This window comes from Lysobacter sp. H21R4, from assembly GCF_015277535.1.
Lineage (GTDB): Bacteria > Pseudomonadota > Gammaproteobacteria > Xanthomonadales > Xanthomonadaceae > Novilysobacter > Novilysobacter ciconiae.
In genome coordinates this window covers 2,765,257-2,821,188 of record NZ_CP063772.1, presented here as the reverse complement: position 1 = coordinate 2,821,188, position 55,932 = coordinate 2,765,257, and the positions used below count along the sequence as shown (strand labels likewise).

The window sequence follows — 55,932 nt, the reverse complement described above, 5'->3', positions numbered from 1 at the left end:
CAAGCGACAAGCATGTAAAGCGCTCCGGCAACCAGCCAGTCAGGACGGGTCATCGGTTTCCAGCCGCTGAAGTGCGCGACGGCGGTGTAGCCCAGAACACCCAACAGAACCCAGCGGAACCACGCCCAGAAGCGGGTGCCCCACAGTACATTCTTGAAGTGGCGAATTTCCGAGTCTGTCAGTTTCACTCCATGCCTCCTTGCGGTGCAGTAACGCACCTAACGCCGTATTTAAGCCGACCCCCGACGAGTAGTCCAAAGATTGGCGGAAATGGAAGAACAGTTCTGTCTGAAGATGGGACTTCGGGGTTCCACTTGAACGACTTGTTAGGCCGCGCCCCGCCAGCTACGCCACCCGATCCACAGCCAACCAATAGCTCCACCGCTCAAGGATCCCCACAGTGCGCCATTGGTGAAGCGTTCCCCACCGTAGATGGCAGCAGCGGCACCGACTGCGAAGCCAATGAGCGCCAGCCAAGCAACCTTGCGCTTCTCAACGAGCCACGACGCCTCTTTAGCCCTCTTGCGCCGGAGTTCTTCTCGGGCCTTGAGGTCTGGCTGCAGGATGGCTCGAGCGATTGCGTCAGCGCGAGATTCTTCCATATGACTCGATTCCTTGTCTTAGCGGCCTAACACTTGAGTTAAGCCGCGCCACGAAGTGGCGCCGGCTTGAATGAATGGTGAGGCAGCAAGAACTAGCTCTTACTAATGACCTGCATCATAAACGCCATCAAAGAAGCCACGGATGAAAGCCCCAATGTTATCTGCCTGCACCCAAACGAGTGCGAATGCCGCAAAGAGACATAAGAGGCCCACTTCATGTGGATGAGACTTGATGTACTCACTAACTCGATTTTGAAATTGCTGAATTTCCATCGCAGCGATCCTCATTGTTCTTGCTGCCTAACGCCTGAGTTAAGCCGACTTGCGTAGTGGAGCCAAACACATGCAAGCTTTTTCTGCCATGTGTTTGGTGTAACGAAGCAAGTGGGACTTCCTTCACTAAAGTGGACACCCGATGGTTAGGCGCATTCTCGCTCGAACTCGGCGGGTGATTTATATCCAAGTGCCGAGTGTAAGCGCCGGTGGTTGTAGAAGTCGATGTAGCTGTGGATCGCTTGCCGCAGTGCGTGATCGCTCTCGAAGCTGCGGCGGTGGTACATGTCCGACTTCATCGATTTGTTCCACGATTCCATGTGCGCGTTGTCGTTCATCCGTCGCGGCCGGTTCGCTGACTGGGTCAGCCCGGCACGTTGTAGCTTCTGTTTGAAATCGCCCGCCAGGAACTCAATGCCACGGTCGGTATGAAACAGAGTGTCGGGGCCCGGCTTCCGCGTTCGCAGCGCGGCAGCCAACGCGCGGCGAGTCAGCGCCTTCGTTCGATCAGGGCCCAGTGACCAGCCCAATAGGCGACGTGAGTGGCGATCCATGACGGTGGCCAGATAGCGCCAGTGGCCGCGCACCTTCAGGTAGGTGACATCCGCGACCCAGAGTTGATTGGGCCGCTTTGGTTCGATCGTATGCGCGCGACTCTCCACGCTGGCCAGAAAGCGTTTCAGCCCGGGCCGCTGGCGATACAGTCGCGTAGAAAACGCTCTGACGTTGTGCTCCCGCATCAAGCGCTCGATCCGGCGGCGCCCCACCGTCTCGCCGCTCTGGCGCAAGGCGGCGTGGATGCGCGGGCTGCCATAGGTTTGGCGGCTGTCGCGGTGGGCGATGTGTATCTTCTGCAGGAGCTGCGCGTCATCGAAGGAACGCTGGCTCGCTGGTCGCTGCAGCCACGCGTAGTAGCCCGAGCTGCTGACCCCGTGCAGGCGGCACATCGTTCTCACCGGGTAGGCTTGCCGGTGGTGCTCGATGAAGGCGAAGACATCGCTTTTCGAGCCGAAGTGAACGCGATGGCTTTTTTTAAAAGGTCATGCTCAACCTTGAGCCGCTCGTACTTGCGCTGCACCTCGCGCAGCGCCTTGAGCTCAGCGGTCACCGCCTTGTCCACCTCAACGCCTTTGGTCACGATTAATCCCTCCCGAGCAAGCCTGCGCCAACGGGACAACATAAAGGGATGGATGTAAAGCGAAGCGGCCACCTCGCCGACGGACACGCCGGGGAGCTGGCTGAGCCGGACTGCTGTGGCTTTGAATTCATCGCTGTAGCGATAGGTGGTTCTGGGGCCTGGTCTTGCCATGAAACACACTCCTGACTGTTAGATCAGGGTGTCCACTAAACCGAAGGAACTACCGCGTCGGCTTGAATGAATTGTTAGGCCGCTCCCTTTGGACAAACAATAGCTCGCAGCCGAAGAAGGTGCGTGAAATGTATTGTGCCGAGACAGACGCGCCAAATTCAGTCGATTCAAGATCTATAGCAAATGGAATGCTAATGTCACCGGCTTCCCGCAGCACACTGAGCATGGACTCGACTAACGCGCCAGCGGTCATTTCTCTTGTCTCGGCAGAGTTAATGGCCGTGGCGATCGACTCGGCGCTGTCTTCCAGTTGCTCTGGGTTGTCGGAAAAGCGGAAGCAGGGTCCGGTTTGTCGATAGGAAACGAAATGCTCCAGCTTGTCCGGCATTTTTTTGATTCGCGAGGGTCGGATCGCACGGCTATGCTTCTCAACTGAGCCGGCAATGAAATGCTTGTTCAGTTCTTGTGCTCTATGGAACGCCGGCGCGACATAGAAGACCAAGTCGTGTCTCTTCTCTAGTTGAAGCATGAGCGCTGTCTGTCGCGACTTACCGAGTGCCATGAGATAGAACCGATATACAGGATCAACCGGCTTACCCTGGACAAACGTACCACTTGAGAACTCCGCCGCATCCTTTCTGATCATGCAGTGTGCAAGCTTGAACTGGAGAAAGAGAGGTATGCCACTGAGCCCCAATTTAAGGTCGTACCCGTATCCCTTTTTCCCCTCAACCGAGGTGCTAGGAAAGCTTGGTGCGACGGTCAGATTACTGGAAAGCTTGCGTGCCAGCTCAGCGGTATACGCAAACGCATAAGAAAGCTCAGAGAATTCCGGTTTCATCAAATCTTCCTTAGCGGCCTAACACCTAAGTTAAGCCGACGTGCGTAGCGGAGGCAACAACATGGCAAGCTTTATCTGCCATGTTGTTGGTGTAGCGAAGCGCGTTCGGCTTGAACGCATTGTTAGGCCTCATTTTCCACCCCAGCGCCACCGAGGTGGTTCGCCCTTTAACCAACAGATCGCCACAAGAACGATAGAAAGGGCGAGAACGAAAAGGGTGAACCCATTGGGGTCAGAATCAGGTGGAATCTGAAAGAAGATAGTGACTAGCCCGCATAGGTACGCAAGCAAAACCAACCAGCCCTGCCACACCCGTGGGAAGCCCCATCCCCAACCAAATGTCTTAGCAGGGAACCAGTAGTTCTTCTGCTTTTCCATGACTTCTCCTGGAACTTCCTATGAGGCCTAACACCAGAATTAAGCCGTGCCGCGAAGCGGCATCGGCTTGAATGAATTGTTAGCCCGACCCGGTCGCGTCGTCCGGCGTGGGATCTCCACACACACCATCTACTGAAAAGCCAAGTCTTATCGCGATCGTGTAGTAAAGCCCTACAGTAACGAGATCAACTGGAAGATACGCCTTAGAGGATGAGCGGACGCCCCCATCCGTCGCCGGCCCAGGATCTGGAAGAGGTACGCCGTTATGCCTCAAGCAGAACTCTACGTATTCCGTGATTTTCTGCGGAAGATCCTTCGGCTTCGATTCGTGCGACATGAGGTTACGTACTTTATTTAGCTTCCCTAATGCGACCCATGCCCAATGGTCGGGGTTCATTCTGTTAGTAGCGCGCACGATCGAAAGCAGCTGCGAGAAAGTAAGCCTAGCGCCTTTCAGCGCACCTGGATGTGGAAAGCTGCGATCGATGTGGGCCCACAACATCTCCTCAAATAGGAGGTGGGCTCTGAGCACGGAGTAGGTGGAGTCGCCGGGCGTAGGAGTGATGTAACCAAGATACCTGGTGAAGTGACAATCTTGGAATGAGGTCATGTGAGGGCTAACGCCAGAATTAAGCCGTGCCGCGAAGCGGCATCGGCTTGAATGATTTGTTAGACCCTATGCACGACTCAGCCCGCTCTACAATGAGAGCTGCGTACTGGAGAACCGCTGCACTAAAGCGCCGGTAGTCTTTCCGCGTAGGTCGAAGCAACTGGCCAGGTTCGCACTCCACCCACGGGCACATAGCCATAAATCTCTCGTCGACGTGCCCAGCATTGTGGACCAGAACGTTACGTACAGCCGAAAGCTCAAGTAAGTCTCTGCGAATAGAATCATCGATACCGCCGCCAAGCTCCAGTTCACTGAGAACAGCCTCAAAGCGGCCGGCGCCGACCTTCAGTTTTGCCGCAACGTTGCGTTCAATCTCCCCAATTACGTAGCGTCGGCGATCCTCTGGGCGCAGCGCTTCATAGTCGCCGATTCGAATCTTCAGTGACGCGATACCAGGGCGCTCCCACAGATTGGGGAATAGTTCGAGCCACCTTACAAGAAAATCTTTGATTAGTGCCTCTAAAGCTCCCCACAAGACAATGATGCTTTGGCCGACAAGGGAGGAGAATCCTCTATCGATTTCCCGTTGTGCAAGCTCTGCGTGTTGCTTTGCTTGTTCAATTGCCTCCGAAGGTTTCCGTAGCGCCGTAGTGAGTTCGGGCAGTGCCGTTAGTTCGGTCAGTCCGTAACAAAGCAAGTCAAGCAACTTGAACAGCTCAACTTGGCGGACCATCAAGATGCGCTCAAACGGCTCAAACAGGTATTCGCGATGTCGATCGCTAAGCTCCGTCATCCGGGTACGATCTCCATAGGGTCTAACACCTATTCGGCACCAAAATGGTGCCTGTTCCTTGTGTGTAATCCGGATAGTCCGGTCCGAGTTTTCAGGGGTAGTCCTACAGAAATCAACGACTTCCGCTGAGCGAAGGTGCCTATTCCCTGGGCCTAATCTGGAAGTCTCTCCGGAACGGACCTGCGCCATGGGATATTCGCACCCGCCGTCGGACGGCGCAACGACCGGGCAACACGCGCCTCGGCTGCTGGACATGGTTCGGGCGCGCATTTGCCGACGTGGACTGGCGATTCGTACCGAGGACGCCTACGTGAGCTGGATTCGCCGCTTCATTCTTGCGAATGAGAAACGACACCCAAACGAGATGGGCGAGCGGGAGGTCGAGTGGTTTCTTACCCGTTTGGCTGTGCAGGGAAAGGTTGCGGCGTCAACGCAGAATCAGGCGCTGTCCGCGCTGCTGTTTCTGTATCGGGAGGTGCTGGGTCAGGATCTGCCCTGGATGGACAACATCCGGCGTGCCAAGCGGCCCGAGCGACTGCCGGTGGTGCTCACCGTCGAGGAGGTGTCGCGCCTGCTTGTCCAGATGAGTGGCGTCCATCACCTGATGGCGAGTCTCCTCTACGGCTCAGGCATCCGGCTGATGGAGTGTGTGCGCCTGCGTGTGCAGGACATCGACTTTGTGCGCAGCGAAATTCTGGTGCGACGGGGCAAGGGCGGCAAAGACCGGCGGACGATGCTGCCCGCCAGAACGGTCCCGGCACTCCAATTGCACCTGACGCAAACCAGGGTCTTGCACGAGCGGGATCTTGCGGTGGGCCACGGCGCGGTTTGGCTACCGGGGGCGCTGGCACGCAAGTATCCCGCCGCGGATCGCGAATGGATCTGGCAGTACGTCTTCCCCTCGCGGTTGCGCAGCATTGACCCGCGGTCGGGTGTAGAGCGCCGGCATCACGTTGACGAGAAAAATTTGCAGAGGGCGGTGCGGATCGCCGCGCAGGCGGCGGGAATCGCGAAACACGCTACCTGCCATACGCTGCGACACAGTTTCGCTACGCACCTGCTGGAGTCGGGGTCGGACATCCGCACGATCCAGGAACTGCTCGGTCACTCGGACGTTTCCACCACGATGATCTATACGCACGTGCTCAATCGCGGCGGCTCGGGCGTGGTCAGTCCGCTGGACCGCTAACCTGCTTGCTCCGCCGCGTTCCGCAACGCCTGCAGCAATCTGGCCTGCGGGTCCGACTGCGGCTCGCCCAGACGGGTGTAAACAACCAGCGGACGTTCCCAGGAAAAGCCCGTCACCGCCAGCCGCGTCCATTGCCGCGACGCCAGCTCGACGTGGACCAGACGTGTTGGCAGCAGGGTGAGGTAGTCGCCGTCACGCACCAGGGTACGAACGAAGTCCAACGATGAGGATTCCAGCGATTGCGCCGGGGGGCTCAGTCCGGCATCGGTGAAGCGCTGGCGGAACTGGGTCTGGACCTCGCCCAGGCGACGCCCCATGACCCACGGATGGTCCAGCAGATCGGCCGCGGTCAGTCCGGCGCCCCCGGCGAGAGGATGCGAGGCGCTCGCCATGATCCGGTACTCGTCATTCACCAGCAGGTCGCGATGCAGGCGCGGATCGGTCTGCAGCATCGTGTCCAGGGCGATCACCACATCCAGCTCCCGGGCGAGCAGGGCGGGTAGCAGTTCCGGCAGCACGCCGCCGGTGACGCGCACGCCCAGCCGCGGCCACGCCGCGCGCAAGGCCAGCACCGCCGGTGCCACGACCGAGCCGGCGGCGGTGGGACCGGTGCCGATACGGATCTCGCCCTCGGTGCCGGTCTGCAACTCCTGCAGGCGCTGCTCAAAGGTGCGCAGGGTGTCGTCAGCGGTACGCGCGTGGTCCAGCAGCAATCGTCCGACGGCGGTCGGTCTCACCCCGCGCGAGCCGCGCTCGAACAGCCGCGCACCCAGTTGTTGCTCCAGTGCGGCGATGCCCTTGCTTAGCGCCTGCTGGGTGCGCCCGGTCATCGCGGCCGCGCGGGTGAAGCTGCCGTGCTCGACGACGGCGAGGAAGTAGCGCAGTTGACGGATATCCATGCCGGCAGGGTAGGCGAATACAACCATCGGTTGTCGAGAGCCCTCGAATTGGTTGGCATTCAACGGCCGCGGTGCCCACGATGGCGCCAACCCTGCAAGGAGGTTCTCCATGGCCAGTCTCTCTTCCGTGTCCCGCTGGGACCAGACCCACGACATCGTCATCGCCGGCGCCGGCCTGGCAGGCATGTGCGCCGCCATCGAGGCCTATGACCTCAATCCCGAGCTGCGCATCCTGATCATAGAGAAGGCGCCCGAGGCCGAGACCGGCGGCAACAGCCGCGTGGCCGGCCAGTCGCTGCTGATTTCGAAGAATGCCGAGGTGCTGGCCGAGTACCAGCGCAAGATGAGCGCGGCCAACCCGATCCCCGAGGACATGCTGGTGCCGTGGTCGGAGGCGATGGTGGCGCTGGAGCCGTGGATCCAGGCGCGCGCCGAGCAGGCAGGTGCCCAGTACATCCACGGCACCGGTTTCAGCGAGCGCGACGCGGTGCTGGAGTTCCCCGAGTTCGGTGCGCGCGAGGCGGTCTACTGCACCGCGACCATCCTGCCGATTCCCAGCGGCGTGTACCTGGCCTTCCGCGAGAACGTGCGCCTGCGCCCGGGCATCCAGATCGCCTACGAGACCCCGCTCAGGGACCTGATCCAGGATCCGGACACGCTGGAGGTCTTCGGCGTGATCGCCGAGGTCAACGGCCAGCCGCAGGCGATCCGCGCCAACCGCGGCGTGGTGATGGCCGTGGGCGGCTTCGAGGCCAACATGGACATGCAGCGCAATTACTTCGGCCTGTCGGAGGCGCACCCGTTGGGCACGCCACACAACACCGGCGACGGCATCAAGATCCTGCAGAAGGCCGGCGCCGACCTGTGGCACCTGCGCAACCAGGGGCAGTCGGGCGGGATCTGGCCGGGCTTCCGCCCGCCGGGTTTCGAGACTGCGTTCCTGCGCACCTTCTTCTGGCAGAGCTTCAGCTGGATCGAGGTCGATGCGCTCAGCGAGCGCTTCTACAACGAGACCGCCGAGCTGCAGCTGACCCATTACAAGGAAAAGAAGCACGGCCACTGGGTGGACACCCCGCACCATCGGGCCGGGCCGGTGCACATGATCTTTGATTCCGTCACCTGCCAGTACAACAAGCTTGTGGTCGAGGTGATGACCTGGGCGCCGGTGGTGACCGGCTACCGGTGGAGCGATGACAACAGCGCGGAGATCGCCAAGGGCTGGATCGAACAGGCCGACACGATCGAGGAGTTGGCGGCGAAGATCGGCCGCGACCCGGCCAAGCTTCGGGCGACGGTGGACCGCTACAACGCGGCCTGCGCGGGCAAGAGCGACGCGGACTTCGAGCGCAACCCGGACACGCTGTACCCGATCGAGCAGGGCCCGTTCTACGCGATCAAGGTCGATCCGGTGATCGTCTGCACCGGCGGCGGCGCGCGCCGCAACATCCACTCCGAGGTGCTCGATCACGACCTCAAGCCGATCCCGCGCCTGTTTGAGGCCGGCGAACTGGGCTCGATGTTCTCCGACCTCTACCAGAACGGTTCCTACCTGACCGAGGCGATGATCTCCGGGCGCGCCGCCGGCAAGGGCCTGGTGGCGCTGGAAGACTGGGTGGACGCCGGCGGAACCCACGCGAACGAGATCAGCGCCAGGGAGGTCCCGGCATGAAGGTCGTCACCCCCGCAATGAAGCTGGACGTGCGCATCAACGACGTGGTCAGCGAGGACGGCCTTCTGGTGATGAAGGGCGTGGCCGGCGTGCTGCCGTGCACCACCAGCCTGACCCCGGCCGAGTTCCGCCAAATGATGCGCATGGCGCTGCGGCCGTCGGTGCTGAAACTGCTGTTCAAGCGCTGAGCGGCAAACCGGCGCTGATCCGGGGCGGCTGCACGCGCCGGCGGCTCAGCGTCGGTTGCGCGACAACACCATGGAGTAGGCGAAGCGCCCGGGCGGGTGCTTGCTGATGGCCAGCATCAGCAGCCGTCCGGCCGCGTCGCGGTAGTGCCGGCGGACGCGCATGGCCGGCTCGGTGCTCTCCACCCCCAGCAAGCTGGCCTCGGCCGGGGTGAGGGATGCGGCATCGAACACCTGCTCCACCCGCGACAGCCGCGCCGCATCCAGGAAGCCGGCGACGGTGCGCGCCGAGCTGGACAGCTCGAGCAGCTCGGCGCTCGGTGTGCCCGCGCGCACCGGCACGAACATCTCGGTCACCGCGATGGGTTCGCGGTTGGGCTCTTCCATGCGCACGCCGTTGAGGACCAGGTAGGGCTTGCCGGTGGCGATCTCCAGCGCGCGGGTCATCTCGCCGGCGGCTTTCTCCGAGCGGGTCTCGAGCACCTGCAGTCGGGTGGTGTTGCCGTACTGCATCAGCAGGTCGAGGCTGTCGATGCCGTGTTCGTAGCGCATCGCCTCGCGTTGGGCGATCACCCGGGTGCCCGATCCGGGGCGACGCTGGACCAGCCCGGCGGTGATCAACTGGGACAGGGCAGCGCGCGCGGTGTGGCGGCTGACCTGGTGGCGCTCGCACAACTCCAGCTCCGTCGGCAGCAGGCTGCCCACCGGGTAGTCGCCACGCTCGATACCCGCCTGGAGCAGGTCGCCCAACTCGGCGTAACGGGGTTTGCTGCGCTGCTTGGCGGTCATGCCGGGAGTCCTTTCAAATGTGCCATGTCAAAGCCTTTGGGTGATTTCATGCCAGTCCCGCTCCAGCGATTCGCGATGGACCGGGTCGGCGATCGCGATGAGGGCGCGCGCCCGCTCATGCACGCCCAGGTATCGCAAGTCGGCAACGCCATGCTCGGTGACCACGCAATCGGCGTCGATCCGCGCCACGCTGACCGGGCCAGCCGGCAACATTGGCACAATTCGCGTCTGCCCTTTCGGCGTGGCGGCGGGCAGGGCGATGATGCCGCGGCCCTCGGGTGCCTGTCGCGCGCCACGCAGGAAGTCCGGCAAGCCGCCGATGCCACTGAGTTGGCGACCGCCCAGGCAATCGCCGTTGACCTGGCCCAGCAGGTCCACCGACAAGGCGCTGTTGATTGCCGTCAGCCGCGCAATGGTGCGCAGCACACCGTGGTCGTGGGTGTGGCCGACCTCGCGGAACTGCACCCGCCCGGCGACGGCGTCATACAGCGCCTGGCTGCCTAGGGCGACGCCCGCGACGACCGCATCCGGCGCCGGCGCCAGTGCGCCATCCTCGATCAGGCCCAGCAGTCCGTCGGACACCATCCCGGAGTGGATCCGCAGGTCACGCCGTCCGCGCAATGCGCGCAGCACCGCCGATTGCAGGCGGCCCAGGCCCAGTTGCAGGGTGGCCCGGTCCGGCACCATCGTGGCGACCTGCGCAGCCACCGCGTCCATGGCCTTGTCCGGTGCGGGGTCGGGCGCTTCCAGCAGCGGGCTCTCGTGCTCGATGGCGGCATGGATGCGCGACCAGGGGATCGACGGGCCGTGGGTGCGCGGTATGCGCGGATTGACGTGCGCCAGCACCTTCGCTGCCCGCGGCCAGGCCGCAGGGGTGAAGTCGGCAGCCACGCCCAGCGAACACTGGCCGTTGTCGTCCGGCGGCGCGACCTGCACCAGGGCGACGTCGAACTGCACCTCCTGGCCCAGCCACTGCCAGGTGGCCGAGTAGCTCATCGGCAGGTAGTCGACCCGTCCGGCCAGCCAGGACTCGCGCAGTTCGGCGCTGAGAAAGATCGTGCGTTGCCGGGCGCCCGGGTGCAGGCTGGCAAAGTCGAATCGGTTGACCGTGGGGATGTGCACGCCGGTGAAGCGCACGCCGTCGCAGCGCTCCGGCGCCTGCCGCAGCCACGACTCGAACAGCAGCGAGTGACCAGCGCAGCCGGGCGTGTAAATCTCCGCGCCGGGGCGCAAATGATCGAGGAAGGAACTGGCGTCGAGCTGGGCAGGCACGGGGACTCCGGTCCGGGAAACGGTGGCGACGCTGCCGGTCAAGACCGGTTTGCGATGTGCGGAATGCTGATCATATGATATGTCCGGACAAAGTCCGATACCCTGAGTCAGAGAGTCCACGATCCAACGAGGTGTCACTTGGTAGACGCGGCATGACAGCGCGGGCCCCGAGCCTGACCGAAGCCCTGGCCGTGCAGCTGCTGCGCCCGGTGGATGCCGCGGCGCGCCAGCGTGCCGCTGCGCTGATGGCCGACTGGCTCGGCTGCGCGCTGGGGGCCTTGCGCTCGCCGCTGGCGGATCAGCTGACCGCGCTGGTGGCCACGCTCCCGGGCGGCGACGCGACCGCGCTCGGCGCCGGCCGACGCGACCCGATGGCCGCTCTGCTGATCAACGCGGCGCTGGGCAACGTGCTGGAGATGGACGACGTCCACCGCGGAGCGATCCTGCACGCCGGTCCGGTGGTGATTCCGGTCGCACTGGCAGCGGCGGAAAGCGCCGACGCCACGCCGCAACAATTCCTGGATGCGGTGGTGCGCGGCTACGAGGCGACCATCCGCATCGGCCGCGCGCTGGGGCGCGGGCATTACCGCTACTGGCACCCGACTTCGACCGCCGGTGCGTTTGGCGCCGCGACCGCCGCCGCTTCCATCCTTGGCCTGGACGCCGATGCACTGGCCGATGCGCTCGGTACCGCCGGCAGCCGCACCGGTGGCCTGTGGCAGATGCGACACGAGCCGGTCCCGACCAAATCGATCCACAACGCCGAAGCCGCGCGCAGCGGCTTGCTTGCGGCGCAGCTGGCCGCTGCCGGCCTGCGCGGACCGCGCCGGATCCTGGAGGGCGAGCAGGGACTGTTTGCCGCGAGCGCGCCCGACGCCCAGCCCGATCTGGTCCTCGCCGACGCGCCGGACTGGCTGATCCACACCACCAGCCTGAAACCGTGGCCGGCCTGCCGCCACGCGCATCCGGCGATCGACGCGATGCGCGACGCCCTGCGCCAGGCCGATGGCCTGCCGATGGAGGCGTTCGTCAGCATCCACGTGACCACCTATGCCGAGGCGCTGCGCTTCTGCGACCGGCCCGAGCCCACCACCGAGCTGGAAGCCAAATTCAGCCTGCAGCATGCCGTTGCTACGATTGCCTGCCTGGGACGGCCCGAGCTGGCGCATTACCTGCCTGCGACCATCGAGGATCCGGTCGTGGCCGCCATGCGCGAGCGCGTCATCGTGAGCGAGGACGAGGCGGCCAGCGCCCGCTTCCCCGACCACTACGGAGCGTCCGTGACCGTGGCGCTGGCTGACGGCCGCCGCCTGCACGCGGCCCGCGTGGATGCCTGGGGCGACCCGGAATGCCCGATGCCGGAGGCCGCGATCGCGTCCAAGGCGCTGGCTCTGGCCGAGTGGGGCGGCGTGAGCAAACCGGCTGCAACCCGCCTGTTCGATGCCGTCCGTGAGTTGCCGATGGCGCTCTCGCTGGAACCCCTGCAGGCTGCCCTGGCAGGGCTGGACGCATGAGCACGGCGATGCCGCGCTTGACCGAGGCGCTGGTCGCCCATGCGGCCGACCTGCGCTATGAGGACCTTTCGCCCAAAGCCGTCGCCGCGGTCAAGACCTTCATCATGGACGGCGTATCGGTCGGCATCGCCGGCTCCGGCCCGCAGGTGCCGCTCAACCAGACCGTGCGCGACGCCGCCCAGAGCCTGGGCAGCGGCAGCGGCAACGACGCTCGCGTCTGGGTCACCGGCGAGCGCCTGCACGCGTCCAGCGCGGCGATGGTCAACGGCTTCCAGATCCACAACCAGGAGTTCGACTGCGTGCACATGCCCGCTGTCGTGCATCCGATGGCGGTGGTGCTCTCCAGCCTGGTGACCGCGGCCGAGCAGCGCGGCGACGTGGACGGCAAGCGGTTGATCGCCGCGGTCGCCATCGCGGTCGACGTGGCGACCCTGATCGGCATCAGCGGCCGCGCGCCCATGCGCTTCTTCCGCCCGGCGATGTGCGGGGCACTGGGCGCGGTCGCCGGCATCGCCCACCTGCACCAGGCTGACGAGGCGACCCTTCACCGTGCGCTCGGGCTCACCTACAGCCATCTCTCGGGCACGATGCAGGCGCACGTCGAAGGCTCGCCGACCCTGGCGCTGCAGATCGCCTTCAATGCGCGCGCCGCGATCACTGCGTGGACGCTCGCCAACCACGGCTTCCCGGCCCCGCACGAATGGTTGGAAGGCCCGTTCGGCTACCTGCCGCTGATCGAGGGCGCGTTCGACACCCGTCCCGCACTGGCCGCGCTCGCCGCCGGCGACGCGCAGATCGAGCTGGTCAGCCACAAGGTGTTCCCCACCGGCGGCGCCGCGCATGCGTGCCTGGACATGCTGCGCGAGCTGCGTGAGCGTGAGGACCTGCGCATCGGCGACGTCGAGCGCATCGTCCTGCGCGCGCCGCCGCTGGTACGCCGGCTGGTGTTGCGGCCGTACAAGGCCGGCATGGAAACCAGTTACGCCCGCCTGTGCCTGCCCTACCTGACCGGCACGATGATGATCGAGGGCCGGGTCGGGCTGGATGCCTATTCCGCCGAATCCCTCGCCGACCCGGTGCGCGCGCAGTTTGCCAGCCGCCTGCACGTCGAGCCCAACGACTGCGACGATCCCAACGCGCTGGTGCCGCAGAGCCTGGTGGTCACCACCACCGACGGACGCGAGCTGCACAACCACCGCGATGCCGCACTCGGCTCGCCCGAGCGTCCGCTGGACCGCGCCCAGCAGCTCGAGAAATTCCACCATTGCCTGGACCACGCGGCCCGGCCCTTCGATTCGGAGCGCCGCGCGGACCTGCTCATCGTTCTCGACCGGCTGGAGGCGCTCGATGATGTGCGTCGCCTGGTCGACCTACTGATTGTTGAGGCCCCATGACCACCCACGCGACCTATTTCGAATCCTTCGACGTCAACAAGCTGCTGGCCGAGTACCCGCTGGACCAGGCCTTCACCGAGCGCTTCAGCCGCATCAGCCGCGACGAGCTGTTCGCCGAGCAGGACGCGCGCTTCCGGCGCTGCGTCGCGCGCGCCTGGCAGATCCCGTTCTACCAGCGCCTGTGGGGCGATGCGGGTCTGGAGGCGGGGGACGTCACCGGTCTGGCCGACATCACCAAACTGCCGGTCTATGGCAAGCACGAGATCATGGCCTCGGTGGAAGCCCAGCCGCCGCTGGGCGATTTCCACGGCTGGCGCGACGGCACCGCCGCCGGCGACACGCCGCTGGTGTTCCACACCACCAGTGGCACCACCGGCCGGCCGCAGCCGCTGCTGTTCAGCCCGCACAGCCGCGAGGTGCAGAATCTGCTGCTGGCGCGTCTGTACCGCTGGCAGGGCATGCAGGCTGGCGACGTCGTCCATTCGGTCTACGGCCACGGCATGATCAACGGCGGCCACTACATCCGCGAGGCCGTGAACCACTTCACCCAGGCGCTGTTCTGTTCGGCCGGTACCGGCATCGAGATGCGCTCGGTGCAGCAGGTCAACCTGATGCGCGACATGGGCGCGACCGTGATCGTCGGCTTTGCCGACTACATCAAGAAGCTGGCCGACGTCGCCCGCGAGCAAGGCCTGGAGCCGGGCAGGGACATCCCGATCCGGATGATCTCCGGCCACCTGGGCCGCGAGTCGCGCGAGTCGCTGTCCAAGGCCTGGGGCGGGGCGCAGTTGTACGACTGGTACGGCGTGGGCGACACCGGCGCGATCGCCGGCCAAGGCCCGGACCAGGACGGCCTGTACCTGATGGAGGACGCCCAGTACGTCGAGGTCCTCGGCGTGGACGACGGCAAGCCCGTGGCCGACGGCGAGACCGGGGACATGGTCGTGACCTGCCTGTACAAGGACGACATCTACCCGATCATCCGCTTCAACACCCACGACGTGACCCGGGTGCTGACCACGTCGTCCTCGCTGGGCATCAACCTGCGCCGAATCGAGGGCTTCCTCGGCCGCAGCGACAACATGGTCAAGGTGCGCGGCATCAACGTGTTCCCGCAGGCGATGGCACCGATCCTGGAGGAGCACGCCGGGTTTGCGGGTGAGTTCATCTGCGTGACCACCCGCGACGCCGCCGGCCGCGACGACCTGGCGGTGCACATCGAGGTCAAGGGCGAGACGACCGACGCCCAGCTGGCCGCCGCGTTTGCCGCCCTGCTGCGCATGCGCCTGGGCGTGGATGTCAGCGTCGTGCTGGCCGAGCCGGGCGCGCTGGCGCCGCTGACCGGCATGGAAACGCGGCAGAAACCCATCCGCCTGATCGACAAGCGCTTCGAGTAAGAGTCCGACGCCATGAGCCGCATCGACGCCGCCCTGCTGGGCGAGGACATGACATCGCAGCTGGCCCGGCTGGGGCGCGGCGAGCTCAGCTGCCGCGACCTGCTGGAGCAGCAGCTGGCGGCGATCGGTGCCAGCCAGCCGGTGCTCAACAGCTACCTGGCGGTGAATGCAGAGGGGGCCCGCCGAGCGGCGGACGAGTCCGATGCCCGCCGCAAGGCCGGCACCGCGCGCGTGCTGGAAGGCGTGCCGGTGGCGATCAAGGACAACATCGATGCGGCCGGCTTCGTCACCACCGCCGGCATGGCGACCCGTCGCGCCAACGCCCCGGCCGACGCCGACAGTCCGTCGGTCGCATCCCTGCGCAACGCCGGCGCGGTGATCGTCGGCAAGCTCAACATGCACGAGGCGGCACTGGGCGCGGACAACAACAACCCGCACTTCGGCGCCTGCCACAACCCGCACCGTCCGGGCTTGACCCCGGGCGGTTCCAGCGGCGGCAGCGGTGCGGCCGTGGCGGCGGGTTTGTGCAGCGCCGCGCTGGGCACCGACAGCATGGGCTCGGTGCGGATTCCCGCCAGCTACTGCGGCGTGGTTGGCCTGAAACCCAGCTGGGGCGCGATCAGCAACCGCGGCACGGTGGCGCTCAGCCATCGGCTCGACCATATCGGTCCACTGGCCCGCTCGGCACGCGACCTGCGTTTGCTGTTGCCGGTGCTGGCGGGCTTCGACCCGGCCAGCGCGCAGTCGCGGGCGATCCGTTTCGCGCCAGCATCCACCGGTCCGCTGCGGCTGGGGGTGGTGGATTTCGGCGACACCGTGCAGTGGGATCCCGGCATTGCCGAGGCTTTCGAGGACGGACTGCAGACGCTGCTCGGTCTGGGCCACCAGCGGGTAGACCTGCCCGCGCCCAGCGTCGCGCCCGGCCATTCGCGCCGCGCCGGCCTGCTGGTGTGCGAGGCGGAAATGCTGATCGAGCACGCCGACGATTGGGAGCACCAACGCGAGCGGTTCTCGCCGCTGCTGCAGAAGTTGATGGCCTACGCCGAGCGCAAGTCCGCCAGTGATCTGGTGGCCGCGACGCGCGTGCTCGACCAGGCACAGGTGCAGCTGCAGCAGTGGCTGGCGCAGTGCGACGTGCTGGTGATGCCGACCACGCCGCAGCGCGCGTTTGCCTTCGATACCCCTACGCCGCCCAACCAGGCGGACCTGACCGGCTACGCCAATTTCGCCGGCAACCCCGCGCTGTCGGTGCCGCTGTCGGTGGGCGCGGGCGAACTGCCATTGGGCCTGCAGCTGGTCGGCGACATCGGCGACGAGTGGTCGCTGACCGCGCTGGCCGAGGCCTTCCAGCAGGCGATCGGCTGGCGGCCTTCCCTCCCGCAAGCGTGCAACGACTGGTGGCCGCGATGAAACCTCTTGGTGGCGTGCGCGTACTGGATCTGTCGCGCATCCTCGCCGGGCCGTGGGCCACCCAGGTGCTGGCCGATTTCGGCGCTGACGTGATCAAGGTCGAACGCCCCGAAGGCGGCGACGACACCCGTGGCTGGGGGCCGCCGTGGCTGCACGACGCCAATGGGCAGCCCACCGCGGAGTCGGCCTATTACCTGTGCGCCAACCGCGGCAAGCGCTCGGTGGCGATCGACTTCACCGGCCAGGAAGGCCAGCGCCTGATCCGCGAGATGGTCCGGCATTGCGACATCCTGGTGGAAAACTACAAGGTCGGCGGACTGGCCAAATACGGGCTGGACTACGCCAGTTTGAAGGCGATCAACCCCCGGCTGGTGTACTGCTCGATCACCGGTTTCGGCCAGACCGGTCCGTATGCCAAGCGCGCCGGCTACGACGCCGCGATCCAGGCGATCGGCGGCCTGATGAGTATCACCGGCGAGCCTGAAGGTTCGCCCGGCGGCGTGCCGCAGAAAGTCGGCGTCGCCGCGACCGACCTGATGACCGGCATGTACGCGGTGTCGGCCATCCTGGCCGCGTTGCGCCACGCCGAGCGCCACGGCGAGGGCCAGCACATCGACCTGGCCCTGCTCGATACCCAGGTGGCGTGGCTGGCCAACCAGGCGTCCAACTACCTGGTCGGCGGCGAGGTGCCGCAGCGCCAGGGCAGCGCCCACCCCAACATCGTCCCCTACCAGGTGATGCCGACCGCGGACGGCTACTTCATGCTCGCCGTCGGAAATGACGGCCAGTTCGCGCGCTTCTGCGAGGTCCTCGGCGACCCCGAGCTGGCGATCGATCCGCGCTACACCACCAACGCCGCCCGCGTCGCCAACCGCGACCGCTTGGTGCCGTATCTGGAGCAGCGCCTGGCGACCCGCCCCAGCGCCCACTGGCTGGCCGGGCTGGAAGCAGCCACCGTCCCCTGCGCACCGGTCAACCGCATCGACCAGGTCTTCGACGACCCGCAGGTGCAGGCGCGCGGCATGCGGATCGAACTGCCGCATTCCACCGCGGGCCATGTCCCCGGCGTCGCCAACCCGGTACGGTTCTCTGCCACACCGATCGCCTATGGCCACGCCGCTCCCGGACTGGGCGAGCACACCGGCGCGGTCCTGGGCGAGCTGCTCGGGCTGGATGCGACCGAGTTGGCGGCGCTGGACAGTGCCGGTGTGGTTGGTCTTTCGGCGCCCGGCAAGTTCTCAGGCAAGAATGACTGATCGCTCCTTTTGCGGCGCACCGTCCGTGTTTGCACCATCCGTCCAAGCCGTGGATATTCGTGTCTGACGCCACAGGGAGAGGTGGGCTATGCAAAGCAAGACAAAGTTGAGTCATCCGCAGGCGCTGGCGCTCGCGCTTTCTCTGGGCGGCGGGATCGGTGTCGTGATTGGCGCCGTTTTTCACAGCGTCGGTCTTGGGGTTGGGGTCGGCGTTGCGATCGCTACTCCGTTTCTGGCGATGCTGGCGAGCAGCAAGCCCCGCTGACCGGTGGAATCTCGCGTTGAGGCGCATTGCCTCGCCGCTCCTGTAAACATTGAATCCTCGTTGGAGCCGGTCATGGATGATCCGCAGTCGCGCCCTTTTCTCGGTTTCCTGACGTGCTTGGCACTCGTGGTGTTGCTGTCATTCGCCGCGCTGGTCGGCTACTACGGAGCGGCGTGCAATGACAGCGGCGGCGCGGTCGGCTGGGCGCTGCTTGTCGTGATGTTTGGGCCGCTCGTGTTTCCCGAGGCAGCCCTAGGCGTGCTGGTTCTGGGGACGGTTGCCGCGCTTGCGGGCTCAGTCCTGCTGCGACCGGCCGAATCCATCAAACGCTTCGGCGTGACCTGTCTGAGCGGCGTTGCCGCGACACTGGTCACTCTGGTGGCGAGCGAGAAGATCGCGAGCGCGGCCAACGCCTACGAACGGTGCAACGTCGGTTTCTGAGTGACGGCGCGTGCCGCGGCGCGTCAGCAATCCACAAGCAACTGCACGTGCTCGCCTGCCGGACCGACCAGTCCTACATGCCGCTCAACGCCGACTTGGACATCGCCGATCAAGCCCCAGCCGGCCGAGGCAAGGCCTTCGGGCAGTGCGGCCAGTCGCAGGGCGATGCTGTGCTGACCGGCAAACCGGCGCTTCGCATCCATTGAATCGACAGAAAGCACGTCGATGTCCGCGATCGCTTCGCGCGCCGCCGCCAGACCGGAATCGTCAGGCAGTTTCACCTCGTCGATCTCCACCAGGCACTGTCCCGGAAGCGCAACCACCGCAACGGGGTAGCGGTCACCGAGATCCCACCTGAAGGCGTCGTTGAGCACGGTGATCTTCGTCTCGAACGCCCAGCCGGGGTGGCCGGCCAGCGCCGCCCACGCGGCCTGCGAGGCGTCGCGGTCGGGCGTAGACATCACGCCGATGAAGGTGTGGGAGATCCGCTCATCGCTCATCGGCAGGTCGAACGGCGGCACGGCGGCCTTGATGCTGGTCAGGTAGAGCATTTCGCCGCAGGGACCGAGCACCTGGCTGGCGCGGATCGCGGGGCTCAGTTCCAGGTCGGCCGGCGGGCGCAGCACGCGGAAGGGCGGGCGCAGGTCGGCGACCAATGCATCGACGTCAGCGACGAGGACCTCCAGCGACAGCCAGCCGTGCCGGAACATCGGTTCCAGCTGGCGCGCCTGCGGATCTTCCACCAGTCGCAGGACGGCTTCGCCGGCCGGGTTGGCGAGCCAGGCCACGGGCGCGCCGGCAAGATCGGCCAGCCCGAGCACCGCCGCAAGTTCGATGTCGAGCGACTCGCGGGCGGCGACGGTCAGGCCGAGCTGGTCGCGGTAGGCCGCGCAGGCGGCATCAAGATCTCGTGCAATCAGCGTGACGTGGAGGATGCCGTCGGCGCGGAACTGGTCGGTCCGTGCCGGTCCGCGAAGTTCGGTGTCCGGAAGGCTCACGGCGCCGTACCGGCGGCCGGGCCATCCGCGTCGGTGCGCGCTTGCGCATCCGCGGCCAGTTTCCGCGCCAGCCACGGCATCAGGCCGCCGACATTAACGATCTCCATCAGCTCGGGCGGAATGCTCTCGCACCGGTACTGCTTGCCGCTGGTGTGGTTGATCACCAGGCCTTCCTGCGGGCGCACTTCCAGATCGTCGCCGCGTTCGGCCACCAGATCCGGACACGTCAGCGCGGGCAGGCCGAAGTTCAGCGCGTTGCGGTAGAAGATCCGCGCAAACGAGGTGGCGACGATCGCGCCGACGCCCAGCACCACCAGCGATTGCACCGCCTGCTCGCGCGAGGAACCGATGCCGAAGGACTTGCCGCCCACCACGATGTCGCCGCGCTGCACGTCACTGGCGAAGTCCGGGTCGATCGCTTCCAGGCAGTGGCTGGCCAGCACCTCGGGCGACTCGCGCATGTACGGGCCGGGGGCGAGCAGGTCGGTGTCTATGTTGTCGCCGAACACGAACGCGCGGCCACGCCGGCTCAGGGCGCTGGCCTCGGCGCGCGGCAGGTTGGCGGCCCGGATGTCGACGGGCTCGTCGGGCGTGGTGTCAGCGGTCATGGCGTGCTCCGTGGGGCGGGGTTTGGCATCTGCGGCCATCACGCCGGTTCCGCCAGCAGTTCGCGCGGGTCGCAGATGTAGCCCTTCACCGCGCCGGCCGCCACGCTGTAGGGCGAGCCCAGGTAGACCTGCGCCTGCGCCGAGCCCATGCGGCCCTTGAAGTTGCGCGCGGTGGTGGACAGGCCGACTTCGCCGGCCGAGTACATGCCGGCACCCATGCCGGCGCACGCGCCGCAGCCGGTCGGCAGCATGATCGCGCCGGCCTCGGTCAGGATCTCCAGGGTGCCGTCGGCGGCCGCCTGGCGGGTCATCGCCACCGACGCCGGGGCGATCAGCAGGCGCGTGTTGCTGGCGATCCTGCGGCCCTTGAGCACCTCCGCGGCCATGTGCAGGTCGGACAGCTTGGCGCCGGTGCAGGCACCGATATAACCCTGGTCGATGTGGATCGGCTCGTACTCGGTCACCGCGCGGCTGTTGGCGGGACTGTGCGGCGCGGCGATCTGCGGGGCCAGGGCGGCGGCGTCGTAGTGGTGTTCGGCCAGGCACGCAGCCTCGGGATCGCTTTGCCAGCGCGCGATGTCGCCCGTGAACGGCCGGCCGGCTTCGACCAGCGCGGCCAGTGTCTTCTCGTCTGCGGAGACCATGCCGGTTTCCGCGCCCAGTTCGGCCGACATGTTGCACAACACCATCCGCTCGGACATCGACATCGCACGGACCGCCGCGCCGTCGTACTCGAAGGCCTGGTTCTCGTTGCCCATCCCCAGCGTGGCGCACAGGTACAGCATGATGTCCTTGGCGCTGACGCCGTCGGCCAGGGCGCCGTCCCAGTTCACGCGTACCGTCTGCGGCACCTTCAGCCACAGCTCGCCGGTCACCAGCGCACCGGTGATGTCGGTCGCGCCCACGCCGATCATGAACGCGCCATACGCCCCGCCGCTGGGCGAGTGCGAGTCGCCGCCGACGCAGAACATTCCCGGCTGCACGTGGCCGCCTTCCTGCAGCACCACGTGGCAGATGCCGAGCATGTCGTAGTGGCGCACCCCGGCTTGCTGCGCCCAGCGCCGGGTCAGGGCGAGGATCTCCGCGCTTTCCAGATCGGTGGCGGGAACGAAGTGGTCGCTGACCACCACCACCCTGTCCGGATCCCACACCTTCGCGCCCAGCTGTTCCAGCCGCGAGGCGACCCGCCGGGGGCCGCCGGAGTCATGCATCATCAGCAGATCCAGCGACGCGGTGACGATTTGCCCGGGGCTGACGCTGTCACGTTGACAGGCGTGGGCAATGATTTTTTCCGCCAGGGTTGCTGCCACGCGTCTCGACTCCGCTGCTCAAGTCCTAATGTTATATCTATATACCAAAAAGGCCTGTAGTGCAGGCCCCTTGGTGCGGATCGGGCGCGGGCTACCAGAACTTGTAGTTGAAATCGATGCCGTAGGTGCGCGGCAGGGTCGGGTAGATCACCCCAACGCCCAGCCCGGGAATATCGAAGCCACCGGCGGACACCCGGGTGTTGGTGAGGTTGCGACCCCACACGGCGACCGACCAGTTCGCATCGGTGGGTTCATAGCCGATCCGTGCGCTCGCCTGGGTGTTGGCCGGGGTCTTGATCAGCTCCGACAGGTCCTGGTTCTGATAGAACATGTCGGTGCGCGCGACCTGGGCGTTGAATACCAGTTGCGCGGCGGCCAGTGGCTGCACGTAGGTGGTGCCGATCTGCCACTGCATCTCCGGCGCCTGCTTCAGGTCGCGGCCCTCGAATTTGTCCTTGTTGATCTCCGCGTAGTCGCGGTACTCGGCGTCGATCGTGCCGATGCTCGCGCTCAGGTTCCAGTTTTTGGTCAGTTGGGCCTGGGCCTCCAGTTCGATCCCCTGGATCAGCGCGCCGGTGGCGTTGGTGGTGACGTACACGCCGTTGGGGTCGATCGCCGACAGCTGCAGGCCGCCGTAGTCGTTGCGGTAGTAGGTCGCGTTCAGGCGCACGCGGTTGTCCCACAGCGTGCTCTTGATGCCGGCCTCGTAGGAGCGCACGGTCTCCTCGTCAAACGGGGTGATCGTCGCCGGTGTCGTGCCGCGTCCGTTGAAACCGCCACTCTTGAAGCCGGTCGACACGGTGAGGAAGCCCATCACGTTGTCGGTGAGGTCGTAATCGGCCATCACCTTCCAGTCCGGCTTGGACCAGCGGCCGCGGCGGTTGACCTGGAAGGTCTCATCGCCGGCGGGATTGCGGCCCAGCACCGACAGGTCCTTTTTCTCGTGGCTGAAGCGGCCACCGGCGGTGAGGTTGAAACGATCGTTCACCGCGTAGGTCGCCTGGGCGTAGGCCGCCAGCGCGGCGGTGTCCTGGGCGATGTCGTAGACCCCGCCGATGCCGAAGATGTCATTGCGGGTCGGCTGGTCGTTCTTCTCGCTGAAAGCGAACACGCCGGCGACCCAAGTCAGTGGACCGTCCCCGATAGAGACCAGCTGGGTTTCATAGCCGCGCTGACTCTGCTCCTGGTCCTGCATCAGGTGGTAGAGCAGGCGGTCGGTGCCGTCCACGTCGACGTAGATCTGGTTGTCCATGCTGCGGTAGTGGGCGATATGGCGCCACAGGACGTTGTCGAAGTAGGTCTCGAAGGTGAACGCCGCGCCGAACTGGTCCAGATCGTTGATGCCGCCCACCAGGTCGCTGCGGGTGGTGTACAGGTTCTCCAGGCGCGGCACGGTCCTGCCATCCACCATGGCCACCGGCACCGCGTAGCTGGGAGTGGAGCGTTCGCGCAGGCGGTCGATGTTGAGGGAGGCGTAGGAGTTCTCCGCCACCGGCATCGAGAAGCCGATGCGCGCGGCGTTGACCTTGTTGTCGTTGACGTCCTTGCCGCTGACCTGCTCGCGGATGAAGCCATCACGGTTGCGGGTCAGGGCCGCGGCGGAGAAGTCGAGCGTCTCGCCCAGGCGGGTGTTGTACATGACCCGCATGTCGGCGCGGCCGTAGTTGCCGACCGTGGCGTCGACCTCGAGCCGCTCGTCGCCCTTTGGCTTGCGGGTGATGTAGCGGATCGCGCCGCCGGTGGCGTTGCGGCCGTACAGGGTGCCCTGAGGGCCACGCAGCACCTCGATGCGCTCCACGTCGTATAGGTCGAACATGGATCCGTTCTGGCGCGGGATGTAGACATCGTCGATGTAGATCGCCACCGCCGGGTCGGCCGTGAACATGGATTCGTCCTGGCCCACGCCGCGCAGGAAGATCTTCGCGCCCGAGCTGGTCGAGGTGTTCTGGTCGATGGTGATGTTGGGCACGTGGAACTTCAGGTCATCAACCCGGGAGACCTGCTTGCGCTTGAGCTCCTCGGCGTTGAGCACGGTGATCACCACCGGCGTGTCCTGGACCTGTTCCTCGCGGCGCTGCGCGGTGACGCTGACGCTGTCCAGCTGGACCGCCTGGCTGCCGGCGTCTGCCGCCGTCGCCTGCTGGGCGTGGACGGGCATGCTGCCCAAAGCCGCGGTGACTGCCACTGCCAGCGCGCACCGATAAAGTCGTTCGCTCACCACCACCTCCACACTCATTGACGTTGAACCGCTCGATTGGACCTATCGATATATCAATAGGCGCAGCGGGTCAATGAATGTCCGGACAATTTGCAACGGCCGTCCCGCCAGCGTTGCGCGGGCGCCGGATCGGCACAGCGTTTCGCCGGGAAGAGGAAAGTCTGCGCGCGGGGGGTCGCTTGTCAGCGCGCGCCGGACGGCTCGTCCAGGTCCAGCGTCATCTGGTAGCTGAACTGGTCCGGGCGATAGAGGATGTTGAGCAGGTCGACCAGACGGCCGGACTCGTCAAAGGAGTGGCGCTCCAGCGCCAGCAGGGCGCTGCCGGGATCCATGCCCAGATGCATCGCGACCACCGCATCGGCATTGACCGCCGACAGGGTCTGCTGCACCTGCCGGATCTGGATGCCGATGCGTTCGAACAGCTTCAGCCGCGAGGTCGTGGCCAAGTTGTGCTCGTTGAATTCGCCATGGCCGGTGAGCGTCCAGCTGGTGTAGTGGCCGAAGGGCGTGCCGGCCCGGCTGCGCACCCGCACCGCGCGCGCCAGCGGCTCGCCAGGCTCCAGCGCGAACAGCTCGCGCACCCGCGGCGGCGGCGCGACACGGCCGAACTCGACGACCTTGGCTTCGGTCTCCTCGGCGAGGATGTGCAGGTTCTCCAGCAGGCCGATCAGCGGTCCGCGTACGGGCTTGGGGCTGGCGCGATGGATGACGTGGGTGCCGCGACCGCGCTGGCGCTCCACCAGGCCGGCGTTGGCGAGCTCGTCCAGGGCGCGCTTGGCGGTGATGCGCGAGACGCCAAAGGTCTCGGCAAGGCCGAATTCGGTGGGCAGCTGCGCTCCATGGGGCGGGTCGCCGGCCAGCACGCGCTCGCGCAGGATGTTGAAGATCTGGTGGTACAGCGGCAGCGGCAGGTCAGGGCGCAGCAGTTGCCTGAGATCGGGGGACTGCAACGAGTGAACTACCTGACCGGTCATCGCGCGCTTCCATCCTTGCCTTAATGCTATAACTATAGATCATAAGTGCGCTGCAAAAGGAACGGTATGCAAGCGAGCAATGACGTGGTCGGTTGGCAGCTGGAGGACAAGGTAGCCCGCCTGCGGATCGACCGTCCGGCGAAGCGCAATGCCTTGGCAAGCGTACATTGGGCGGCCATCGAGCGCTGCCTCGCCGAAATCCATGCCAGCGATGCGCGCGTGCTCGTGCTGGAAGGCGTGCCGGGCGCGTTCAGTGCCGGCGCCGACATCGATGAGCTGGCCGAGCTGCTGGCCGATCCGTCCGGCTTCGTGGCGAGCAACGCCCAGGTCCAGCGCACCCAGCTCGCCCTGCAGCGCTCGCCCTTGACCACCATCGCGGTGATCGACGGTGTCTGCGTCGGCGGCGGGCTGGGGCTGGCATTGGCCTGCGATTTCCGCCTCGGCAGCACCCGCAGCCGCTTCGGACTTTCCCCGGCCAAGCTCGGCCTGGTCTACAGCCCCGAGGACAGCCGCCGGCTGGTCAATACCGTGGGCCTGGCCCGGGCGCGCGAGATGCTGCTGACCGGACGCCTGCTGTTTGCCGCGACTGCCTTGGAGTGGGGCCTGCTGAACCGTATCGCCGGCGATGACGGCGTAGATGCCGCGCTGGCCACGCTGCTGGCGGAGCTGGCGTCCGGCTCGGCCAGCGCACGCGCCGGCATCAAGCAGGTGCTGGCGTACCTGGGCGGCGACGTCGAGGCCGGCCACGCCGCCGCCACCGCCGCCTTTGACAACGCCTTCGCCAGCGCCGATTTCGCCGAAGGCGCGGCCGCCTTCCTGGCCAAGCGCCAACCCGATTTCCAGTGAGCCCCATCGCATCCACAGGACCGAATACATGACCGAGGTTTACCGCGCCCTGGCACTGCAGACGACCTGCCGCGCCGTCAACGCCGCCCCCGACGTGGCCGCCGCGCGCAGCAAGATCGCCGCCAACATCGCCCGCATCGATCGCCAGGTGCGCGGCAGCAAGGCCTTCATCGGCCAGGACCTGCGTCTGGTCGTGCTGCCCGAATACTTCGCCACCGGCTACCCGCTGGGCGACACCATCCCGGGCTGGGCGGACAAGGCCGCCTTCGCCATGGACGGCCCCGAGTACGATGCGCTGGCCAAGGTCGCGCAGGAGAACAAGGTCTACGTGGCCAGCAACGCCTACGAGACCGATCCCAATTTCCCCGGCCTCTATTTCCAGGCCAGCGTGCTGTTCGATGACGCAGGCAACACCGTGCTGCGCTACCGACGCATGGTGTCGCTGTTCGCGCCCACCCCGTATGACGTCTGGGACAGGTACCTGGACATTTATGGCATCGACGGCGTGTTCCCGGTCGCCCACACCCCGCTGGGCCGGCTGGCCTGCGTGGCGTCCGAGGAGATCCTGTACCCGGAAATCGCCCGCTCGCTCGCCCTGCGCGGCGCCGAGGTATTGCTGCACTCCACCAGCGAGGTCGGCAGCCCGGCGCTGACCCCCAAGGACATCGCCAAGCGCGCCCGCGCGTTCGAGAACATGGCCTACGTGGTCTCGGCCAACACCGCCGGCATCGTCGATGTCGATATCCCGGCGCAGAGCACCGACGGCATGTCCAAGATCGTCGACGACCAGGGCCGGGTCATGGTGGAGGCCGGCGACGGCGAGTCGATGGTGGCGTTTGCCGAGATCGACATCGTCGCGCTGCGCCGTCGCCGCGAGCGCCCGGGGATGGGACACATCCTCTCGCGCCTGCCGCAGGACGCGATCGCGCAGGGCCTGGCGCCCGCGCCGATGCAGCCCAACGCGCTGATGCCCGGCGGCGAGCTGCGCATTCCCGAGCGCGCCGAGTTTGGACAGCGCCAGCGCGCCACCATTGAGTCACTGAAGACCGCAGGGGTAATTGGCAATGGTTGATTCCGCTTCCGCTGCCGCCACCAAGGTGCAGACCATTCCCACGCGCGACCCGAGCACGGGCGAGTGCGACGGGCAGCTGGTTGTCGTGTCCAAGGCCGAAGTCGACCGGATCGCCCAAGGCCTGCGCGCGGCGCAGACCGACTGGTCGGCGCTGGACGTGCAGAAGCGCTGCGATGCGTTGCTGGCGATGGCCGACGCGCTGGAGCGCCATCGCGAGCCGATGGCCGAAGCGCTGCTGCGCGACACCGGACGCTGGAACGAGTCGCTGATCGAGGTCGACAGCACCGTGGGCGCGCTGCGCCGCTGGGCCGCCGATGCCCCCGCGTTGCTGCAGGCACCCGAGCCGGCGGCCAGCAGCATCGGCTTCCTGCACAGCCGGCAGAATCTGGTGCCCTACCCACTGGTCGGCGTGATCAGCCCGTGGAACTTTCCCCTGCTGCTGAGCCTGATCGACGCCATTCCTGCGCTTGCCGCAGGTTGCGCGGTGCTGTGCAAGCCCAGCGAGGTGACCTCGCGCTTCGCCAGCGTGCTCGATCAGGTGATGGCGCAGGTGCCGGCGCTGCAGCCGGTGTTCGCCGTCGTCACCGGCGACGGGCGCACCGGCGAGGCGGTGATCGGCGCGGTAGACACCATCTGCTTTACCGGCAGCGTGCGCACCGGTCGCCGTGTCGGCGAGGCCTGCGCGGCGCGCTTCATTCCCTGCTCGCTCGAGCTCGGCGGCAAGGATCCCGCGCTCGTGCTGGCCGACGCCGATCCGGTCCGCAGCGCGCGCGCCATTGCGTGGGGCGGCTTCGTCAACGGCGGCCAGAGCTGCATGTCGATCGAGCGTGTCTACGTCGACGCCAAGATCGCCGAGCCGTTCATTGCCGCGCTGGTCGAGCAGGCAAACGCGCTGAAACTGACCCATCCCGACCCGCGCGAAGGCCAGATCGGACCGATCATTTCCGATGCGCAGATCGGCATCGTCCGCGCGCAGCTGGCGGATGCGAAGGTCCGCGGCGCGCGCGCCCTGACCGGCGGCGAACTGGCCGAACACGGCGGCACCTGGTGCCCGCCGACTGTGCTGGTCGACGTGGATGAAAGCATGCCCATCGCCCGCGAGGAGAGTTTCGCCACGATCCTGCCGGTCATGGTCGTGGCCAACGAGGAGGAAGCGATCGCGCGCGCCAACGATTCGATCTTCGGCCTGTCCGCGGCGGTCTTCAGCGGCGATACCGAGCACGCCGTGCGCGTGGGCGCGCGCCTGCACGCCGGCGGCGTCAGCATCAACGACGCCTGCCTGACCGGCATGATCCACACCGCCGAGAAGCAGAGTTTCAAGGAGTCCGGGCTGGGCGGCTCACGCATGGGCAGCGCGTCTATCCGGCGCTTCGTGCGCTCACAGGCGGTGCTGGTGAATGCGGGTGTCGATGACCCCTGGTGGTTTCCCCCGGCGCAGCGCTGAGGCGCGCTGCGCGTCGCGTTTGCACGTGCGCATAGGCGCCGTCTGACGCGCTATCTATTGGATGGTCGTGCTCGCGGAGGACGCTGAGCGCCAGGCTTTGTAGACCAGCGAGGCCACGTCCGCCCAGGCGATCTCGGTATGGCTGCGCTCCCAGTTTGCCTCCAGGATCGAGGCCACGTGCGACCACGGCACATCCCCGAAAAACACCTTTGCTTCCGCGCCCAGGATGCGCGCCAGCCCCTGTTCGCCCTGGCTGTGAATGAACATCTTCCCCTCCTCTCGCGGTGGGGCCCGCAATGGAACGACGGACGCACCGGCACAGTCGCCCTTATGGTCGGGCAGTGATGCCGGCCTCCGCTCCGTCGGAGGCCGGCCGGTCCTGTTAACGATTGCGGCTGTTGCCGCCACCGCCACCTCCGTGGCTGCGTTCACCGCCTTTTCGGCCGATATCGGCCATGTGCTCGCTGCTCTGGTTACGGCCTCCCTGGTTGCCGTTTCCGTTGCCGCTCTGGGTGCCGCTGCTGCCGCTGGTGCTGCGGCTGCTGCCGCCGCCGGAGTGGCTGGCCTGCCCACCCTTACGGCCGGCTTCGCGCGCTTCCTCGCTGTCGAACTCGTGGGCGTGACCGCTCTGATGGGCGGCACGTCCGCCTTCACTGGCAATCTCGCGCTGCTTGTCCGGATCCATGGAAGCGAAGCCGCGGTTGCTGGAGTCGTTGCCACCACTCCTGCTCTGGTTCTGGTTGTCGCTGCTCTTGCTCGGCATTTGAGTGCTCCTTTCCACTTTGCTGTGCGTGGACGCCACTGCCCACACAGGAAAGGAAGCGCAAGCTGCGTGCCAACCGCCGATGGCAGCAGCCGCGCGGGTCCCCCGCGGGCGGCGCGGGAGCGAAGCGTGAAAAAACTGCATGGCGCGGAAGGAGTTTCCACGTCGCGAGCGCAGCGGGACGGCAGGACGATGGCTGTGACGGCCGGAGCGCGAAGGCGCATCATCGCAGAGCAACACTGGAGCCCTGCGATGCCCGATTCGCCGCAACCGTCCATGTCGCCGCCTGCGGACCTCGCGGCACACGCGCGCCTGCCCTTCCCGGTGGTCGGCGTGGGCGCCTCGGCAGGCGGACTGGCCGCGCTGCAGCGCTTCTTCGAGCAGATGCCGGCCGATCCGGGCATGGCCTTCGTGGTGGTGCTGCACCTGTCCCCGCGCCACCAGAGCAATGCCGGCGCGGTGCTGCAGCGCGCGACCCGGATGCCGGTGGAGCAGGTGACCGGCTCGGTACCGTTGGTAGCCAACCACGTCTACGTGATCTCGCCGCGCTCGGACCTGGCAATGGCCGATGGCCACCTGGAGGTCCGGGACCAGGAGCGCCAGCGCGGGGCGCCGGTGGCGGTGGACAACTTCCTGCGCACCCTGGCCGACACCCACCGCGAACGCGCGGTCGGCATCGTGCTCTCCGGCGGCGGATCCGACGGCACGGCCGGCCTGCGCTGGATCCGGGAAATGGGCGGGGTGACGATGGCCCAGCTGCCCGAGGATGCCGAGCATCCGGACATGCCCCGCCATGCGATCGCCACCGGCAGCGTGGATTTCGTGCTGCCGGCGGCGGAACTGCCGCAGGCGCTGCTGGATGTCTGGCGCAACGCCCGCAACATCAGCGTGCCTCCCAGCGGCGATCCGGAGGCATCCCTGGCGGTCGCCCGCGACGAGGGACCGGAGAGCGAAGCCGCCCTGCGCGAGATCCTCGCCATCCTGGCCGAACGCAGCGGCCACGAGTTAACCCACTACAAGCGCGCCACGGTGCTGCGGCGTATCGAGCGGCGGCTGCAGGTGCGCATGCTGGCCGACCTGCCCAGCTACCGCGACTACCTGCGGGCGCACCCGGAGGAAACCCCGCCGCTGCTGGCCGACATGCTGATCAGCGTGACCCGGTTTTTCCGCGACCGGGAGGCGTTCGACACCCTGGAGCGCGACATCATCCCGCCGATGTTCGAGCGCCTGGCGCAGGCGTGCAGTGCGTCCGCTGACGACGGCAGCAGTAGCGCCGCCGCAAGCCCGCAGCCCGCCGTGCAGGGCGCAGGCGGCCAGCACCAGCGCATCGACGGGCCCGAGCGCCTGCGCGTGTGGGTGCCCGGCTGCGCCACCGGTGAGGAGGCCTATTCGCTGGCCATGCTGCTGCAGGACGAGGCCCAGCGCTTCGGCATCGCGGACGGCTTCCAGCTGTTTGCCACCGACATCGACGAGCGCGCGATCGCCCTGGCGCGCCGGGGGTGTTATCCACGGTCGATTCTGAGCGACGTCCCGCCCCGCCGCCTGCGCGAGTTTTTCTCCGTCGCCGATGACCACTACCAGGTCCGCAAGCCGCTGCGCGAGCGCGTGCTCTTCACCGCCCACAACATGCTGCGCGACCCGCCGTTCTCGCGGCTGGACTTGATCAGCTGCCGCAACGTGCTGATCTACCTGAGCCGCGAGATCCAGGAAAAGCTGCTGGAGATGTTCCATTTCTCGCTGCGGCCGGGCGGCATGCTCTTCCTGGGTTCCGCGGAAACGCCCGAGGCGGCCGGCGGGCTGTTCGAGCCGGTCGACAACAAGCACCGCATCTACCGCGCCCGCCCGGGCGGAAGCCTGCCGCGCCGCATCCCCTCGGTGCCGCTGCGGATTCCGGCGCTGCCGGCCGCGCCGCTGCGCGCCCCGGCCGATGTGCCGCAGCGCTTTGCCGGACTGCACCAGCAGGTGCTGGAGGCGTATGCCCCGCCCAGCGCGATCGTCGACTCGACGGGGGCCATCGTGCACATGACCCAGGGCGTGGCGCGCTACCTGCGCCACGCCGCCGGGGTGCCCTCGCACAACCTCGCCGCGCTGGTCGAGCCGGACCTGCGCATGGAACTGCGGATGGCGATGTTCCAGGCTGCGCAGACCCGCGAGCGGGTGACCGCGCGGCCGGTCCGCCGCCAGGCCGACGGCCACGCCACGCTGGTGACGCTGACCGTCCACCCCTTCCGGGTGGACCCGGGCGCCGGCGTGGTCCTGGACGGCGCCGGCGATGTCGCGCCGACGGCGGCCGCGGAATTCATGCTGGTGCTCTTCGCCCGGACGGACGCCGACGCGGCGGAGAGCTCGGCCAAGGCCGTCGCGCTGTCCACCGATGCGGTGGCCCGGCAGCTTGAGCAGGCCCTGCAGGACACCCGCCAGCAGCTGCAGGCCACGGTGGAGGAGTCCAACCTCTCGGCCGAGAAATTGCGCGCCTCCAACGAGGAGCTTCAGGCCATCAACGAGGAACTGCTCACGGTCAATGCCGAGCTGAAGGCCAAGGTCGAGGAAACCGAGCGGGTCAACGACGACCTGAAGAACTTCCTCGCCGCCACCGAGATCGCCACTCTGTGCATCGACCGCCAGCTGCGCGTGCGCCGCTACACGCCGGCCGCCGAGTCGCTGTTCAGCCTGATCGCCTCGGACCTGGGCCGCGACCTGTTCGACATCCGCAACCGCCTTCGTTATCCGGGACTGCGAGCGGACATGCTGGCGGTCATGGAGACGCTGCAGACCATCGAGCAGGAAGTGCGCACCGACGACGGTCGCTGGCTGATCTGCCGCATCCTTCCCTACCTGGCCGGCAGCCGCCACATCGAAGGCGTGGTGTTGACCCTGGTGGATGTCACCCCGCTGCGCCGGGCGCAGGAGGAGATCGTCCGCGGAGAGGAGGACATGCGCCTGGCGTTCCTGCAGTCGGCGGACTTCGCCGTGGTCGCCACCGACGTGGACGGCTACATCATCGGCTGGAACAGCGGCGCCAAGGCGGTGTTCGGCTACGAGGACGGGGAGATGAAGGGCAAGCGGATCCATGCGTTGTTCGTGCCCGAGGATGTTGCGGCCGGCAAGCCGGAGGATGAGATGGAGAACGCGCGCCTGTACGGGCGGGCCAGTGACGATTGCTGGCACCTGCGCAAGGACGGCAGCCGGATTTTCTGCAGCGGCGTGATGACCCCGGTGGACGTGAACGGCCTGCGTGGCTACGTCAAGATCGCCCGCGATGCGACCGTGCAGCACGAGCTGCGCGAGCTCAGCGAGGAGAAGCTGACCCGCTCGCGCGCCGCGCACGCCGCGGCCAAGGCCAGCCTGGCGGTGAAGGAAGAGTTCCTCGCCGTGGTCTCGCACGAACTCAAGCACCCGTTGAACCTGATCAGCGTCAATGCCGAGCTGATCGGTCGCACCATGGCGCCGCAGCTGCGCAACGAGCCGGTCGCGGCGCGCGCGCTGGATGCCGTGTGCCGCGCCGCCCACGCCCAGGGCCGCATCGTCGACGACCTGCTGGACCTGTCGCGCATCCGCACTGGCAAGCTCAGCCTGGACCTGGCGCCGGTGGATCTGGCGGCGGCGGCGCAGGCGGCGGTGGAGGCGATGTCGGCCGAGGCCGCGGCCGCCGACATCCGCCTGCTGGCCGAGTGCCCGGAGAATCCGGTGATGGTGATCGCCGATGCCGCCCGGCTCAACCAGATCCTGTGGAACCTGCTGGGCAATGCGGTCAAGTTCAGCAGCGCCGGCGGGCGGGTGCGGGTGCGCACGCGCGCGGAGGCGGACTTCGGCCGCCTGGACGTCATCGACAACGGGCGCGGCATCAGCGCCGACGCGCTGCCACGCATCTTCGAGATGTTCGGTCAGGGCGGCGCGCGCGCCGCCAGCCACCAGCGCGGACTGGGTATCGGCCTGTCGGTGGTGCGACAGCTGGCCGAGCTGCACGGCGGACGCGTGCAGGCGCGCTCCCAGGGACCCGACAAAGGGGCGTGCTTCAGCGTCTGGCTGCCGCTGCAGGCGGCGTCGCTGACTGAGCCCGCCGCAAGCACCCACGACCACCCGGCAGGCGCAGGCACCGGCCTGTGCGTGCTCATCGTCGACGATGACCCGCAGACGGTGGATGCGCTGGCCACGTTGCTGCGCCTGGAAGGGGTGGACGTGCTGGCCGCCAGCAGCGGCGAGCAAGCCCTGCAATTGGCGGCGGGCCGGCCCCCGGATGTGGTGCTCACCGATCTGGGCATGCCGGACATGGACGGCTACCAGCTGCTGGCCAAGCTGCGCGAACGGCCATCGGCCGCGGACGTTCCGGTCATCGCCGTCACCGGCTTTGGCGGCGAGAACGACGCGCGCCAGTCCGGGGAGGCCGGGTTTGCCGGCCACATCGGCAAGCCGGTCCGCGTGGATGACTTGCTGCGCGAAATGGACGAGGTGGTGAAGGTGAACCGTTCAGGCTCCAGCCCTTGAGCCGGTCCCAATACAGCAGGCGTTCAACAGCGCGTTAACTGCGCCGGGCCTACGCTCGGAATCCAACCCGCGGGAGGGCCGTCTTGGAACCCACCCTGTTCATTCTCGACGATGACCGCAGCTTCGTCCGCGCCGCCAGCGAGATGGCGCGCCAGCACGGCTACCAGGTCCACGCCGCGCATACCCTGGCCGAGGCGCGGGAAAAGATCCCCGACATCCGCGCCGACCTGCTGCTCCTCGACCTGGAGCTGCCCGATGGGCGCGGTATGGACCTGCTGGCCGACATCGACCTGGCCGAGCACGGGCAGGTGGTGGTGGTGACCGGCAGCCCGAGCATCGAATCGGCGATGCGCGCGGTCTCCGCGCCGGTCATGGATTACATCCTCAAACCGCTGTGTCCGGCGCAGATGGCCAGGCTGCTGGAGCAGTCATCGCCGGGTCGCTGGAAGAAGTCCGTGCCCAGCCGGCCGCCGGGGCTGGACGGTTTCGTGGGCCGCTCGCCGGCCATGCAGCAGGTCGCCGACACCCTGGTCCAGGTAGCGGCTTCGGAGGCGACCGTGCTCATCGACGGCGAGAGCGGCACCGGCAAGGAAGTCGCCGCCCGCGCGCTGCACGAGCTCAGCGGACGCAGTGGCCCGTTTGTCGCCATCAACTGCGGGGCCGTGCCCCACGAGCTGCTGGCCAGCCAGCTGTTCGGCCACGAGCGCGGCAGTTTCACCGGCGCCCACGGTCGCCACATCGGTGTGTTCGAGCAGGCCGCGCACGGCACCCTGCTGCTGGACGAGATCGGCGAGATGCCGGCGCAGTTGCAGGTCTACCTGCTGCGCGTGCTGGAGACCGGGACCGTCACTCGCGTCGGCGGATCCGATGCGATCCCCGTGCCGGTCCGGGTCGTGGCGGCGACCAACCGCGACCCGCTGGCTGCCGTGGAGGCCGGACGCCTGCGCGAGGACCTGTACTACCGCCTGGCCGATGTGCCCATCACCCTGCCGCCGCTGCGCGAGCGCGGCGACGACGTGATCCTGCTGGCGCGCATGTTCATCGATCGGCTCAATACGCGTTACCACCGCAGCCGCTACCTCAAGCCGCGGACCGAAGGCCTGCTGCTGCGCCACGCCTGGCCGGGCAACGTGCGCGAACTGCGCAGCGCCGTCCAGCGCGCCTACCTGCTGGAGCCCGGCGATGCACTGACCGTGCGGCCGGCGCCTCCGCGGCCGGTGCTGACCGAGACCGACTCCACCATCGTGTTCACCGTCGGCACCACCCTGGCCGAGATCGAGCGCCGCGCCCTGCTGAAGACGCTGGCCCATTTCGACCAGGACAAGACCGCCGCCGCGCGTGCACTGGGCATCAGCGTGCGCACCGTGCACAACCACCTTGCCCGCCTCGAGGCCGAGGACGGCAGGACGTCCGACGCGCCGGCATGAGCGCGCCCGAATCCGACCGCGACTGGCTGCACGATCTGCGCAACGCGCTCAACACGGTCGTTCTGTCGGCCGCCGTGGTACGTGGCCTGCTCGCACAGGGCGAACTCGACCGCGCGATCGAGTTCCTCGACGACCTGGAGCAGGCCTGCAGCGCCTGCCAGCAACTGGTGAGCCAGCCGCGGACCGTGCGCCGGTCGCGCTGAAGTCCGCTGGCTTGCGGCACACTCCGTGCAACGGTCCACACGGACGCGATCCTCTCTGGCAGGTGGGCAGAATGGAGGCAGTGGCGGCGACATCGCTCACCGACGAATGGCGACACCCGCTCGCTTCGACGCTGCACAGGCAACGGCGGCGGCTGATGGTGAGCTACATCGTTCACGTGCTCTGGTTCGGGGCGATGGTTCTCACGGCGGTCTTCCACGCCTCCCGGACCGTGGCCACCACCTCGATCTGGCTGGCGCTGATCACCGTGCCTCCGGTGATTGTCTACGCGGCACGTGTCCACCGGACCTGCCGCGCCATCGACCCGGTGGCGCGCACCATCGGCCTGGTGCCGATGATCCTGATGACGGTGTTCCTGACCCCGTTCGAGTCCGGGTTGATCGTGCCGGCGAAGAACCTGCAGGTCTCCGGCAAGCTGCTGGCAAGGATGCAGCGAGAGTCCGCAGTCGGGGTACCCTAGGCGACCATTAATCCAGCCGCAGGCTCCGACAGGACGATCCCATGCGCTCCAACTCACTGACCGGCGCCTATGTGCTGATTGCCGTTGGCACCTACTTCCTGCTCCAGAAACAGGGCTGGCTGCCCAACATCCGGCCGCTCGTCACGGAATGGTGGCCGGCGGTGCTGATCGTCATCGGCGTGGGCATGATCGTGCAGCGGCGCTCGCGCGGTTGAGCGCGACGCCCCGGCGCGCTAGCGCCGATGCTGCCCCGATGAGCAGGCGGGCCGGATTCACGCAACCGAGCCGTCGCGATATCTAGGATCACGCGGATCCAACAAGTGGACGTGGCAGCCGATGACGAACGAGCCGATTGACGAGAAGCGTTCGCAGCCTGGTGCGCATGGCGCAACACCGGGCTAGGCGGGCTCCAGACCTCCGGCGCCGATTGAGCGCAGCCGTTTCGGCGGCACCCAGCGTCTCCCCAGGCGGGTGGACGACGAGGCACCGGTATCGCGCGGCGACCTGGGCAAGGGTCGCCAGGAACTGGTCGGCGACGGCAAGGCCCACATCAACTGGAGCGTGCTGGTCATCGCCTCGGCGGTGATTCTCGCGTTCTCGGTGTGGGCGATCTTCATGCCCGATGGCGCGCGCACCACCATGCGCCTGGTCGTCCACTAATTCGCCTCCAACCTTGGCTGGTACTACGTGCTGACGATGGCGCTGGTGATCGGATTCGTGGTCTGGGTGGCCGTGTCCAGGGAAGGCGATATCCGCCTCGGCCCCGACGATTCCCGGCCGCAGGACAAGCTGACGACCTGGGTGGCAATGCTGTTCGCCGCCGGCGTGGGCATCGACCTGCTGTTCTTTTCCGTGACCGGCCCTGTCGTGCAGTACCTGACCCCGCCCGCGGGCGACGGCGTCTCCTCGGCCGCGTTGCAGGATGCGGTGGTGTGGACGATGTTCCACTACGGCATCGCCGGCTGGGCGGTGTACGCGCTGCTGGGCATGGCGATGGGCTATTTCGCCTACCGCTGGGACATGCCGCTGTCGATCCGCGCCGCGCTGTATCCGCTGCTGGGCAAACGCGTCAGCGGCCCGCTCGGCCATGGCATCAGCATCATCGCGCTGGTAGGCACGGTATTCGGCGTGGCCACGTCAATGGGCATCGGCGTGGTCCTGCTGAGCGTCGGCTTCGCGCGCATTTTTGGTCTGGAGGCCGGCCTGACGCTGCAGATCGCGCTGGTGATCGGCGCGGTCGCGGTCACCATCGCGGCCACCACCTCCGGGGTGGACCGGGGCGTGCGCTGGATCTCCGAGCTGAACCTGTGGAGCGCGCTGGCGATGATGGTGTTCATCCTCGTCGCCGGCCAGACCGCGTTCCTGATGAATGCGCTGGTCGAAAACGTGGGCCGGTTCCTGGTCACGCTGCCGGCGCGGATGTTCCAGACCTTCGCCTACGAGCCCGGCAGCAGCGAGTGGATGGGATCGTGGACGCTGTTTTTCTGGGCGTTCTGGCTGGCCTGGGGGCCGTTTGTCGGCGTGTTCCTGGCGCGGATCTCGCGCGGACGCACGCTGCGCGAATTCGTCATTGCCGCGATCACCGTGCCGGTGCTGTGCGACTTCATCATCGTGTCGCTGTTCGGCAACTCGGCGCTGTACGAGGTGCTGCAGGGAAACACTGGATTCGCCGAGCTGGCGGTGGCAAGCCCCGAGCGCGGCTGGTACGCACTGATGGAGCTGTTCCCGGGTGCGATCTTCCTGATCATCCTGGCGACCTTTTCCGGACTGCTGTTCTACCTCACCAGTGCCAATTCCGGGGCGATGGTGATGTCGAACTTTTCCACCTCCATCCCGGATCCCGCGCAGGACGGTCCCAAGTGGCTGCGCATTTTCTGGGCGCTGCTGACCGCCGTGCTGACCATCGCAATGCTGCTCGCCGGTGGCGTGATGACCATGGAGTACGCCACCCTGATCTTCGCCCTGCCGGTGACGATCATCGCCTACCTGGTGATGGCCTCGTTCTACAAGGCGCTGGGGATGGAACGCGCCGAGCGCGAGGGCACGGTGCTGCGCAAGCCGTCCATCGCGCCCAGCGGCGGGCCGGTGCCGGAGCGCTCCTGGAAACAGCGGCTGGGCCACCTGCTCACGTTCCCGTCTTTGCGCGAGGCCAGCCAGTTGCTGGAGCGGACCGTGCGGCCGGCGCTGGAAGAGGTCGCCGCCGAGTTCCGCAACGAGGGTTACCAGGTGCAGAGCGAATCGGTGACCAACGCCCTGGGCATTGCCGAGCCAGTGCTGCGGGTGTCGCCGGAGGCGCAGCGGCCGTTCCAGTACCAGGTCGCCGTGGTCGAGGCGCCGGTACCGACCTTCAGCGGCAAGATGGCGCGCCAGACGGACGTCTATTACCGCCTGGAAGTGGTCACCGGATCGGGCTCGGGCGGCTATGACCTGATGGGCCTGACCCGGCCGCAGGTCATCGACGACGTGCTGGAGCGCTACGAGGCATACCTTGCCGCCCGGGCGGAGGCGGTCCAGTCGCAGGCGCGCGGCGCCGGGGAAGCCACGGACTGATCCCTTGATCCGGGTCCGGGCGCTCCATTGCGGTTCCTCATGCAACGCTTGACCCGGCCGGCCGCCCCGTGCGCGCCTACTTGGCGTCGCTGAAGACCTTGTCCAGGCTCTGCTCGAACTCGTGGTAGCCGATCCGGTCGTACAGCTCCTCGCGGGTCTGCATGGTGTCGACCACGTTCTTCTGGTGGCCGTCGCTGCGGATGGCGGTGTAGACGGCCTCGGCGGCCTTGTTCATCGCCCGGAAGGCGGACAGCGGGAACAGTTGCATTGCCACGCCCACTGAGGCGAGCTCGTCGCGGGTGAACAGCGGGGTCTGGCCGAACTCGGTGATGTTGGCCAGCACCGGCGCCTTCACCGCATCCACGAAGCGCTGGTAGGTCGGCAGGTCGTAGGCGGCCTCGGCGAAGATGCCGTCGGCGCCGGCCTCCACGAACGCGATCGCGCGCTCGATGGCGTCATCCACGCCGTGCGAGGCGATCGCGTCGGTGCGCGCGATCAGGAAGAAATCCGGATCGGTTTTGGCATCGACCGCCGCCTTGATGCGGTCGACCATCTCGCCCTTGGAGACGATTTCCTTGCCCGGGCGGTGGCCGCAGCGCTTGGCACCCACCTGGTCCTCGATGTGGCAGGCGGCGCCGCCGGCCTTGATCAGCGACTTCACCGTGCGGGCGATGTTGAACGCGCTGGGGCCAAAGCCGGTATCGATGTCGACCAGCAGCGGCAGGTCGCAGACATCGGTGATCCGGCGCACGTCGGTCAGCACGTCATCCAGGGTGTTGATGCCCAGGTCGGGCAGGCCCAGCGACCCAGCCGCGACACCGCCGCCGGACAGATAGATGGCGCGATAGCCCGCGCGCCTGGCCAGCAGCGCGTGGTTGGCGTTGATGGTGCCAACGATCTGCAGCGGCTTCTCTTCGCTGAGGGATTGGCGGAAACGGGCGCCGGGGCTCGTGCTTGCGGTCATGGGGCTCTCGATGTCGGTGGATGGGGCGGCGCGTGGCCGCGCGCTTACATTTTGGCGTAATTGGGACCGTCGCCGCCGAGCGGGGCGACCCAGACGATGTTCTGGGTCGGGTCCTTGATGTCGCAGGTCTTGCAGTGCACGCAGTTGGCGAAGTTGATCTGCAGCTTCTCCGCACCCGGCTCGCCGACGAATTCATACACGCCCGCCGGGCAGTAGCGCGCCTCCGGACCGGCGTATTCGGCCAGGTTGATGGCCACCGGCACGGCCGGATCCTTCAGCGTCAGATGCGCCGGCTGGCTCTCGTCGTGGTGGGTGCTGCTGAGGAACACCGAGCTGAGCCTGTCGAAGGTGAGTACACCGTCGGGCTTGGGGTAGTCGATCTTCTCGCGCTTGTCGGCCGGATCCAGGCACTCGTGGTCGGCCTTGGCGTGGCGCAGCGTCCACGGCGGATTGCGGATGCCCAGCTTGGGCAGCAGCCACTGCTCGATGCCGGTCATCAGGGTGGCGATCGTGCGGCCCTTCTTGAACCACTGCTTGAAGTTCTTCGACTGCTTGAGCTCGTCGTGCAGCCAGCTGGCTTCGAATGCGGCCGGATAGGCGTTCAGCTCGTCATGCGAGCGGCCCGCGGCCAGGGCATCGAATGCGGCCTGGGCCGCCTGCATGCCGGTCTTGATCGCGGCGTGGCTGCCCTTGATCCGGCTCGCGTTGAGGTAGCCGGCTTCGCAGCCGACCAGCACGCCACCGGGGAACACGGTCTTGGGCAACGACATCAGCCCGCCGGCGGTGATGGTGCGGGCGCCGTAGGAGATGCGCTTGCCGCCTTCCAGGTGCTTGCGGATGGAGGGGTGGGTCTTGAAGCGCTGGAATTCCTGGAACGGGCTCAGCCAGGGGTTGGTGTAGTCCAGGCCGACCACGAAGCCGACCACGACCTTGTTGTCATCGGCGTGGTAGACGAACGAGCCGCCGTAGGTGTCCGAATCCAGCGGCCAGCCGGCGGTGTGCACCACCAGGCCGGGTTCGTGCCTGGCTGGATCGACCTCCCACAATTCCTTGATGCCCAGGCCGAAGCTCTGCGGGTCACAGTCCCGGTCGAGCTGGAAGCGCTCGATCAAGCGGCGACCCAGGTGGCCGCGCGAGCCTTCTGCGAAGACGGTGTATTTGGCGTGCAGCTCCATGCCGCGCTGGAACTGCGGGCCGGGCTCGCGGTTCTTGTCCAGGCCCATGTCGCCGGTGGCCACGCCGATCACCGCGCCGGCGTCGCTGTAGAGCACCTCGTCAGCGGCGAAGCCGGGGAAGATCTCCACCCCGAGTGCTTCCGCCTGGCCGGCCAGCCAGCGGGTGAACTCGCCCAGGCTGATCACGTAGTTGCCGTGGTTGTCGAAGCACTCCGGCAGGAACGCGGCCGGGGTCGCCCGGGCGCCGGTCTCGCTGAGGAACAGGAACTCGTCGCGGGTCACCGGCTGGCGCAGCGGCGCGCCGCGCTCCTTCCAGTCTGGCAGCAGCTCGTCCAGCGCGCGCGTGTCCATGATCGCGCCGGAGAGGATGTGCGCGCCCGGCTCGGAGCCCTTCTCCAGCACGCACACCGAGACCTCGCTGCCCTTGCTGGCGGCGAGCTGGCGCAGGTGGATCGCGGTGGCCAGTCCGGCCGGGCCGGCGCCGACCACGACGATGTCGTACTCCATCGATTCGCGGGGGCCGTAGGTGGCGTTCAGGTCTTCCGGGGTCATGGCGGTTCCATTGCTGATGATGCGCCGTGGAGCGCATGCAGGAGTGGCTGGGAACGTCTTTGCAGCGGCGGGATGCCAGCCATTATCCCGCGCGGCGGCTGAAGACGCGAAACGCTAGCTTGCGTGACTCGCGTTCGCGGTCCCGGTCGCGTTGGGCGACGCGGCGGCCAGGATCGCCGACGGCGCCGCGTTCCAGATCGAATCCGCGCGCGAGGCCAGGTGCGCGAACACGCGTTCCAGGTGCTTGATCCGGTGCGGCTGGCCCATCACCCAGGGGTGGATGTTGAGCGCGAGCATCCGGCCTTGGCCGGTGTCGCGGGCCTCGGCGAGCAGGAACTCGCAGGCGTCGATCACCTGGTCGGCGTACTGGGATTCGCTGTGCAGGTTGTCGCCGACGATGAAGCGGTCCTCCAGCTCCAGCGACAGCGGCAGGATGGACAGCGGGCCGTGGTCGGTATTGAAGGCGTAGGGCAGCTCGTCGTTGACCCAGTCGGCGCACCAGTCGATGCCGGCCTCGCGCAACAACTCGGGCGTGTGTTCGGACTGCGAGCGCGCCGGCGACAGCCAGCCGCGGATTGGCGCGCCGGTGTAGGGCGCCAGCGCGGCCAGGCTGCGCTGGATCCACTCGCGCTCGCGCGTCTCGTCCAGACCGCCGTAGTGCACGCAGTCCATGTTCCAGCCGTGACCGAGCAGCTCGAAACCGGTCGCCTGCACGCGGCGCAGCAGCGCGGGGTAGCGCTCGGCGAGCTCGCCATTGACCGCGACGCTGGCGGTCAGGTCGTGCTGCTTGAGCGCCTCCAGCACGCGGAACACGCCGACCCGGTTGCCGTAGTCGCGCAAGGTGTAATGGCGCAGGTCCGGGTAGGGCATGGTCATGCTGCCGGGCGCCTTGAAGCCTTCGCCGGCCGGGTTCAGCGGGAAGTGCTCCAGGCTCAGGTTCAGCCACAGCGCCAGCGCCTTGCCGTCCGGCCAGGCCACCGGCGCGCGCTCGGCCAGCATCGACCACGCGTAGCGGTCGTGGTCCATGCCGTGGCGGCGGCGCGGGTACTGCAGGTAGTCGGGGCCAAGGCTCATGCCGTCTGCTCCTGCGCCACGGCGTCGATCGACGCCAGCGCCTCGTCGTAGTGGTGTTCCAGGTAGTGCGCGGCGATCTCACGGCCGGTCGTTTTCCACACACCGTCGTGCTGGCTGATGTAGTCCATCGCGTCCTCGAACGCGGCGAGCCGGTGCGGGTGGCTGACCTGGTAGGCGTGCAGCGGCACACACATCACCGTGCCACTCTCCGCGCCTTCCGCGTACAGCCGGTCGAAGGCGTCCTTGATCATCTGCCCGTAGCGGCGCGGCTCGATCTTGTTGACCACGTAGGTGATCGTGTCGTTGAGCTCCAGCGAGTAGGGCACCGAAACGAAACGCTGGCCGCTGCGGGTGCGCACCGGCGTGGGCTGGTCGTCGTGGAACAGGTCGCAGGTGTACCGGCCGCCGGCCTCGGCGAACAGGTCGATGGTCGCGTTGGAGTGCGACAGCGCCGGGGCGAGGTAGCCGTCGCAGTGCTGTCCGGTGTGCTGGGCGATGAGCGCCATCGACTCCTCGATCATCTCCCGCTCCTGCGCCTCCGACAGGCCGTAGGTGTAGCGGGTGTTGTAGATGCCGTGGCTGAAGAACTCCCACTCGCGCTCGGCCGCCAGCGCGATCACCTCGGGGTGATGGATCAGCGTCGCCGCCGACAGCGACACCGAGCCGCGCAGGCCGTACTTGTCCATCACCCGCATCATGCGCTGGTGGCCGACCCGGTTGCCGTAGTCGCGGGTCGCGTAACCCAGCACGTCGGGCTGCGGACGCGGCCAGGGTTTGCGCTGCGGGTTGGGCGGCGGGTCGAGCTCGTAGAACTCGATGTTGGGCGCGATCCACAACGCGACCTTCGCCCCGCCCGGCCACTGGATCTTCGGCCGGCTGTCGTAGGGCCAGTAGTCGTACAGGCCCGGATCGGCCTTCTGCGTGGGCGCGCCGGTACTCATGGCGTGAGCTGGCGCAGCTGCGACGTCACCTCGTCCACCGACTCCACGTCGGCGTACTTGAGCATGATGTCGGCCAGGTTGGCGAAGTGCGGGATCTCGTGTTTGTCGGCCACGCACTCCTCCACCACGATCGTGCGGAACCCGCGCGACAGGCTGTCCACCGAGCAGGCGCGCACGCAGCCCGAGGTCGAGCCGCCGGTGATGATCAGCGTGTCGATGCGGTGGAAGGTCAGCAGCGACCACAGGTTGGTCTCGAAGAACGGGCTGGCCATCAGCTTGTGCATGACGATGTCGCCGGGTTGCACGTCGGCGCGGGGATCCAGCTGGGCGCGCTCGGAGCCGTGCTTGATGTTCTGCAGCGAGTCGGGCGTATTCGTGCGCGTGCCCCAGACCCCGGCGTCCTCGCCGTTCTCGGCGTAGGCGACGTAGGTCCAGATCACCGGCAGGCCGCGCTCGCGCAACAGCGCGGAGAGCGTATTGATGTGCTCGATCTGGCGCGGGTCGGTCTCATATGCGGTCTTGAACGCATCCATGTCGGTGTAGGCGCGCTGGACGTCGATGTTGACGATCGCCGGACGCTGGCCGAAGCCGAACTTCGCGCGGTTCCGGTTGGCCTTGACCTGCGCCCAGTACTGGCGCGCAGTGAGGTCGGACGTTTCCATTACAGGCATGGGATTCTCCTGGAGTCAGGGAACATGAAGTCAGGGCACATGAAGTCAGTGAACAGGTGCTCGGTGAAGGGTCAGGACGCGAGCCGGGCCAGGCGGGCGCGCTCGTCGCGCACCAGGGTGGACATGACCAGGGCCACGGCGATGAGCACGAACACCAGCTGGAAAGCCGGCTTGTAGCTGCCGGTCATGTCGAAGATCTTCGCCGCCATCCAGATGCCCAGGCCGGCCGTGGTCGCATCCAGCAAGGTCACGGTGCCGAGGATCTTGCCGGCCGAGGACAGGCCGAACGCGTTGACCGCCAGCAGCTGGATCATCGTGTAAAGCCCGCCCCAGCCCAGGCCGAACAGGATCAGCGCGTACCAGACCAAGTCCGGGCGCATGGTCGCCAGCACCGCCGCGCCGGAGGCCATGATCAGCAGGTTGACGATGAACACCACCTTGGCCGAGAGGATGTCGGCGAGCATGCCGAACAGGAACTTGCCGACCATCGCCAGGCCGAACATCAGGCTCAGTGCCGAGCCGGCCTGGACCGGGGTGAACTGCAGGTCGCGCATGTGCAGGAAGAGGTTCTGCGAGACGGCCATGATCGAGAAGAACGTGGTCATGGCGACCGTGGCCAGCGCCCAGAAGGTGCGCGTGCGCAACGCCTGCCTGTAGGTCAGGTCGGGCAGGGTGGCGATGTTGGCCGCCGCATCGGCGACCGCCTTGGCCGCCACCTTGTCGGCGCCCCAGGGCTTGATGTTCTTCTCGCTCGGGCTGTGCACGAGGAAGTAGGCGATCACCAGGAAGGTGGCCGGGATCGCCATCTCCCACATGAAGGCGGTCCGCCAGTCCATGGTCTTCAGCAGGTGCACCGCCAGCGGCGGGAAGATCATGCCGCCCAGGCTGGTCCCTACCAGCGCGATGCCGATGGCGGTACCGCGCTGCACGCTGAACCACTGCGAGACGTAGATGACCGCGACGTTGAGCCCGGCGGCGACCAGCACCACGCCCAAGCCGACGTGGATCAGGTACAGGTGCGTCAGCGAATTGACGAAGGCGTAGGCGAAGTACATCGCGCCCAGCAGCGCGATGCCGCCCAGGATCAGCCGGCGCGGGCCGGCGCGGTCGATGATCGCGCCGATGAAGGGCCCCAGCCAGCCGGCCAGCACGAGGGTGATCAGGTCGCGCATCTTCAGCTGGCTGCGGGTCCAGTCGAACTCCTTCAGCAGCGACTCGTCGAAGGCGGTCAGGCCGGTCACGATCAGGCCGTTGGAGGTCAGCAGGACCAGCATCCCCATTATCGCCATCAGCCACGGGTAGTAGCGCTTCATTCTCGTACCTCTGCAGGTTGGTTCGTGGGGTAGCAGGGACGCCGGAGGGCGGATTCGCTCCCTGGCGTTGACCGGCAACGGATGGCATGCCTACACTTTGTCCGGACAAAGTGTGCCACAGTCGATTGCCCCGGAGGAAGCCATGAATACCGTGATCGTTCTTTTCAACCTCAAGCCCGGCGCCAGCGCCGCGGACTTCGAGCAGTGGGCGCGCGAGCACGACGTGCCGACGGTCAATGCGCTTTCGTCCATGGACAGTTTCGAGGTGCTGCGGAGCAAGGGCCTGCTGATCGGCGAGGGCAAGCCGCCCTACGAGTACATCGAGATCTTGCGGGTGCCCGACATGGCCGCGTTCGCCGCCGACCTGTCTGCGCCGCAGGTGCAGGCCGGCGCGGCGCAGTTCCAGCAGTTTGCCGATAACCCGATTTTCATCCTCGCCGAGTCGATCTGAGACCGCCATGACCGCTGAAACTTCCTCGTCGCTGCCCGCGCCCCGCTACAGCGAACTCAAGGGCAAGGTCGCCCTGATCACCGGCGCCGGCCGTGCCGGCGGCCTGGGCGAGGGCATCGCCCGCCGCCTCGCCGCCGAGGGTTGCAGGGTGGTGATCACCGATATCGGCCAGGGCCGCGGCGCGCAGATGCCGGTCGATGCGATCGGCACCGACGAGGAGATGGCGCGCACCGCCGCCGCGATCACCGCCGCCGGGGGCGAGTGCATTGCGATGGCGCTGGACGTGCTGGAGGAAAGCCAGGTCGAGGCGGTCATCGCCCGCACGGTGGAGCGCTTCGGCGGGATCGACATCCTGGTGAACAACGCCGGCATCGGCTACCTGATGAAATCCATCGTCGACATGGACGTGGGGGAATGGGACGCGGTGCTGGGCGTGAACCTGCGCGGCAGCTTCCTGTGCACCAAGCACGCCGCGAAGGCGATGATCGCCCAGGGCCGTGGCGGCCGGATCGTCAACATCGCCTCCCAGGCGGCCAAGTCCGGCGTGCCGCATGCCGGCGCGTACTGCGCCTCCAAGCACGGCGTGGTCGGCCTGACCCGGGTCAGTGCGATTGAGCTGGGCGAGCACGGCATCACCGCCAACGCGATCTGCCCGAACCACGTCACCACCGGCCTGGGTGCCTGGCAGAACGAGTACTTCGCCAGGTTGCGCGGCCTGAGTGTCGAGGACTATCTGGCCCAGATGCGCGCGCGCATCCCCCTGGGTCGGGCCGGCTTGCCGGGCGATACCGCGGCGGCCTGCGCGTTCCTGTGTTCCGACGACGGCGCCTACGTCACCGGCGAGGCGATGAACGTCTCCGGCGGCGAAGAGACCCACTGAGCGCGACGCGTCCACCGCGCGGCGATTCCATTTGATGCGGGCCGCAAGGCGCGCACGGCAGAACCGGAGGGTTCCATGTCCCAAAGCACCTACGCCTGGCCCAACGACGCCCGACTCGCGCTGTCGGTCGTGGTCAATGTCGAGGAAGGCTCGGAGTACAGCATCGGCGAGGGCGACAGGATCACCGAGCCGGTCGATGAGCTCGCCGTCAGCCTGACCAAGCCGATCCGCAACTACGGCAACGAGTCCAACTACCGCTACGGCGTGAAGGAGGGCCACGCACGGATTGCCGCGCTGCTGGACAAGTACGACGTCACCAGCACCTACACGGCCGCCGCGCTGTCGCTGGAGCGCGCCCCGGAGATTGCCGCCTACCTGCATGGCAGCCGCCACGAGACGTGCTCGCACGGCTGGCGCTGGATCCACCAGTTCCGCCTCAACGAAGAGCAGGAGCGCGAGTTCATCCGCAAGGCCGCCGACAGCATCGAGCGCACCACCGGCACCCGCCCGGTGGGCTGGCTGTCGCGCTACCTGCACACCGCCGACACCCGCCGCCTGCTGCAGGAGGAAGGCTTCCTCTACCACATGGACGACTACTCGGCCGACGCGCCGTTCTGGGCGCCGGTGGACGGCAGCGACCGGCCGATGGTGATCGTGCCCTACCAGCTGGACACCAACGACATGAAGATGTGGCTGGCGCCGTCGTATCTGCCAAAGGACTGGCTGGACTACGCCATCGACAGCTTCGACACCTTGTATGAGGAAGGCGCCAGTGCACCGCGGATGATGTCGATCGGCCTGCACCTGCGCATCATCGGCCGCCCCGGCCGGATCGGCGCGCTGGAGAAGTTCTTCCAGTACGTCGCCAGCAAACCCAAGGTCTGGTACGCGACCCGCCGCGGCATCGCCGAGCACTTCATCGCCCACGGCGACCAGCAGGTCATCGCGCCGTGAGCACGTCCTCGCCCGATGCGATGGTCAATCCCCGTCGCTGCCTGATGTTCGTGCCCGGCTCGCGCCCCGAGCGCTACGCCAAGGCGATCGCCACCGGCGCCGACCAGGTCTGCATCGATCTGGAGGACGCGGTGGCGCCGGGCGACAAGGACAGCGCGCGCGCCTCGGTGTTCGCCTTCCTGGCGGATACTCCCGCGTCCTACAGCGAGATCGGCCTGCGCCTGAATCCACTCTCCACCGAGCTGGGCCGCAAGGATCTGGCCGAGTTGAAGGCCTCGGGCCTGGCGCCCGCGTTCGTGATGCTGCCCAAGGTCGAGACGGTGCAGGAACTGCTGGACGCCGACGCCGCACTCGCCGGCACCGACACCGGCCTGATCGCGCAGATCGAAACCCCGCGCGGGTTGCTGGATGCGCGTGCGATTGCCACCGCCACGCCGCGCCTGCAGGCGCTGATGTTCGGCGGCTTCGATTTCATCGTCGCCCTGCGCGGCCGCGCCAGCTGGGAGAGCTTCTTCCATCCCCGCGTACAGCTGGCAGTGATCGCCGCGGAGGCCGGCATCGGCTGCATCGATGTGCCGTACCTGGACATCAAGGACGAGGCGGGACTGGTCGCCGAGACCGATCGGGTGATCGCGCTGGGCTTCACCGCCAAGGCCGCCATCCACCCCGCCCAGGTCGATCCGATCCAGCAGCGCTACCTGCCGACCGTCGAGGAACTGGAGCGCGCCAGGCGCGTGGTGGCCGCCCTGCAGGCCAACCGCGGCGAGGCGATCCAGCTGGACGGCAAGCTCGTTGACCGGCCGATCGAGATCGCCGCCGAGCGCGCCATCGCCCTGGGCGTGCACGGCGCCCGCGCGGGCTGATCGTCCCGGCCCCGATCCATGTCGCTCCGCCCGTCACAGCCGACGGGCGCGCACCCGCCACACCCGCTTTTCCACCCCACGCGACGTTGCCAAGACAAAAGGAAACCCCCCCATGGTCCAGACAGCCAAGAAAGTCGGTGAGAACCGCTACCGCGAGACCTTCGGTCGCTTCTTCGAGGAGTTCACGGTCGGCGATACGTATGAGCATCGCCCCGGCCGCACGATCACCGAGACCGACAACACCTGGTTCACGCTGCTGACGATGAATACCCATCCGATGCACTTCGACAAGGAATACGCGAAGGCCTCCGAGTTCGGCAGGATCATCGTCTGCAGCCCGTTCACCGTCGCCCTGATGGTCGGCATGAGCGTGACCGACGTCAGCCAGAAGGCCGTGGCCAACCTGGGCTGGTCGGAAATCAAGCTGACCCACCCGCTGTTCGTCGGCGACACCCTGTATGCCGAGTCGACCGTGCTGGAGAAGCGCGAGTCCAAATCACGCCCCGGCGCCGGCATCGTCACCTGCAGCACGATCGGCCTGAACCAGGACGGCAAGACCGTCTGCACCTTCAACCGCACCATGCTGATCGCCAGGCAGGGTCACTCGGTTGAAGACAAGGTCAACTACTGAGGTTTGATGCCATGAGCAACGAGACCAACGCCCAGTGGAGCGCCGAGGACGAGCAGGCGCTGCTGGACACGATCGATGGCTGGATCGAGAAGTCGGTCGCGCCGATCGCGCGCGAGTACGACCTGGCGGACAAGTACCCGCACGAGCTGGTGGAGGAGATGAAGGAGCTCGGCCTGTTTGGCGCGACCATCTCCCAGGAATACGGCGGCCTGGGCCTGCCGGCCAGCATCTACGCCAAGATCGTGATCCGCATCTCGGCGGTGTGGATGGCGCCGACCGGCATCTTCAACTCGCACCTGATCATGGCCTCGGCGATCGAGCGCGCCGGCACCGAGGAGCAGAAGCAGCACTACCTGCCGCTGATGGCGACCGGCGAGCTGCGCGGCGGCATCGGCCTGACCGAGCCCAATGCCGGCACCGACCTGCAGGCGATCCGCACCGTCGCAAAGCGCGAGGGAGACCACTACGTCATCAACGGCGCCAAGACCTGGATCACCAACTCGCTGCACGGCGACATGATCCTGCTGCTGGTCAAGACCGACCCGGATGCGCAGCCTCGCTACAAGGGCATGAGCATGTTCATCGCCGAGAAGGGCGATGGCTTCATCGTCGCCAACAAGATGAAGAAGAGCGGCTACCGGGCGATCGATACCTGCGAGCTGGTGTTCGAGGACTACAAGGTGCCGGCCAGTCGACTTTTGGGCGGCGTGGAAGGGCAGGGCTTCAAGCAGACCCTCGGCGGCCTGGAACTGGGCCGCATCAACGTGGCCGCGCGCGGTGCCGGGATCGCCGAAGGCGCGCTGCGCCTGTCGGTGCGCTACGCGCAGGAGCGCAGGACGTTCGGCGTGCCGATCGCCGAGCACCAGGCGATCCAGCTCAAACTGGGCGAGATGGCCTCCAAGGTCGAGGCCTCCAAGCTGCTCATCGAGAGCGCCGCCAAGGCCTTCGACAAGGGCGAGCGCTGCGATATGGAAGCGGGGATGGCCAAGTACTTTGCCACCGAGACCGGCGCCTACTGTGCGCAGGAAGGCATGCGCATCTTCGGCGGCTACAGCTACTCCACCGAGTACGAGATCGAGCGCTTCCACCGCGACGCGATGCTGATGTGCATCGGTGAGGGCACCAACGAGATGCAGAAGATCATCATCGCCAAGCAGCTGGTCGCCAGAAACGCGATCTAGGACGGAGACAACACATGAGCGAGCTTCCCCTCAAGGGCGTGCGCATCCTGGCCGTGGAGCAGTACGGCGCCGGGCCGTATGGCTCGATGCACCTGGCCGACCTGGGCGCGGAAGTGATCAAGATCGAGGCGCCCCCCGGCGGCGACGTCTCCCGGTCCACCGGCCCGTATTTTCTGGGCGAGGGCGACAGCCAGTTTTTCCAGACCTTCAACCTCAACAAGCACTCGCTGCGGCTGGACCTGAAGAGCGCGCAGGGCCGCGAGGTGTTCGAGAAACTGGTTGGCACCGCCGACGCGGTGCTCAACAACCTGCGCGGCGACCAGCCGGCCAAGCTGGGGCTGGACTACGCGAGTCTGGGCAAGCTCAACCCGAAGATCGTCTGCGCCCATCTGTCCGCCTACGGGCGCGACAACGAGCGCGCCGCGTGGCCGGGCTACGACTACCTGATGCAGGCCGAGGCCGGGTTTATGGCGCTCACCGGCGAACCCGGCCAACCGCCGGCACGCTTCGGTCTGTCGATGGTCGACTTCATGACCGGCGCCACGATGGCGATGGGCCTGCTTGCCGCGCTGGTCGGAGCGATGCGGACCGGCGAGGGCCGTGATGTCGACGTCAGCCTGTTCGATGTCGCCCTGCACCAGCTCAGCTATCCCGCCACCTGGTACCTCAACGAAGGCCACGAGACGACCCGTCTGGAGCGCTCCGCGCATCCCAGCACCGTCCCGTGTCAGGTGTACCGCACCGCCGATGGCTGGGTCATGGTGATGTGCATGCTGGAGAAGTTCTGGCAGACCTTCATCGCCGGAATCGAGCGTCCGCAATTGGGCACAGATCCGCGCTTCGCCGGCTTCCCTGCCCGCCGCGAGCACCGCGAGGCGCTGACCCCGCTGGTGGACGAGGCGCTGATGCAGCGCGACACCGCCTATTGGACGGAGAAGTTTGCCGGCCAGATCCCGATCGCACCGGTGTTCGACATCGCCCAGGCGCTGGACAATCCGTACGTCGAGCGCATCGGCATGCTGCAGTCGGTTGAGCATCCGCAGGGCACGCAGCGGATGCTGCGCAATCCGATCAAGCTGGATGGCCAGCGCGTGGACGGGGTCGCCTGCCCGCCGCTGAGCGCCGATGCCGATGCGATTCTAAGCGAGCTCGGTTACAGCGCCGATGAGCGCTCGAAGCTGATCGAGCAGGGCGTGGTCTGAGACCCCCAATCATGTAAGCGTTTGGGGCGTATCCCGCCCCGCTCTGGAGTCGACGATGAAACTGGAAGGCGTGCGCGTCCTCGACCTGTCGCTGTTCCTGCCCGGCCCGCATCTGACCATGATGATGGCCGACCACGGCGCGGACGTGATCAAGGTCGAGCCGCCGAGCGGCGAGCCGGTGCGCGAGGTCGGCCTCAATCAGGCCGGCGTGTCGACCTGGTTCCGCAATACCCACCGCGGCAAACGCTGCATCGTGCTTGACCTCAAGAGCGAGGCCGGCAAAGAGGCGTTTGCGCGGCTGGTAGAACGGGCCGACGTGGTGGTGGAGGCGTTCCGCCCCGGCGTCGCCCAGCGCCTGGGCGTCGACTACGAGCGTTGCCGCCAGCTCAATCCGCGCATCGTGTACTGCTCGATCAGTGCCTACGGCCAGACCGGGCCGAAGGTGCAACGGCCCGCCCACGACCTGGCGATGCAGGCCGACAGCGGCGTCGTCAGCCTCAATCTCGGGCCCGATGGTTCGCCCGCCTCGCCGCACATGCCCGTGGCCGACATGGCCGGCTCGCTGATGGCGCTCAGCGGCATCCTGATGGCGCTCTACCGCCGCGAGAAGACCGGTGAAGGCGACTACATCGACCTGTCCATGCAGGACGCGCTGATGGCCTGGCTGCCCAACGTGCTGGGTCCGCCGTTTGCCGAGCAGCGCGATCCGGTGGTCAAGGACGAGCGCAGCTGGGGCGGCAACGCGTTGTACCGCCTGTACCGCTGCAAGGATGATCGCTGGCTGGCTCTGGGCGGCGCGGAACACAAGTTCGCTGACAACCTGCTGGACGCGCTGGAGCGTCCGGATCTGGCACCGCTGTGCCGGCTCCCGCCCGGCCCGGGTCAGGACCCGGTCAAGGTCTTCCTTGCCGACACCTTCGCCACCCGCACCCTCGCCGAATGGATCGACTTCCTGGAGCCGATGGACGTGTGCTGGGCGCCCGTGAAGACCCTCACCGAGGCCTTCGACGATCCCCACACCCGCGCCCGCGAAATGGTCTGGACCGCGCCGGACGGCGGCACCCACCTGGGCATTCCGATCCGCTTCGCCAACGAGCCGGGCCGGATCGATCCGCATCTGGACGAGTTGGGCGAATCGACCGCAGAGGTGCTCGCGGAGTTGGGGCTTTAAGGACGCAGGCCGCTGCCGCCCGTTTGGTGCGAAAATGCGCCGATGATCAACAACGACGTATTACGCAGCATCCGCTACATGCTCGATCTCAGTGACAGCATGGTGGTGGACCTGGCGAAGCTGGCCGATCCGGATTTCCCGCTGGACAAGGACGAGGTGCCGGCGCTGCTCAAGCGCGAGGACGAGGAAGGCTTCGTCGCCTGCACCGACCGCATCCTCGCCCACGTGCTCGATGGCCTCGTGCTGCATTACCGCGGCCGCGACGAGAGCCGCCCGCCGCGCCCGGTCGAGAAGCGGGTCACCAACAACGTGGTGCTGAAGAAGCTGCGGGTCGCCTTCGAGCTGAAGGACGTGGACATGCACGAGATTTTCGCCGGCTCCGGGTTCCCGATCTCCAAACCCGAGCTGACCGCGCTGTTCCGCCAGCCCGGGCACAAGCACTTCCGCGGGTGCGGTGACCAGCTGCTGCGCAACTTCCTCAAGGGTCTGACGCTGCGGGTGCGCGGCGCGGACTGAACGTTCGCGTCCATCGGACCAAATAAAAAAACCGCCGGAGCGAATGCGCCGGCGGTCTTCGTTGGGGATCAGCCGGGACCGCGAATCCCGCGCCGCGGCCCCGTCGCCACCTACTTCCAGCGACTCACCTTGTCCATCAGCACCTTCATTTCCGCACCGTTGTCGGGAAGCTGATCCAGCGGCAGGTCCAGGTGGTTCAGCGGGAACGCCGACTGGTACTGCTCGAACACCGGCCGCGTCACGTCCATCGGGTAATCAGGAATCCTGCGGCCCTTGCGCAGCGCGCCGATATCGATCTCCGCCTCAATGATCGCCTCGTCGTTGCTGGGGTCCTCGGCCAGGACCTCGCCCTTGGGATTCACGATCACCGAGCCGCCGCCCATCTTCGCCCACTCGCTGTCGGCCGGGAACGTGATATTCGACATGGCCGAGTAGAAGTTGTTGAAGCTCGCGGTCGCCATGACGTCCAGCTTGGAGAACAGGGTCGAGGTGCGGAACATGATCTCGACCCCGCGCATGGCGAACGCGTTGTAGACCATGGTGTCGCGCTGCACCGTGCTCACCGCGATGTTGCCGTATTCGGTGCGCAGCACCGGGAACAGTTTTTCCTCGCCGTACATCGCCACGTAGCGGTCGTAGACGTTCTCGATGGTGGTGGTCGGGATCTCCATGTCGGGCTGGTAGTTCTTGACGTTGCGCGTCTTCCAGAACTTCTCCGCCACCTTGCCGTCGCGGCCGATCACCGCGTTCAGGCTGAGGATGTGGCCGGGCCAGGCCTCGTCGCGGGCGTAGCTGCCGAAGATGATGTAGGTGTCGCACTCCCTGGCCAGCTTGCCCAGCGCATCGGTTTCCTTGCCGGGGATTTCAATGGTGAACTTGAGTTTTTCTTCGCGCTTGCCATCCGAATAACCGGTGAGCGGAAACTCGTTGAAGAGGATGAAATCCGGTTTTTTGCCGGTCGAGCACGCACGTTGGGTCAGCGCGGTCATCTGCTCCAGGTTGTGGGCAAGCCCTTCGCTGACGGTGGGGAAGTCCTGCAGGTTGCGCGTCAGGTTCTGCACCACCTTGATCACGACCTTGTCTTTTTCCAGCGGCAACTGCGCGTAGCTGCCGTCCTTCTCCACCAGGGTTGCGGCATGCGCACCCGCGGTGGAAAACAGCAGCGCGAATGCCAGCAGGCTCAGGGGCGCACGCGCCAGGAATGTCGGTTGGGTCATGCGATGGGTCTCCTGCAGGCACCCGCCTTTGTGGGGGTGCCAGGAATGGGGTGGTGTCGCCTGTGTGCCGATCAGGCGTCGAGCGGCTCGCCGGCAAAGCTGTCGCCGGTGATCTGACGCCAGTTGCGGCTGGCGCGCTTCTCGTCGATCAGCGTGCGCTGGATCAGCACGCCCTTGCGGTACCAGTGCCAGACCCGGTTGCGCAGGTTGCCGCAGTCCGAGAGCTGGATCATCTCGTACAGCTCCAGGCCCTCCTCGCCCTTGCGCTGCCAGTACAGCATCAGGGTGCGGTGGAAGTCGTCGGCCGGGATCTCGGTGCACCAGCCGTAGATCAGCTCGTTGTCGAAGATGATCCGGCCGAAGGAGTAGGTGGTCTTGAAGTCGCGCACCTCGGTCTTGCCATCGGCCCAGCTGTAGTTGTTGGTCTGGTGGTAGGGCACCGCGTCGTCGCCGGTGATGCGGCAGACCAGGCGCGAGGCGTGCTCGTCGGTCTTGTTGCCCTCGGCGTCGTAGTAGCGGTACATCCCGTCCCAGACGCCTTCGTGGCGGGCGAGGGCGGGCATGTGCAGTTTCAGGTCGGTCATTCGTGGTCCTTGTTGCTTGCTCGGGTGTGTTTGATGCGCGTGCGGATGGGTCCGTTCAACGCAGCCCATGGCGCGCAGTTTGGGCTTACTCGTCGCGCATCTGCGCGATCAGGTCCGCCATCGGTGGTTCCTTCGCGCCGCTCTCCAGCGCCTCGGTTTCCTGCTGCACGATGCGCAGCACCCGGGCCACGTATTCCTGCATCCAGGTGGTGCGCTCGGCTTCCGCGGCGGCGTCGGGCTGGAAGGCGTCCAGCTCGGCGCGCGTGGCCACGCCCTTGGACTCGATCAGCCGCTCCAGCGCGTCCAGCCGCTGGCGCGTCACGGCGTGCTCCATCGCGATCACCATCGCGATCGAGAGCACGCGCTCGACGTCGGGATCCTTGAAGAAGTAGGGACGCTTGCCCTTCGGGCGGGTGCCTGCGAGGGCAATCGGATCGATGTCGTCGATGTCGGGAAGCTCGCTCATTTCCACGCTCCGAACATGGTCCACAGGGCGGCGCGGCCGTAGTCCTCGCCGTCGTTGCTGGCCTCGGGGAAGATGCTGCGGTCCACCACGCCGGCGACCGTGGTCTCGAAGTACCTGCTGTCGTCGAACCCGGCCGCGGCCATCATCGCGCGCAGGTCGTACTCGTGCATGACGCTCCAGAACGGCTCGTTGTTGTTGTAGGCGTCCCAGTCGCGCACGAAGGCCTCATACGGGTCCATGCCGTGGTACTGCGGCTGTTCCAGGTTGGCCGACAGGCCGCCATCGGCGAGCAGGCGATGCACTTCCTGCAGGGTTCTGGGCATCGACCTGGCCGAACTCTCGTGCCAGAACATCGCGGTGCTGATGAGGTCGAAATGGCCGTCGGGGTAGTCCAGCGACTCGGCATCGGCCTGGCGGAAGACCAGGTTGTCCACGCCCATCGAGCGCGCCCGCGCGTGGCCGTAGCGCAGCATCGGCGCGGACACGTCGACCGCGATCACTTCCGCGTCCGGAAAGGCCTGCGCGAGCGGCACCACGTTGTGGCCGACGGTGCAGCCAAGATCGAGGATGCGGCGCGGCTTGAAGTCCGGGCGCTCCTTCTTCAACCACTGCGCGAGCGCCTGGCCGCCGCCATCGTTGAAGCGGCCCAGCATGCCGCCGGTGGTGGCGAAGATACCGGCGTCGTAGTTGGCACCTGCGGAGATATCGTCCTTGACCAGCTCGGTGTGGTAGCCGCCGGGCATGCAGTGGATGTCCACCGCGCTGACGTGGCGGGGCACCTTGACCGACGGGTCCAGTTGCAGGTTGGGCGAGCCCTCGTTGAGCTCGCGCGCCTTCTCCACCAGCGGCGCCAGCTGCCGCAGCACCAGTCCGCGTCCTGCCTGCTGGCGCATCTCCATGGAGCTACGCCTCAGCGCGCTCCAGGTCTGGTAGATCGGGTCGCCGACCATCGCCTTGCGGACCTCATGGCGGGTTTCCGGCGCACGTCCCTGGGCCGCCTCGAAGGCCGGCTTGACCCGCTTGTCGTACGCGACGCGCACCTTCGGGCTCAACCGCGTCGCCAGGTAGCCATTGAGGTTGGCCAGGAAGTCGAAGCGCGCGGTGTCGTCGTGGCCGCTGCTCGGAAACACGTCGTGGCGACCTACGTGCTGCCAGCTCGGCGGGAGGGCTTGCTGGGACATGGTGTGCTCCATTCAGTTTCGGTGCGTCGGGATTGCCGCAATCCAAATGACTGGACAATCATGAACTAATGTTATAGCTATA

56 protein-coding genes (1 of these 56 only partly in view) are annotated in these 55,932 nt (G+C 66.9%); 29 read left to right on the top strand and 27 right to left on the bottom strand.

The window, feature by feature from the left end; genetic code table 11:
* From INQ40_RS12800 to INQ40_RS12775, 7 genes are all read right to left on the bottom strand, one after another.
* Positions 1 to 188: the 5' portion of a hypothetical protein gene (locus tag INQ40_RS12800; RefSeq protein ID WP_193985108.1), read on the bottom strand. The gene continues 133 nt to the left of window position 1, outside the view; the window shows 188 of its 321 coding nt (coding positions 1–188); it begins with the start codon at positions 186 to 188; its stop codon lies off the left edge, out of view.
* Positions 189 to 704: 516 nt separating this feature from the next.
* Positions 705 to 875 carry a hypothetical protein gene (locus tag INQ40_RS13115; RefSeq protein WP_228482038.1) on the bottom strand — a complete coding sequence of 57 codons (171 nt, stop codon included), beginning with the start codon at positions 873 to 875 and terminating at the stop codon, positions 705 to 707.
* Between the two features lie 146 nt (positions 876 to 1,021).
* Positions 1,022 to 1,858, bottom strand: coding sequence for an IS3 family transposase (locus INQ40_RS12795; protein WP_228482217.1), 837 nt, complete (start codon positions 1,856 to 1,858; stop codon positions 1,022 to 1,024).
* Entirely contained in the window at positions 1,828 to 2,184 is a 357-nt protein-coding gene (locus INQ40_RS12790; protein ID WP_194340740.1) for a transposase, read from the bottom strand. Before INQ40_RS12790 ends, INQ40_RS12795 begins: the two co-directional genes overlap by 31 nt.
* Positions 2,185 to 2,233: 49 nt before the next feature.
* Entirely contained in the window at positions 2,234 to 3,025 is a 792-nt protein-coding gene (locus INQ40_RS12785; RefSeq protein WP_194340739.1) for a hypothetical protein, read from the bottom strand.
* A gap of 129 nt (positions 3,026 to 3,154) precedes the next feature.
* Entirely contained in the window at positions 3,155 to 3,403 is a 249-nt protein-coding gene (locus INQ40_RS12780; protein ID WP_194340738.1) for a hypothetical protein, read from the bottom strand.
* Between the two features lie 629 nt (positions 3,404 to 4,032).
* Positions 4,033 to 4,806, bottom strand: a complete 774-nt coding sequence (locus tag INQ40_RS12775) for a hypothetical protein (RefSeq protein ID WP_194340737.1) — start codon at positions 4,804 to 4,806, stop codon at positions 4,033 to 4,035.
* Between the two features lie 187 nt (positions 4,807 to 4,993).
* Between INQ40_RS12775 and INQ40_RS12770 the strand changes: the two genes are divergently transcribed.
* Positions 4,994 to 5,995, top strand: coding sequence for an integron integrase (locus INQ40_RS12770; RefSeq protein ID WP_194340736.1), 1,002 nt, complete (start codon positions 4,994 to 4,996; stop codon positions 5,993 to 5,995).
* Here the strand turns inward: INQ40_RS12770 and INQ40_RS12765 are convergent.
* Complete coding sequence (locus INQ40_RS12765; protein WP_228482037.1) at positions 5,992 to 6,921, bottom strand: LysR family transcriptional regulator; 930 nt, start codon at positions 6,919 to 6,921, stop codon at positions 5,992 to 5,994. The genes INQ40_RS12770 and INQ40_RS12765 overlap by 4 nt on opposite strands.
* 82 nt (positions 6,922 to 7,003) lie before the next feature.
* Here INQ40_RS12765 and INQ40_RS12760 point away from each other — a divergent pair, with 82 nt between their 5' ends.
* Together INQ40_RS12760 and INQ40_RS12755 are read left to right on the top strand one after the other, a co-directional pair.
* Positions 7,004 to 8,563 carry an FAD-binding protein gene (locus INQ40_RS12760; RefSeq protein ID WP_194340734.1) on the top strand — a complete coding sequence of 520 codons (1,560 nt, stop codon included), beginning with the start codon at positions 7,004 to 7,006 and terminating at the stop codon, positions 8,561 to 8,563.
* Complete coding sequence (locus tag INQ40_RS12755; RefSeq protein WP_043959441.1) at positions 8,560 to 8,751, top strand: hypothetical protein; 192 nt, start codon at positions 8,560 to 8,562, stop codon at positions 8,749 to 8,751. The genes INQ40_RS12760 and INQ40_RS12755 overlap by 4 nt, the downstream gene beginning before the upstream one ends.
* Before the next feature lie 45 nt (positions 8,752 to 8,796).
* On the opposite strand, the gene INQ40_RS12750 is transcribed toward INQ40_RS12755, so the two are convergent.
* Positions 8,797 to 9,537: a GntR family transcriptional regulator gene (locus INQ40_RS12750; RefSeq protein ID WP_193985080.1), complete on the bottom strand. Its 741-nt coding sequence runs from the start codon at positions 9,535 to 9,537 to the stop codon at positions 8,797 to 8,799.
* Positions 9,538 to 9,564: 27 nt separating this feature from the next.
* On the bottom strand, positions 9,565 to 10,809 hold the full coding sequence (locus tag INQ40_RS12745; protein WP_194340733.1) for an acetyl-CoA hydrolase/transferase family protein: 1,245 nt from the start codon (positions 10,807 to 10,809) through the stop codon (positions 9,565 to 9,567).
* A gap of 152 nt (positions 10,810 to 10,961) precedes the next feature.
* Here INQ40_RS12745 and INQ40_RS12740 point away from each other — a divergent pair, with 152 nt between their 5' ends.
* From INQ40_RS12740 to INQ40_RS12710, 7 genes are all read left to right on the top strand, one after another.
* A complete protein-coding gene (locus INQ40_RS12740) occupies positions 10,962 to 12,323 on the top strand; it encodes an MmgE/PrpD family protein (RefSeq protein WP_194340732.1) in 1,362 nt (453 codons plus the stop codon).
* Complete coding sequence (locus tag INQ40_RS12735; RefSeq protein WP_194340731.1) at positions 12,320 to 13,717, top strand: MmgE/PrpD family protein; 1,398 nt, start codon at positions 12,320 to 12,322, stop codon at positions 13,715 to 13,717. Before INQ40_RS12740 ends, INQ40_RS12735 begins: the two co-directional genes overlap by 4 nt.
* Positions 13,714 to 15,114, top strand: coding sequence for a phenylacetate--CoA ligase family protein (locus INQ40_RS12730; protein ID WP_194340730.1), 1,401 nt, complete (start codon positions 13,714 to 13,716; stop codon positions 15,112 to 15,114). Before INQ40_RS12735 ends, INQ40_RS12730 begins: the two co-directional genes overlap by 4 nt.
* Positions 15,115 to 15,126: 12 nt before the next feature.
* Entirely contained in the window at positions 15,127 to 16,524 is a 1,398-nt protein-coding gene (locus INQ40_RS12725; RefSeq protein WP_194340729.1) for an amidase, read from the top strand.
* Positions 16,521 to 17,780 carry a CaiB/BaiF CoA-transferase family protein gene (locus tag INQ40_RS12720; protein ID WP_194340728.1) on the top strand — a complete coding sequence of 420 codons (1,260 nt, stop codon included), beginning with the start codon at positions 16,521 to 16,523 and terminating at the stop codon, positions 17,778 to 17,780. The genes INQ40_RS12725 and INQ40_RS12720 overlap by 4 nt, the downstream gene beginning before the upstream one ends.
* Positions 17,781 to 17,868: 88 nt before the next feature.
* Positions 17,869 to 18,045 (top strand): hypothetical protein, encoded by a 177-nt coding sequence (locus INQ40_RS12715; RefSeq protein WP_194340727.1) that lies wholly within the window; start codon positions 17,869 to 17,871, stop codon positions 18,043 to 18,045.
* A 72-nt stretch (positions 18,046 to 18,117) separates the two neighbouring features.
* Positions 18,118 to 18,486 (top strand): hypothetical protein, encoded by a 369-nt coding sequence (locus INQ40_RS12710; protein ID WP_194340726.1) that lies wholly within the window; start codon positions 18,118 to 18,120, stop codon positions 18,484 to 18,486.
* A gap of 23 nt (positions 18,487 to 18,509) precedes the next feature.
* On the opposite strand, the gene INQ40_RS12705 is transcribed toward INQ40_RS12710, so the two are convergent.
* From INQ40_RS12705 to INQ40_RS12685, 5 genes are all read right to left on the bottom strand, one after another.
* Positions 18,510 to 19,484, bottom strand: a complete 975-nt coding sequence (locus INQ40_RS12705) for a VOC family protein (RefSeq protein ID WP_194340725.1) — start codon at positions 19,482 to 19,484, stop codon at positions 18,510 to 18,512.
* Positions 19,481 to 20,092: a 3-isopropylmalate dehydratase gene (locus INQ40_RS12700; protein WP_194340724.1), complete on the bottom strand. Its 612-nt coding sequence runs from the start codon at positions 20,090 to 20,092 to the stop codon at positions 19,481 to 19,483. The genes INQ40_RS12705 and INQ40_RS12700 overlap by 4 nt, the downstream gene beginning before the upstream one ends.
* 38 nt (positions 20,093 to 20,130) lie before the next feature.
* Entirely contained in the window at positions 20,131 to 21,402 is a 1,272-nt protein-coding gene (locus INQ40_RS12695; protein WP_194340723.1) for an aconitase/3-isopropylmalate dehydratase large subunit family protein, read from the bottom strand.
* Positions 21,403 to 21,493: 91 nt separating this feature from the next.
* Positions 21,494 to 23,620 (bottom strand): TonB-dependent receptor, encoded by a 2,127-nt coding sequence (locus INQ40_RS12690; RefSeq protein ID WP_194340722.1) that lies wholly within the window; start codon positions 23,618 to 23,620, stop codon positions 21,494 to 21,496.
* 182 nt (positions 23,621 to 23,802) lie between these two features.
* Positions 23,803 to 24,594 carry a GntR family transcriptional regulator gene (locus tag INQ40_RS12685; RefSeq protein WP_194340721.1) on the bottom strand — a complete coding sequence of 264 codons (792 nt, stop codon included), beginning with the start codon at positions 24,592 to 24,594 and terminating at the stop codon, positions 23,803 to 23,805.
* Positions 24,595 to 24,660: 66 nt separating this feature from the next.
* On the opposite strand from INQ40_RS12685, the gene INQ40_RS12680 reads away from it, so the two are divergent.
* Genes INQ40_RS12680 through INQ40_RS12670 form a run of 3 tightly spaced genes read left to right on the top strand, consistent with a single transcriptional unit; the run spans position 24,661 to position 27,956 of the window.
* Entirely contained in the window at positions 24,661 to 25,440 is a 780-nt protein-coding gene (locus INQ40_RS12680; protein WP_194340720.1) for an enoyl-CoA hydratase/isomerase family protein, read from the top strand.
* Positions 25,441 to 25,468: 28 nt separating this feature from the next.
* Positions 25,469 to 26,512, top strand: a complete 1,044-nt coding sequence (locus tag INQ40_RS12675) for a nitrilase-related carbon-nitrogen hydrolase (protein WP_194340719.1) — start codon at positions 25,469 to 25,471, stop codon at positions 26,510 to 26,512.
* The gene (locus INQ40_RS12670) at positions 26,505 to 27,956 is read left to right on the top strand and encodes an aldehyde dehydrogenase family protein (RefSeq protein WP_194340718.1); all 1,452 of its coding nucleotides are present in this window, start codon (positions 26,505 to 26,507) and stop codon (positions 27,954 to 27,956) included. The genes INQ40_RS12675 and INQ40_RS12670 overlap by 8 nt, the downstream gene beginning before the upstream one ends.
* A gap of 54 nt (positions 27,957 to 28,010) precedes the next feature.
* Here INQ40_RS12670 and INQ40_RS12665 read toward each other — a convergent pair whose 3' ends face one another.
* On the bottom strand, positions 28,011 to 28,223 hold the full coding sequence (locus INQ40_RS12665) for a hypothetical protein (protein WP_194340717.1): 213 nt from the start codon (positions 28,221 to 28,223) through the stop codon (positions 28,011 to 28,013).
* Positions 28,224 to 28,338: 115 nt separating this feature from the next.
* Positions 28,339 to 28,719: a KGG domain-containing protein gene (locus INQ40_RS12660; protein WP_194340716.1), complete on the bottom strand. Its 381-nt coding sequence runs from the start codon at positions 28,717 to 28,719 to the stop codon at positions 28,339 to 28,341.
* Between the two features lie 276 nt (positions 28,720 to 28,995).
* On the opposite strand from INQ40_RS12660, the gene INQ40_RS12655 reads away from it, so the two are divergent.
* From INQ40_RS12655 to INQ40_RS12630, 7 genes are all read left to right on the top strand, one after another.
* Positions 28,996 to 33,204 (top strand): chemotaxis protein CheB, encoded by a 4,209-nt coding sequence (locus tag INQ40_RS12655; protein WP_228482036.1) that lies wholly within the window; start codon positions 28,996 to 28,998, stop codon positions 33,202 to 33,204.
* Positions 33,205 to 33,287: 83 nt separating this feature from the next.
* Positions 33,288 to 34,631: a sigma-54 dependent transcriptional regulator gene (locus INQ40_RS12650; RefSeq protein ID WP_194340714.1), complete on the top strand. Its 1,344-nt coding sequence runs from the start codon at positions 33,288 to 33,290 to the stop codon at positions 34,629 to 34,631.
* Positions 34,628 to 34,834 (top strand): hypothetical protein, encoded by a 207-nt coding sequence (locus INQ40_RS12645; RefSeq protein WP_194340713.1) that lies wholly within the window; start codon positions 34,628 to 34,630, stop codon positions 34,832 to 34,834. The genes INQ40_RS12650 and INQ40_RS12645 overlap by 4 nt, the downstream gene beginning before the upstream one ends.
* Positions 34,835 to 34,905: 71 nt before the next feature.
* Positions 34,906 to 35,313 carry a hypothetical protein gene (locus tag INQ40_RS12640; RefSeq protein ID WP_194340712.1) on the top strand — a complete coding sequence of 136 codons (408 nt, stop codon included), beginning with the start codon at positions 34,906 to 34,908 and terminating at the stop codon, positions 35,311 to 35,313.
* A 41-nt stretch (positions 35,314 to 35,354) separates the two neighbouring features.
* A complete protein-coding gene (locus tag INQ40_RS12635; RefSeq protein ID WP_193985043.1) occupies positions 35,355 to 35,528 on the top strand; it encodes a DUF5668 domain-containing protein in 174 nt (57 codons plus the stop codon).
* 256 nt (positions 35,529 to 35,784) lie between these two features.
* Positions 35,785 to 35,973 (top strand): hypothetical protein, encoded by a 189-nt coding sequence (locus INQ40_RS13110; protein WP_228482035.1) that lies wholly within the window; start codon positions 35,785 to 35,787, stop codon positions 35,971 to 35,973.
* Positions 35,974 to 36,009: 36 nt separating this feature from the next.
* Positions 36,010 to 37,863 (top strand): BCCT family transporter, encoded by a 1,854-nt coding sequence (locus tag INQ40_RS12630; protein ID WP_255524271.1) that lies wholly within the window; start codon positions 36,010 to 36,012, stop codon positions 37,861 to 37,863.
* A 76-nt stretch (positions 37,864 to 37,939) separates the two neighbouring features.
* Here INQ40_RS12630 and prpB read toward each other — a convergent pair whose 3' ends face one another.
* The 6 genes from prpB to INQ40_RS12600 all read right to left on the bottom strand — a co-directional run bounded on the left by prpB (position 37,940) and on the right by INQ40_RS12600 (position 44,553).
* A complete protein-coding gene (prpB, locus tag INQ40_RS12625) occupies positions 37,940 to 38,827 on the bottom strand; it encodes a methylisocitrate lyase (RefSeq protein WP_194340711.1) in 888 nt (295 codons plus the stop codon).
* A 44-nt stretch (positions 38,828 to 38,871) separates the two neighbouring features.
* Entirely contained in the window at positions 38,872 to 40,554 is a 1,683-nt protein-coding gene (locus INQ40_RS12620; RefSeq protein WP_194340710.1) for an electron transfer flavoprotein-ubiquinone oxidoreductase, read from the bottom strand.
* A gap of 114 nt (positions 40,555 to 40,668) precedes the next feature.
* The gene (locus tag INQ40_RS12615) at positions 40,669 to 41,628 is read right to left on the bottom strand and encodes a polysaccharide deacetylase family protein (RefSeq protein WP_194340709.1); all 960 of its coding nucleotides are present in this window, start codon (positions 41,626 to 41,628) and stop codon (positions 40,669 to 40,671) included.
* Positions 41,625 to 42,569 carry a polysaccharide deacetylase family protein gene (locus tag INQ40_RS12610; RefSeq protein ID WP_194340708.1) on the bottom strand — a complete coding sequence of 315 codons (945 nt, stop codon included), beginning with the start codon at positions 42,567 to 42,569 and terminating at the stop codon, positions 41,625 to 41,627. The genes INQ40_RS12615 and INQ40_RS12610 overlap by 4 nt, the downstream gene beginning before the upstream one ends.
* Positions 42,566 to 43,240: an isochorismatase family protein gene (locus tag INQ40_RS12605; RefSeq protein ID WP_228482033.1), complete on the bottom strand. Its 675-nt coding sequence runs from the start codon at positions 43,238 to 43,240 to the stop codon at positions 42,566 to 42,568. Before INQ40_RS12605 ends, INQ40_RS12610 begins: the two co-directional genes overlap by 4 nt.
* 71 nt (positions 43,241 to 43,311) lie before the next feature.
* Complete coding sequence (locus tag INQ40_RS12600; RefSeq protein WP_194340707.1) at positions 43,312 to 44,553, bottom strand: MFS transporter; 1,242 nt, start codon at positions 44,551 to 44,553, stop codon at positions 43,312 to 43,314.
* A gap of 142 nt (positions 44,554 to 44,695) precedes the next feature.
* On the opposite strand from INQ40_RS12600, the gene INQ40_RS12595 reads away from it, so the two are divergent.
* The 9 genes from INQ40_RS12595 to INQ40_RS12555 all read left to right on the top strand — a co-directional run bounded on the left by INQ40_RS12595 (position 44,696) and on the right by INQ40_RS12555 (position 52,402).
* Positions 44,696 to 45,004 carry an REDY-like protein HapK gene (locus INQ40_RS12595; RefSeq protein ID WP_194340706.1) on the top strand — a complete coding sequence of 103 codons (309 nt, stop codon included), beginning with the start codon at positions 44,696 to 44,698 and terminating at the stop codon, positions 45,002 to 45,004.
* Positions 45,005 to 45,011: 7 nt separating this feature from the next.
* On the top strand, positions 45,012 to 45,884 hold the full coding sequence (locus INQ40_RS12590; RefSeq protein ID WP_194340705.1) for an SDR family NAD(P)-dependent oxidoreductase: 873 nt from the start codon (positions 45,012 to 45,014) through the stop codon (positions 45,882 to 45,884).
* 75 nt (positions 45,885 to 45,959) lie between these two features.
* On the top strand, positions 45,960 to 46,838 hold the full coding sequence (locus INQ40_RS12585; protein ID WP_194340704.1) for a polysaccharide deacetylase family protein: 879 nt from the start codon (positions 45,960 to 45,962) through the stop codon (positions 46,836 to 46,838).
* Positions 46,835 to 47,701, top strand: coding sequence for a CoA ester lyase (locus INQ40_RS12580; protein WP_194340703.1), 867 nt, complete (start codon positions 46,835 to 46,837; stop codon positions 47,699 to 47,701). The genes INQ40_RS12585 and INQ40_RS12580 overlap by 4 nt, the downstream gene beginning before the upstream one ends.
* Before the next feature lie 112 nt (positions 47,702 to 47,813).
* Entirely contained in the window at positions 47,814 to 48,332 is a 519-nt protein-coding gene (locus INQ40_RS12575) for a MaoC family dehydratase (RefSeq protein ID WP_194340702.1), read from the top strand.
* 11 nt (positions 48,333 to 48,343) lie between these two features.
* Positions 48,344 to 49,513 (top strand): acyl-CoA dehydrogenase family protein, encoded by a 1,170-nt coding sequence (locus INQ40_RS12570; RefSeq protein WP_194340701.1) that lies wholly within the window; start codon positions 48,344 to 48,346, stop codon positions 49,511 to 49,513.
* Positions 49,514 to 49,527: 14 nt separating this feature from the next.
* Positions 49,528 to 50,715, top strand: coding sequence for a CoA transferase (locus tag INQ40_RS12565; protein WP_194340700.1), 1,188 nt, complete (start codon positions 49,528 to 49,530; stop codon positions 50,713 to 50,715).
* Positions 50,716 to 50,770: 55 nt separating this feature from the next.
* Positions 50,771 to 51,886, top strand: coding sequence for a CoA transferase (locus INQ40_RS12560; protein WP_194340699.1), 1,116 nt, complete (start codon positions 50,771 to 50,773; stop codon positions 51,884 to 51,886).
* Positions 51,887 to 51,928: 42 nt separating this feature from the next.
* Positions 51,929 to 52,402, top strand: a complete 474-nt coding sequence (locus tag INQ40_RS12555; protein ID WP_194340698.1) for a DUF1456 family protein — start codon at positions 51,929 to 51,931, stop codon at positions 52,400 to 52,402.
* Positions 52,403 to 52,512: 110 nt separating this feature from the next.
* Here the strand turns inward: INQ40_RS12555 and INQ40_RS12550 are convergent, their stop codons facing one another.
* The 4 genes from INQ40_RS12550 to INQ40_RS12535 form a co-directional block, all read right to left on the bottom strand.
* On the bottom strand, positions 52,513 to 53,619 hold the full coding sequence (locus INQ40_RS12550; protein ID WP_194340697.1) for a nitrilase-related carbon-nitrogen hydrolase: 1,107 nt from the start codon (positions 53,617 to 53,619) through the stop codon (positions 52,513 to 52,515).
* 71 nt (positions 53,620 to 53,690) lie between these two features.
* Entirely contained in the window at positions 53,691 to 54,203 is a 513-nt protein-coding gene (locus INQ40_RS12545; RefSeq protein WP_194340696.1) for a DUF3598 domain-containing protein, read from the bottom strand.
* 85 nt (positions 54,204 to 54,288) lie between these two features.
* Complete coding sequence (locus INQ40_RS12540; RefSeq protein ID WP_228482032.1) at positions 54,289 to 54,669, bottom strand: hypothetical protein; 381 nt, start codon at positions 54,667 to 54,669, stop codon at positions 54,289 to 54,291.
* Positions 54,666 to 55,850, bottom strand: coding sequence for a class I SAM-dependent methyltransferase (locus INQ40_RS12535; RefSeq protein ID WP_194340695.1), 1,185 nt, complete (start codon positions 55,848 to 55,850; stop codon positions 54,666 to 54,668). The genes INQ40_RS12540 and INQ40_RS12535 overlap by 4 nt, the downstream gene beginning before the upstream one ends.
* Positions 55,851 to 55,932: the final 82 nt, after the last annotated feature.

Coding starts and splice junctions, on each gene's coding strand:
- INQ40_RS13115 (WP_228482038.1), bottom strand. CDS start 875: ATGGAAATTCAGCAATTTCAAAATCGAGTTAGTGAGTACATCAAGTCT.
- INQ40_RS12790 (WP_194340740.1), bottom strand. CDS start 2,184: ATGGCAAGACCAGGCCCCAGAACCACCTATCGCTACAGCGATGAATTC.
- INQ40_RS12785 (WP_194340739.1), bottom strand. CDS start 3,025: ATGAAACCGGAATTCTCTGAGCTTTCTTATGCGTTTGCGTATACCGCT.
- INQ40_RS12780 (WP_194340738.1), bottom strand. CDS start 3,403: ATGGAAAAGCAGAAGAACTACTGGTTCCCTGCTAAGACATTTGGTTGG.
- INQ40_RS12775 (WP_194340737.1), bottom strand. CDS start 4,806: ATGACGGAGCTTAGCGATCGACATCGCGAATACCTGTTTGAGCCGTTT.
- INQ40_RS12770 (WP_194340736.1), top strand. CDS start 4,994: ATGGGATATTCGCACCCGCCGTCGGACGGCGCAACGACCGGGCAACAC.
- INQ40_RS12765 (WP_228482037.1), bottom strand. CDS start 6,921: ATGGTTGTATTCGCCTACCCTGCCGGCATGGATATCCGTCAACTGCGC.
- INQ40_RS12760 (WP_194340734.1), top strand. CDS start 7,004: ATGGCCAGTCTCTCTTCCGTGTCCCGCTGGGACCAGACCCACGACATC.
- INQ40_RS12755 (WP_043959441.1), top strand. CDS start 8,560: ATGAAGGTCGTCACCCCCGCAATGAAGCTGGACGTGCGCATCAACGAC.
- INQ40_RS12750 (WP_193985080.1), bottom strand. CDS start 9,537: ATGACCGCCAAGCAGCGCAGCAAACCCCGTTACGCCGAGTTGGGCGAC.
- INQ40_RS12740 (WP_194340732.1), top strand. CDS start 10,962: ATGACAGCGCGGGCCCCGAGCCTGACCGAAGCCCTGGCCGTGCAGCTG.
- INQ40_RS12735 (WP_194340731.1), top strand. CDS start 12,320: ATGAGCACGGCGATGCCGCGCTTGACCGAGGCGCTGGTCGCCCATGCG.
- INQ40_RS12730 (WP_194340730.1), top strand. CDS start 13,714: ATGACCACCCACGCGACCTATTTCGAATCCTTCGACGTCAACAAGCTG.
- INQ40_RS12725 (WP_194340729.1), top strand. CDS start 15,127: ATGAGCCGCATCGACGCCGCCCTGCTGGGCGAGGACATGACATCGCAG.
- INQ40_RS12720 (WP_194340728.1), top strand. CDS start 16,521: ATGAAACCTCTTGGTGGCGTGCGCGTACTGGATCTGTCGCGCATCCTC.
- INQ40_RS12715 (WP_194340727.1), top strand. CDS start 17,869: ATGCAAAGCAAGACAAAGTTGAGTCATCCGCAGGCGCTGGCGCTCGCG.
- INQ40_RS12710 (WP_194340726.1), top strand. CDS start 18,118: ATGGATGATCCGCAGTCGCGCCCTTTTCTCGGTTTCCTGACGTGCTTG.
- INQ40_RS12700 (WP_194340724.1), bottom strand. CDS start 20,092: ATGACCGCTGACACCACGCCCGACGAGCCCGTCGACATCCGGGCCGCC.
- INQ40_RS12685 (WP_194340721.1), bottom strand. CDS start 24,594: ATGACCGGTCAGGTAGTTCACTCGTTGCAGTCCCCCGATCTCAGGCAA.
- INQ40_RS12680 (WP_194340720.1), top strand. CDS start 24,661: ATGCAAGCGAGCAATGACGTGGTCGGTTGGCAGCTGGAGGACAAGGTA.
- INQ40_RS12675 (WP_194340719.1), top strand. CDS start 25,469: ATGACCGAGGTTTACCGCGCCCTGGCACTGCAGACGACCTGCCGCGCC.
- INQ40_RS12670 (WP_194340718.1), top strand. CDS start 26,505: ATGGTTGATTCCGCTTCCGCTGCCGCCACCAAGGTGCAGACCATTCCC.
- INQ40_RS12665 (WP_194340717.1), bottom strand. CDS start 28,223: ATGTTCATTCACAGCCAGGGCGAACAGGGGCTGGCGCGCATCCTGGGC.
- INQ40_RS12660 (WP_194340716.1), bottom strand. CDS start 28,719: ATGCCGAGCAAGAGCAGCGACAACCAGAACCAGAGCAGGAGTGGTGGC.
- INQ40_RS12655 (WP_228482036.1), top strand. CDS start 28,996: ATGTCGCCGCCTGCGGACCTCGCGGCACACGCGCGCCTGCCCTTCCCG.
- INQ40_RS12645 (WP_194340713.1), top strand. CDS start 34,628: ATGAGCGCGCCCGAATCCGACCGCGACTGGCTGCACGATCTGCGCAAC.
- INQ40_RS12640 (WP_194340712.1), top strand. CDS start 34,906: ATGGAGGCAGTGGCGGCGACATCGCTCACCGACGAATGGCGACACCCG.
- INQ40_RS12635 (WP_193985043.1), top strand. CDS start 35,355: ATGCGCTCCAACTCACTGACCGGCGCCTATGTGCTGATTGCCGTTGGC.
- INQ40_RS12630 (WP_255524271.1), top strand. CDS start 36,010: ATGGCGCTGGTGATCGGATTCGTGGTCTGGGTGGCCGTGTCCAGGGAA.
- prpB (WP_194340711.1), bottom strand. CDS start 38,827: ATGACCGCAAGCACGAGCCCCGGCGCCCGTTTCCGCCAATCCCTCAGC.
- INQ40_RS12620 (WP_194340710.1), bottom strand. CDS start 40,554: ATGACCCCGGAAGACCTGAACGCCACCTACGGCCCCCGCGAATCGATG.
- INQ40_RS12615 (WP_194340709.1), bottom strand. CDS start 41,628: ATGAGCCTTGGCCCCGACTACCTGCAGTACCCGCGCCGCCGCCACGGC.
- INQ40_RS12610 (WP_194340708.1), bottom strand. CDS start 42,569: ATGAGTACCGGCGCGCCCACGCAGAAGGCCGATCCGGGCCTGTACGAC.
- INQ40_RS12605 (WP_228482033.1), bottom strand. CDS start 43,240: ATGCCTGTAATGGAAACGTCCGACCTCACTGCGCGCCAGTACTGGGCG.
- INQ40_RS12600 (WP_194340707.1), bottom strand. CDS start 44,553: ATGAAGCGCTACTACCCGTGGCTGATGGCGATAATGGGGATGCTGGTC.
- INQ40_RS12595 (WP_194340706.1), top strand. CDS start 44,696: ATGAATACCGTGATCGTTCTTTTCAACCTCAAGCCCGGCGCCAGCGCC.
- INQ40_RS12590 (WP_194340705.1), top strand. CDS start 45,012: ATGACCGCTGAAACTTCCTCGTCGCTGCCCGCGCCCCGCTACAGCGAA.
- INQ40_RS12585 (WP_194340704.1), top strand. CDS start 45,960: ATGTCCCAAAGCACCTACGCCTGGCCCAACGACGCCCGACTCGCGCTG.
- INQ40_RS12575 (WP_194340702.1), top strand. CDS start 47,814: ATGGTCCAGACAGCCAAGAAAGTCGGTGAGAACCGCTACCGCGAGACC.
- INQ40_RS12570 (WP_194340701.1), top strand. CDS start 48,344: ATGAGCAACGAGACCAACGCCCAGTGGAGCGCCGAGGACGAGCAGGCG.
- INQ40_RS12565 (WP_194340700.1), top strand. CDS start 49,528: ATGAGCGAGCTTCCCCTCAAGGGCGTGCGCATCCTGGCCGTGGAGCAG.
- INQ40_RS12560 (WP_194340699.1), top strand. CDS start 50,771: ATGAAACTGGAAGGCGTGCGCGTCCTCGACCTGTCGCTGTTCCTGCCC.
- INQ40_RS12555 (WP_194340698.1), top strand. CDS start 51,929: ATGATCAACAACGACGTATTACGCAGCATCCGCTACATGCTCGATCTC.
- INQ40_RS12550 (WP_194340697.1), bottom strand. CDS start 53,619: ATGACCCAACCGACATTCCTGGCGCGTGCGCCCCTGAGCCTGCTGGCA.
- INQ40_RS12545 (WP_194340696.1), bottom strand. CDS start 54,203: ATGACCGACCTGAAACTGCACATGCCCGCCCTCGCCCGCCACGAAGGC.
- INQ40_RS12540 (WP_228482032.1), bottom strand. CDS start 54,669: ATGAGCGAGCTTCCCGACATCGACGACATCGATCCGATTGCCCTCGCA.
- INQ40_RS12535 (WP_194340695.1), bottom strand. CDS start 55,850: ATGTCCCAGCAAGCCCTCCCGCCGAGCTGGCAGCACGTAGGTCGCCAC.